This is a genomic window from Streptomyces sp. NPDC127190, assembly GCF_042672505.1.
In the GTDB taxonomy this organism is placed as follows: Bacteria; Actinomycetota; Actinomycetes; order Streptomycetales; family Streptomycetaceae; genus Streptomyces.
The window spans coordinates 1-57,671 of sequence record NZ_JBHXVE010000033.1 but is presented as its reverse complement, the minus strand read 5'-3'; the positions used below and the strand labels follow the sequence as shown (position 1 = coordinate 57,671).

40 protein-coding genes (1 of these 40 running past the window's edge) are annotated in these 57,671 nt (G+C 72.4%); 24 read left to right on the top strand and 16 right to left on the bottom strand.

Annotated features, from left to right (window positions below; genetic code table 11):
- The 7 genes from ACFVIU_RS34180 to ACFVIU_RS34150 all read left to right on the top strand — a co-directional run.
- Positions 1-2,878, top strand: the 3' portion of a protein-coding gene (locus ACFVIU_RS34180) for an FtsK/SpoIIIE domain-containing protein (protein WP_385847354.1). Its footprint begins 1,340 nt before the window's first position; only the last 2,878 of its 4,218 coding nucleotides appear in the window; its start codon lies off the left edge, out of view; its stop codon occupies positions 2,876-2,878.
- A gap of 180 nt (positions 2,879-3,058) precedes the next feature.
- Positions 3,059-4,444: an ABC transporter substrate-binding protein gene (locus tag ACFVIU_RS34175; RefSeq protein WP_385847353.1), complete on the top strand. Its 1,386-nt coding sequence runs from the start codon at positions 3,059-3,061 to the stop codon at positions 4,442-4,444.
- A 70-nt stretch (positions 4,445-4,514) separates the two neighbouring features.
- A complete protein-coding gene (locus ACFVIU_RS34170; RefSeq protein ID WP_385847352.1) occupies positions 4,515-5,795 on the top strand; it encodes a carbohydrate ABC transporter permease in 1,281 nt (426 codons plus the stop codon).
- 91 nt (positions 5,796-5,886) lie between these two features.
- On the top strand, positions 5,887-6,729 hold the full coding sequence (locus ACFVIU_RS34165) for a carbohydrate ABC transporter permease (RefSeq protein WP_385847351.1): 843 nt from the start codon (positions 5,887-5,889) through the stop codon (positions 6,727-6,729).
- 130 nt (positions 6,730-6,859) lie between these two features.
- The gene (locus tag ACFVIU_RS34160) at positions 6,860-9,037 is read left to right on the top strand and encodes a CDP-glycerol glycerophosphotransferase family protein (RefSeq protein WP_385847350.1); all 2,178 of its coding nucleotides are present in this window, start codon (positions 6,860-6,862) and stop codon (positions 9,035-9,037) included.
- Positions 9,038-9,162: 125 nt separating this feature from the next.
- Positions 9,163-11,361: a CDP-glycerol glycerophosphotransferase family protein gene (locus ACFVIU_RS34155; protein WP_385847349.1), complete on the top strand. Its 2,199-nt coding sequence runs from the start codon at positions 9,163-9,165 to the stop codon at positions 11,359-11,361.
- Positions 11,362-11,367: 6 nt separating this feature from the next.
- Positions 11,368-13,575: a CDP-glycerol glycerophosphotransferase family protein gene (locus ACFVIU_RS34150; RefSeq protein WP_385847348.1), complete on the top strand. Its 2,208-nt coding sequence runs from the start codon at positions 11,368-11,370 to the stop codon at positions 13,573-13,575.
- Between the two features lie 80 nt (positions 13,576-13,655).
- Here ACFVIU_RS34150 and ACFVIU_RS34145 read toward each other — a convergent pair whose 3' ends face one another.
- Entirely contained in the window at positions 13,656-14,069 is a 414-nt protein-coding gene (locus ACFVIU_RS34145; RefSeq protein ID WP_385847346.1) for an organic hydroperoxide resistance protein, read from the bottom strand.
- A gap of 111 nt (positions 14,070-14,180) precedes the next feature.
- On the opposite strand from ACFVIU_RS34145, the gene ACFVIU_RS34140 reads away from it, so the two are divergent.
- A complete protein-coding gene (locus tag ACFVIU_RS34140; RefSeq protein ID WP_385847344.1) occupies positions 14,181-14,651 on the top strand; it encodes a MarR family winged helix-turn-helix transcriptional regulator in 471 nt (156 codons plus the stop codon).
- A gap of 14 nt (positions 14,652-14,665) precedes the next feature.
- On the opposite strand, the gene ACFVIU_RS34135 is transcribed toward ACFVIU_RS34140, so the two are convergent.
- Complete coding sequence (locus ACFVIU_RS34135) at positions 14,666-16,126, bottom strand: glycosyltransferase family 39 protein (protein ID WP_385847343.1); 1,461 nt, start codon at positions 16,124-16,126, stop codon at positions 14,666-14,668.
- A gap of 243 nt (positions 16,127-16,369) precedes the next feature.
- Here ACFVIU_RS34135 and ACFVIU_RS34130 point away from each other — a divergent pair, with 243 nt between their 5' ends.
- The 3 genes from ACFVIU_RS34130 to galE are packed head-to-tail and all read left to right on the top strand — an operon-like array spanning position 16,370 to position 20,344.
- A complete protein-coding gene (locus ACFVIU_RS34130; protein WP_385847342.1) occupies positions 16,370-17,641 on the top strand; it encodes a glycosyltransferase 87 family protein in 1,272 nt (423 codons plus the stop codon).
- A 43-nt stretch (positions 17,642-17,684) separates the two neighbouring features.
- Complete coding sequence (locus tag ACFVIU_RS34125; protein WP_385847378.1) at positions 17,685-19,307, top strand: glycosyltransferase family 2 protein; 1,623 nt, start codon at positions 17,685-17,687, stop codon at positions 19,305-19,307.
- A gap of 56 nt (positions 19,308-19,363) precedes the next feature.
- Positions 19,364-20,344, top strand: a complete 981-nt coding sequence (gene galE, locus ACFVIU_RS34120) for a UDP-glucose 4-epimerase GalE (RefSeq protein ID WP_385847341.1) — start codon at positions 19,364-19,366, stop codon at positions 20,342-20,344.
- 82 nt (positions 20,345-20,426) lie between these two features.
- Here the strand turns inward: galE and ACFVIU_RS34115 are convergent, their stop codons facing one another.
- Positions 20,427-21,065: a TetR/AcrR family transcriptional regulator gene (locus tag ACFVIU_RS34115; RefSeq protein ID WP_385847340.1), complete on the bottom strand. Its 639-nt coding sequence runs from the start codon at positions 21,063-21,065 to the stop codon at positions 20,427-20,429.
- A 202-nt stretch (positions 21,066-21,267) separates the two neighbouring features.
- Here ACFVIU_RS34115 and ACFVIU_RS34110 point away from each other — a divergent pair, with 202 nt between their 5' ends.
- From ACFVIU_RS34110 to ACFVIU_RS34095, 4 genes are all read left to right on the top strand, one after another.
- Positions 21,268-22,182 carry an ABC transporter permease gene (locus ACFVIU_RS34110; RefSeq protein ID WP_385847339.1) on the top strand — a complete coding sequence of 305 codons (915 nt, stop codon included), beginning with the start codon at positions 21,268-21,270 and terminating at the stop codon, positions 22,180-22,182.
- Complete coding sequence (locus ACFVIU_RS34105) at positions 22,175-22,972, top strand: ABC transporter ATP-binding protein (RefSeq protein WP_385847338.1); 798 nt, start codon at positions 22,175-22,177, stop codon at positions 22,970-22,972. The genes ACFVIU_RS34110 and ACFVIU_RS34105 overlap by 8 nt, the downstream gene beginning before the upstream one ends.
- A 220-nt stretch (positions 22,973-23,192) precedes the next feature.
- Entirely contained in the window at positions 23,193-25,388 is a 2,196-nt protein-coding gene (locus ACFVIU_RS34100; RefSeq protein WP_385847377.1) for a CDP-glycerol glycerophosphotransferase family protein, read from the top strand.
- Positions 25,385-27,046 (top strand): glycosyltransferase family 2 protein, encoded by a 1,662-nt coding sequence (locus ACFVIU_RS34095; protein WP_385847337.1) that lies wholly within the window; start codon positions 25,385-25,387, stop codon positions 27,044-27,046. Before ACFVIU_RS34100 ends, ACFVIU_RS34095 begins: the two co-directional genes overlap by 4 nt.
- 194 nt (positions 27,047-27,240) lie before the next feature.
- Here the strand turns inward: ACFVIU_RS34095 and ACFVIU_RS34090 are convergent, their stop codons facing one another.
- The 3 genes from ACFVIU_RS34090 to ACFVIU_RS34080 form a co-directional block, all read right to left on the bottom strand.
- On the bottom strand, positions 27,241-28,644 hold the full coding sequence (locus tag ACFVIU_RS34090; protein ID WP_385847376.1) for a hypothetical protein: 1,404 nt from the start codon (positions 28,642-28,644) through the stop codon (positions 27,241-27,243).
- Positions 28,645-28,741: 97 nt separating this feature from the next.
- Entirely contained in the window at positions 28,742-29,218 is a 477-nt protein-coding gene (locus tag ACFVIU_RS34085; RefSeq protein WP_385847336.1) for a GtrA family protein, read from the bottom strand.
- Positions 29,219-29,384: 166 nt separating this feature from the next.
- A complete protein-coding gene (locus ACFVIU_RS34080) occupies positions 29,385-34,343 on the bottom strand; it encodes an NAD-glutamate dehydrogenase (RefSeq protein ID WP_385847335.1) in 4,959 nt (1,652 codons plus the stop codon).
- A 498-nt stretch (positions 34,344-34,841) separates the two neighbouring features.
- Here ACFVIU_RS34080 and ACFVIU_RS34075 point away from each other — a divergent pair, with 498 nt between their 5' ends.
- On the top strand, positions 34,842-35,408 hold the full coding sequence (locus tag ACFVIU_RS34075; protein ID WP_385847334.1) for a DJ-1/PfpI family protein: 567 nt from the start codon (positions 34,842-34,844) through the stop codon (positions 35,406-35,408).
- 52 nt (positions 35,409-35,460) lie between these two features.
- On the opposite strand, the gene ACFVIU_RS34070 is transcribed toward ACFVIU_RS34075, so the two are convergent.
- Positions 35,461-36,126: an HAD family hydrolase gene (locus tag ACFVIU_RS34070; protein WP_385847333.1), complete on the bottom strand. Its 666-nt coding sequence runs from the start codon at positions 36,124-36,126 to the stop codon at positions 35,461-35,463.
- 83 nt (positions 36,127-36,209) lie between these two features.
- Positions 36,210-36,722 carry a DUF6912 family protein gene (locus ACFVIU_RS34065; protein WP_385847332.1) on the bottom strand — a complete coding sequence of 171 codons (513 nt, stop codon included), beginning with the start codon at positions 36,720-36,722 and terminating at the stop codon, positions 36,210-36,212.
- Positions 36,723-37,053: 331 nt separating this feature from the next.
- Between ACFVIU_RS34065 and ACFVIU_RS34060 the strand changes: the two genes are divergently transcribed.
- A complete protein-coding gene (locus ACFVIU_RS34060) occupies positions 37,054-37,710 on the top strand; it encodes an Rv3235 family protein (RefSeq protein ID WP_385847331.1) in 657 nt (218 codons plus the stop codon).
- Positions 37,711-37,899: 189 nt separating this feature from the next.
- Here the strand turns inward: ACFVIU_RS34060 and secA are convergent, their stop codons facing one another.
- Positions 37,900-40,710 carry a preprotein translocase subunit SecA gene (secA, locus tag ACFVIU_RS34055; RefSeq protein ID WP_385847329.1) on the bottom strand — a complete coding sequence of 937 codons (2,811 nt, stop codon included), beginning with the start codon at positions 40,708-40,710 and terminating at the stop codon, positions 37,900-37,902.
- A gap of 253 nt (positions 40,711-40,963) precedes the next feature.
- Between secA and ACFVIU_RS34050 the strand changes: the two genes are divergently transcribed.
- Together ACFVIU_RS34050 and ACFVIU_RS34045 are read left to right on the top strand one after the other, a co-directional pair.
- Positions 40,964-41,536 carry a GNAT family N-acetyltransferase gene (locus ACFVIU_RS34050; RefSeq protein ID WP_385847328.1) on the top strand — a complete coding sequence of 191 codons (573 nt, stop codon included), beginning with the start codon at positions 40,964-40,966 and terminating at the stop codon, positions 41,534-41,536.
- A 49-nt stretch (positions 41,537-41,585) separates the two neighbouring features.
- On the top strand, positions 41,586-42,761 hold the full coding sequence (locus tag ACFVIU_RS34045) for a winged helix-turn-helix domain-containing protein (RefSeq protein ID WP_385847327.1): 1,176 nt from the start codon (positions 41,586-41,588) through the stop codon (positions 42,759-42,761).
- A gap of 9 nt (positions 42,762-42,770) precedes the next feature.
- On the opposite strand, the gene ACFVIU_RS34040 is transcribed toward ACFVIU_RS34045, so the two are convergent.
- The 7 genes from ACFVIU_RS34040 to mtnA form a co-directional block, all read right to left on the bottom strand.
- Positions 42,771-43,517, bottom strand: coding sequence for a response regulator (locus ACFVIU_RS34040; protein WP_385847326.1), 747 nt, complete (start codon positions 43,515-43,517; stop codon positions 42,771-42,773).
- Between the two features lie 202 nt (positions 43,518-43,719).
- The gene (gene hpf, locus ACFVIU_RS34035; RefSeq protein ID WP_385847324.1) at positions 43,720-44,412 is read right to left on the bottom strand and encodes a ribosome hibernation-promoting factor, HPF/YfiA family; all 693 of its coding nucleotides are present in this window, start codon (positions 44,410-44,412) and stop codon (positions 43,720-43,722) included.
- Positions 44,413-44,723: 311 nt separating this feature from the next.
- The gene (locus ACFVIU_RS34030) at positions 44,724-45,617 is read right to left on the bottom strand and encodes a ComF family protein (RefSeq protein WP_385847323.1); all 894 of its coding nucleotides are present in this window, start codon (positions 45,615-45,617) and stop codon (positions 44,724-44,726) included.
- A gap of 157 nt (positions 45,618-45,774) precedes the next feature.
- Positions 45,775-47,613 carry an LpqB family beta-propeller domain-containing protein gene (locus ACFVIU_RS34025; protein ID WP_385847321.1) on the bottom strand — a complete coding sequence of 613 codons (1,839 nt, stop codon included), beginning with the start codon at positions 47,611-47,613 and terminating at the stop codon, positions 45,775-45,777.
- Positions 47,603-49,723: an MtrAB system histidine kinase MtrB gene (gene mtrB, locus ACFVIU_RS34020; protein WP_385847320.1), complete on the bottom strand. Its 2,121-nt coding sequence runs from the start codon at positions 49,721-49,723 to the stop codon at positions 47,603-47,605. The genes ACFVIU_RS34025 and mtrB overlap by 11 nt, the downstream gene beginning before the upstream one ends.
- Before the next feature lies 1 nt (position 49,724).
- Positions 49,725-50,414 (bottom strand): two-component system response regulator MtrA, encoded by a 690-nt coding sequence (mtrA, locus tag ACFVIU_RS34015; protein ID WP_385847319.1) that lies wholly within the window; start codon positions 50,412-50,414, stop codon positions 49,725-49,727.
- Between the two features lie 153 nt (positions 50,415-50,567).
- Positions 50,568-51,713 (bottom strand): S-methyl-5-thioribose-1-phosphate isomerase, encoded by a 1,146-nt coding sequence (gene mtnA / locus ACFVIU_RS34010; protein ID WP_385847317.1) that lies wholly within the window; start codon positions 51,711-51,713, stop codon positions 50,568-50,570.
- A 140-nt stretch (positions 51,714-51,853) separates the two neighbouring features.
- On the opposite strand from mtnA, the gene ACFVIU_RS34005 reads away from it, so the two are divergent.
- The 5 genes from ACFVIU_RS34005 to ACFVIU_RS33985 are packed head-to-tail and all read left to right on the top strand — an operon-like array spanning position 51,854 to position 57,524.
- Positions 51,854-53,221 (top strand): glycerophosphoryl diester phosphodiesterase membrane domain-containing protein, encoded by a 1,368-nt coding sequence (locus ACFVIU_RS34005; protein WP_385847315.1) that lies wholly within the window; start codon positions 51,854-51,856, stop codon positions 53,219-53,221.
- Positions 53,222-53,225: 4 nt separating this feature from the next.
- The gene (locus tag ACFVIU_RS34000; RefSeq protein ID WP_385847314.1) at positions 53,226-54,032 is read left to right on the top strand and encodes a DUF4129 domain-containing protein; all 807 of its coding nucleotides are present in this window, start codon (positions 53,226-53,228) and stop codon (positions 54,030-54,032) included.
- A 50-nt stretch (positions 54,033-54,082) separates the two neighbouring features.
- Positions 54,083-55,225 (top strand): DUF4350 domain-containing protein, encoded by a 1,143-nt coding sequence (locus ACFVIU_RS33995; protein WP_385847375.1) that lies wholly within the window; start codon positions 54,083-54,085, stop codon positions 55,223-55,225.
- Positions 55,225-56,214, top strand: a complete 990-nt coding sequence (locus ACFVIU_RS33990) for an AAA family ATPase (protein ID WP_385847374.1) — start codon at positions 55,225-55,227, stop codon at positions 56,212-56,214. Before ACFVIU_RS33995 ends, ACFVIU_RS33990 begins: the two co-directional genes overlap by 1 nt.
- On the top strand, positions 56,214-57,524 hold the full coding sequence (locus ACFVIU_RS33985) for a DUF58 domain-containing protein (RefSeq protein ID WP_385847313.1): 1,311 nt from the start codon (positions 56,214-56,216) through the stop codon (positions 57,522-57,524). Before ACFVIU_RS33990 ends, ACFVIU_RS33985 begins: the two co-directional genes overlap by 1 nt.
- Positions 57,525-57,671 lie beyond the last annotated feature (147 nt).

Genomic DNA, 57,671 nt, shown 5'->3' with positions numbered 1-57,671 from the left:
CGACTCGTCCTCAGCAGGTGCGGGGTACTCCCGGGGGGCGGATGGCTCGGCGGCGACTGCGGGTCGCACTGGCGGGACGGGTCCGTCCTCGGCGGGCGGGCAGCATCCCCGAGGGGCGGGTGCCGGTGGCTTCGGCGCGGCGGAGGCCGTCGGTGGGGCGCAGCACGGGTATGACTCCGGGGGCTGGGGGGCGTCCGGGGCCGGGGCGGGGGCTCAGGAGCACCGGCGGGCCGCTCCGGTCGTCCCCGGGCAGGGTGGCGCACCCGGAATCGAGCACCGCACCGGCATCGACACCGGCACGGGATACGGCTCCGGCCCAGGCTTCGGCACCGGGTCCGGCTCCGACTCCGGCACGGGGACCGGCTTCGGCACCGGGTCCGGCTCCGGCTCCGGCACGGGGACCGGCTTCGGCACCGGCACCGGCACGGGGTACGGCCCCAATCCCAGCCCCAACTCCACCTCCAGCCCCAATCCCAGCGCCAGCTCCAGCTCCAACTCGACCCACGCCGGGCGCTTCGGGGTTGCCGGTGGCGGAGCCGCCGGCGCCGCACGTACCGAACTCGGCCAGGCCGGCCGGCGGCGCGGGCTCGGGGCGTGGGCGCGGCGGTTGGCCGGGGGGCGCGGTGAGACGGCGCGCGAGCAGGTGTACGACGGCGTACCCGGCGCCACCGCGGGCGACGCCCCCGCGGCCGGTGCCCCGCAGCTCCCGGAGACCTGGCCCGACCCGGCCGCACTGCTGCTGACGGCGCTCGGCCCCGGGCCCCGGCTGTGGGAGCGGGGGCCCGGCCACCCCGAGGCGCTGACCGTGCGGCTCGGCACGGCCGACCGGAGCGCGCCCGACGGCTCGGGTCTGCTGCCCTCCGTACCGGTGACCGCCGCGCTGCGCGAGGCCGGCGCGCTGGGCCTCGCCGGGCCCCGGCCCCGTCTTTCCGGGCTGGCCCGCGCGGTACTGGCCCAGCTCGCCGGGCTGCACTCCCCCGACCTGCTGGAGATCGTGCTGATCAGCGCGGACCGCACGCGCCCGGTGCAGGAACGCACCGCCGAGTGGTCCTGGCTGGGCTGGCTCCCGCATGTCCGGCCGGGCCACGGCCAGGACTGCCGACTGCTGCTGGCCTACGACCGGGAACAGGCGGCCGCCCGCACCGAGGAGCTGCTGCGCCGGGTCGAGGAGCACGCCGCCACCGGCAGGACCACGGCCCATCCCCACACCGGCGTCGCGACCGCGCCCGGCACCTCGTCGCACAGTCCCAGCCCCACCATCCCCGCCCAGACAGGCCCCGCCGCCTCCTCCCGGCGTCCCTCCTGGGCCAGGGAGAACACCGGGGCCGGGGTCGGCGGCTTTCCCGGTCCCTACACCGTCGTCGTGGTGGACGGGGATCCCGGCGGTGCCGCCCTTCAGGAGTCCGTCGCACGGCTGGCCGTCGCCGGGCCGCGGGCCGGGATCCATGTGGTGTGTCTCGCCGAGACCGAGCCCGCCTCCCCCGCCTCCCCGGTCACCCGGACGTACGAGGCCGCGTGTGCGGCGGCGCCGACCTTCCGGCACTGCGGTGCCGTCGCCCTGCTCGGCGGGGACGTCGCCACCGCGTTGCACGTGCTGCGGGTGGCGCCCACCGGCCCGGTCGGCCCCGGCACGGTCGCCGCCGTGGACGCGGTGTCGGCCGCCTGGGCGGAGCGGTTCGCGCGGGCGCTGGCGCCGCTGCGGGCGGACGGTCCGGCCGGTGAGCGGCACGCGCGCGTGGCGGCACCGCTGCCCCGGTCGGCGCGGCTGCTGGACGAGCTGGGGCTGGCCCGGGCCACCCCGGCGTCGCTGATGGCCCGCTGGGCGGACGCGGCGGACGACCCGGAGTCGCTGGGCGGACGCGCCCGGGCGGTGCTCGGCGCCGGTCCGCGCGGGCCGCTCACCGCGGACCTGGTGGCCGACGGACCGCATCTGCTGATCGAGGGGCCGCCCGGCAGCGGCCGTACCGAGCTGCTGCGGACCGTGGTCGCCTCGCTCGCCGCCGCCGAACGGCCGGACCGGCTGAGCGTGGTCCTCGTCGACGGCCGGGACGGCGTCGGCACCGGCGCCGGCCGCGGGGAGGGCCTGCGCGTGTGCACCGACATACCGCATGTCACCACCCATCTCATCGCCAACGACCCCGTCCGCATGCGGGAGTTCGCGCAGTCGCTGGCCGCCGAGCTGAAGCGGCGTGCGGAGCTGCTGGGCCGGACGGACTTCGCCCAGTGGCATGCGGGGCAGGCGGTCTCGGGCCGGATCGTCCCGCAGCGCACGGCGGGCACCGGGGACATAGAGACGCCGCCCAGCTCCACGCTGCGGCTGCGGCCGGGCACGGCGGCGCGGCAGCGGGCCGTGGCGGCACCCCCGCTGCCCCGGCTGGTGGTCGTCGTGGACGACCTGGACGCGCTGGTCTCGCCCGCGCTCGGCTCGCCGGGCCGGCCCGCCGCCGGTTCGGTGCTGCGGGCGCTGGAGGCGGTGGCCCGGGAGGGCGAGCGGCTCGGCATGCACCTGGTGGCGGCGGCCGGGACCGGCGGTCGTACGGCGGAGACGGAACCGGCGCGCCGGGCCACGCTGCGGATCGCGCTGGACGCGCCCGGGTCGGGCCCCGACGAACCGGCGCCGGGCCGCGGACGGCTGACGTACCGGGACGGGCAGCCGACCGGGTTCCAGGGCGGCCGGGTCACGGGCCGTATCCCGCGGACCGCGACCCAGCGGCCCACGGTCGTCCCGCTGGACTGGGAGCGCATGGGCGACCCGCCGGCCCGCCGGCCGGTGCGGGAGCTGGGCAACGGCCCCACCGACCTCGCCCTGCTGGCGAGCGCGGTGGAGCGCGCCGCCCGCCAGGTCTCGGCGGCGGAGGTGCCGTCCCTCCTCTCCTAGGGAAGGCTGGTCACGAGTCTCCTGGGGAACGCTGGTCACGAGCCGGTCACGATGCGGCCCGGCACGCCGCAGGCGCTCTTGCCGCCCGCGAGCGGCCCGGCGTACACCGGACCGACGGGACACTCCCGACGCTCGACAACGCTCGACGACGTTCAACGGAGAACGACGAACGGGGAAGTGATGCGCAGCACGAGCAGCAGCACCATCCGGACACACAGGGCCGTCACCACACTCGCCGCCCTGCTCGCGGGAGCCCTCGCGCTCACCGCCTGCTCCGGCGGCGGCAAGGACAAGAAGGGCGGCGGGGGCGAGAGCACCGGCAGCGGCACCGCCCCAACCGTCAGCCTGCCGAAGCTGGACGGCGCGACGCTGGAGATCGCCGCCGTCTGGACCGGCCAGGAGCAGAAGAACTTCAAGCAGGTGCTGGCCGAGTTCGAGAGGCGCACTGGCGCGAAGGTCACCTTCGTGCCCGCCCAGGACCCGATCATCAACTTCCTCGGCTCCAAGATCGCGGGCGGTCAGCCGCCGGACGTGGCGCTGCTGCCGCAGCCCGGCGCCATCAGGCAGGCCGCGCAGAAGGGCTGGGCCAAGCCGCTCGGACCGGAGGCCGTGAAGGAGCTCCAGCAGAACTACTCGCAGGGCTGGCAGGACATCGGCAAGGTCGACGGCAAGCAGTACGGCGTCTACTACAAGGCCGCCAACAAGTCGCTGATCTGGTACAACGCCAAGGTCTTCGAGAACGCGAACGCCAAGGAACCGAAGACCTGGAAGGACCTGCTGACCACCGCGCAGGCGGTGGACGACTCCGGGGTGACGCCGTTCTCGGTGGCGGGCGCGGACGGCTGGCCGCTGACGGACTGGTTCGAGAACGTGTATCTGTCGCAGGCCGGGCCGCAGAAGTACGACCAGCTCGCCCAGCACAGGATCAAGTGGACCGATCCCTCGGTGAAGCAGGCGCTGACGACGCTCGCGCAGATCTGGGGGAAGAAGGAGTATCTGGCGGGCGGTCAGGACGGCGCGCTCCAGACCGAGTTCCCGGCCTCGGTCACCCAGACCTTCACCGGCGGCGACCAGCCGAAGGCGGCGATGGTCTACGAGGGCGACTTCGTGCAGGTCAACATCGGGGAGACCAAGGCGAAGGTGGGCACGGACGCGAAGGTGTTCCCGTTCCCGGCCGTCGGCTCCACCGCGCCGGTGGTCTCCGGTGGCGACGCGGCGGTGATCCTCAAGGACTCCAAGGCGGCGCAGGCCCTGGTGACCTTCCTGGCCTCCCCGGACGCGGCGACGATCCAGGCGAAGCTCGGCGGCTATCTCTCGCCGAACAAGAACGTGCCGGTCTCGGCCTACCCGAACGAGGTGCAGCAGAAGATCGCCAAGGCGCTGATCGCGTCCGGTGACGACTTCCGCTTCGACATGTCCGACCAGGCCCCGCAGGCGTTCGGCGGCACCCCCGGCAAGGGCGAGTGGAAGGACCTCCAGGACTTCCTGAAGAACCCCGGCGATGTCGCGGGGGCGCAGGCGAAGCTGGAGAAGGACGCGGCGGCCGCGTACGGGAACGGGAGCTGATCCGGCGATGGCGTCGGCAGCGGCGGCCGGGGCCCCACCGGGTCCCGCCGCCCCCCGCAGTCGCCGAAGCGTGACGGGCACCCGCAAGGCGGTGGCGGCGCTGTTCCTGCTGCCCGCCCTGGTGCTGCTCGGCGCGCTCGTGGTCTACCCGATCGGGTACTCACTGGTCCGCAGCTTCTACAACGCGAACGGCGACGGTTTCGCCGGCGCCGACAACTACAAGGCGCTCTTCACGGACGACGGGATCCGCACGGCGCTGAAGAACAACGTCATCTGGGTGGTGTTCGCGCCGACCGTCTCCACCGCGCTCGGTCTGGTCTTCGCGGTGCTGACCGAGCGGGTGCGCTGGGGTACGGCGTTCAAGCTGGTCGTCTTCATGCCGATGGCGATCTCGATGCTGGCGGCCGGGATCATCTTCCGGCTGGTGTACGACCAGGACCCGAGCAAGGGCGTGGCGAACGCGGTGTGGGTGGGCGTGCACGACACCTTCGCGCAGTCGTCGGCGTTCCCGAGGGCGCACCCGGGGCGTGACTCGCCGCTCCGGCCGGACCAGGGCGGCTTCGTGACCAAGGCGCCCGTGCACACCGGGCAGGTGGTGGCGCTGCCGCTCGTGGGGGTGGCACCGGACCAGTTGCCCGACGGGGTGCGGCGGGCCGTGGCCGCGCGCCCGGAACCCGGCAAGGTCACCGGCACCACCTGGCAGGACTTCACCCGGGGCAAGGGCGTCGGGCGGCTCGGGGTGCCGGACCCGTCCGAGGCGGGCTATGCGGGGATGCGGATCGAGGCGGTGAAGGACGGCCGGGTCGTCGCCTCCGCCACCGCGGCCGGGGACGGCACCTTCACCCTGCCCGCGGCCGCCGACGGGGCCCTCTTGAGGCTTCCCGCGAGCAACTTCCGGGAGCCGTACAACGGTGTGGAGTGGCTGGGCCCGACGCTGGTCACCCCGGCGATCATCGGGGCGTACGTGTGGATGTGGGCGGGGTTCGCGATGGTGCTGATCGCGGCCGGGCTCGCGGGGGTGCCCCGGGAATTGCTGGAGGCCGCCCGGGTGGACGGTGCCTCCGAGTGGCAGGTGTTCCGCAAGATCACCGTGCCGCTGCTGGCGCCGGTGCTCGCGGTCGTCCTGGTCACCCTGATGATCAATGTGCTGAAGGTGTTCGACCTCGTCTACATCATCGCGCCGGGGTCGTCCCAGGACGACGCGAACGTGCTCGCCCTGGAGCTGTACCGCAAGGGCTTCGCGGAGAGCCAGCCGGGCATCGCCAGCGCGATCGCGGTGTTCCTGCTGCTGCTGGTGATCCCGGTGATGCTGTTCAACGTGCGGCGGCTGAGGCGGGAGGTGCGGCGATGAGACTGCGTGCACCTCGGAGCGGCTGGGGGTCCGGGGGTTATCCCCCGGGAAGGCACAGCAACGTGCGGCGGCTGAGGCGGGAGGTGCGGCGATGAGCGCGAAGATCGTCGAGCGGCTGGGCGGCGGGCTGGTCCGGGTGTTCCTGATCCTGGTCGGCCTGTTCTGGCTGGTGCCGACCATCGGTCTGCTGATCTCCTCGCTGCGCGCACCGGAGGACATGAGCGCGAGCGGCTGGTGGACGGTGTTCTCCAAGCCGTCCCAGCTGACCTTCGACAGCTACCGGAAGCTGCTGGAGAACGGCGACATCACGCACTCCCTGCTGAACACGGTGCTGATCACGGTCCCGGCGACGCTGCTGGTCGTGGTGATCGGCTCGCTGGCCGGGTACGCGTTCGCGTGGATGGAGTTCCCGGGCCGCGACTGGTGGTTCCTCGGTGTGGTGAGCCTGCTGGTGGTGCCGGTGCAGGTGGCGCTGATCCCGATCGCCGAACTCTTCGGGAAGATCGGCCTGTTCGGCACGATCCTCGGTGTGGTGCTGTTCCACACCGGCTTCGGTCTGCCGTTCGCGGTGTTCCTGCTGCGGAACTTCTTCGCGGAGATCCCGCGCGAACTGCTGGAGGCGGCCCGTCTCGACGGCGCCGGTGAACTGCGGCTGTTCACGCGGGTGGTGATGCCGCTCGGCGGACCGGCGATCGCGAGCCTCGCCATCTTCCAGTTCCTGTGGGTGTGGAACGACATGCTGGTGGCGCTGGTGTTCACCAAGTCGGGCACCCAGCCGATCACGGTGGCCCTCCAGACGCAGGTACGGCAGTTCGGCAACAACATCGACGTGCTGGCACCCGGCGCGTTCATCTCCATGGTGATCCCGCTGGCCGTTTTCTTCGCGTTCCAGCGGCAGTTCGTGTCGGGGGTGATGGCGGGCGCCGTCAAGTAGGCGGGGCGGTGCGGGGTAGCCCGTACGCGGTACGGCCCGTAGCCCGGATGCCCTACGGGCCGTAACCGATTCACTCCATCGGCCGTTGCCGGTCAGAACCCCGCGCCGACCGACGACCCATGGATGTCCCTTGCCCAGGTTCAGTGTCATTGTGCCCGCGTACCAGGTCCAGGCGTATCTGGCCGAGTGTCTGGACTCGGTGCTGTCGCAGTCGTATCCCGATCTGGAGCTGATCGCGGTGGACGACTGCTCGCCGGACGCCTGTGGTGCGCTCATCGACGAGTACGCGGCCCGGGACGCGCGGGTGAAGCCCGTGCATCTGGCCGAGAACCAGGGGCTCGGCGGGGCGCGGAACGCGGGGATGGCCGAGGCGAGCGGCGACTACCTGCTCTTCCTGGACAGTGACGACACGCTGGCCCCGGGCGCGCTGCGGGCGGTCGCGGACCGGATCAAGGAGACCGGCGACCCGGACGTGCTGGTCTTCGACTACGCGCGCACGTACTGGGACGGCCGCGAGGTGCGCAACCAGCTGTCCGGGCAGCTCACCGAGCAGGGCCCGGCGCCGTTCCGGCTGGAGGACCGGCCGGGGCTGCTGCGGGTGCTGATGGTGGCCTGGAACAAGGCCTGCCGGCGGGACTTCGTCGAGCGGCACGGCTTCGCGTTCCCGCCGGGCTACTACGAGGACACCCCGTGGACCTTCCCGGTGCTGATGACGGCCGGGTCGATCGCCACCCTGGACCGGGTGTGCGTGCACTACCGGCAGCGCCGGCAGGGCAACATCCTCTCCACCACCAGCGACCGGCACTTCGATCTGTTCGAGCAGTACGACCGGGTGTTCGCGTATGTCGCCGGCCATCCGGAACTGGCCCGCTGGCGACCGGAGTTGTTCCGCCGGATGATCGACCACTTCGCGGTGGTGTTCAGCCGCCGGGGCCGGCTGCCGCGGGGCAGCCACGCCGAGTTCCTGCGCCGGGCCCGGGACCGCTGCCGCCGTCACCACGCCCCCGGCGCCCGGCTCCGGCTGCGGCACACCCTGGTCCGCTTCGGGCTGCACCGCACGTTCCGGGCGCTGCGGCTGGCCTCGGCCGCGCTCCGGCGCGCGGGGAAGGCGGCGGTGAAGCTCGCCCGCGCCGTGCGTGCCGGTGTGCTGCGGCTGCACTACCGGGTCCAGCTGCGGCTGCCGCTCCGCGCCGACCGGGCGGTCTTCGCCGACCCCTCCGGGCAGGGCGACCCGGGCGCGCTGGAGGAGGCCTTCCACGCGCACGCCCCGCACATCCGGACCGCGTGGCTTCCCGCGCACCGCGGCACCGCCGCCTACTGGACGGCGCTGGCCCGCTCCAAGTACCTGGTGGCCGGCGGGGTCCTGGAGCGGGACCTGCGCAAGCGGCGCGGGCAGGTCGTCGTACGGACCCCGCACGGCACCCCGCTGGGGCGGCTCGGCCTGGACCTCCAGGACCGCCCGGCGGCGGCCCGGGACACCGACTTCGCGGAGCTGCTGCGAGAGGTCGACCGCTGGGACCACGTGCTGTCCGGCAACCGGCACTCCACGCTGATCGGCGAGCGGGTCTTCCCCGGCCGGTACACCACACTGGAGTACGGCTCGCCGCGCTCCGACGTCTTCCAGCGGGCGACGTCGGCGGACGTGCGGCGGCTGCGCGAGTCGCTGGGCGTCCCGGAGGGCTCGGTGGCGATCCTGTACGTGCCGGCGCACCGCGACCATCTGCGGGTGCAGCGCCCGCTGCTGGACCTGGAGCGGATCGCGCGCCGGCTCGGTCCGCGCTTCGTGATCCTGGCCCGGACCCCGCCCGAGTGCCCGCCGGAGGGCAGCCGGGTGATCGACGTCCGGGACCATCCGAGCCTGCCGGAGCTGTGCCTCGCCTCGGACGCGCTGCTCACCGACTACTCCTCCCTGATGTTCGACTACGCGGGCCTGGACCGGCCGATCGTCGTGCACACCGCGGACTGGGAGGCGTTCGCGGCGGCCCGCGGCGTCTACTTCGACCTGCGGCTGCTGCCGCCGGGCGCGGTCGCGCGCAGCGAGGACGAGCTGATCGACATCTTCGCCACCGGGCACTGGTGCGGCTCGCGCTCGGCGCAGCTGCGCTCGGTGTTCCGGGAGCGGTTCTGCCCGTACGACGACGGTCGTGCCGCCGAGCGGGTGGTGCGGCGGGTGGTGCTGGGCGAGACGGAGCTGCCGCCGGTGCGGCCGCCCGCGGACCGCACGCCGGTTCCGGCGGCGTGCGCGCGTTCCCCGCTGGCCACCGTTCCGCAACCTTCCGGTGTTCGTACCGTCACCGAGAGCCACTGAACACCGTTGGTCCTACCGGGAGTTCCCATGCCCCTCGGCTCGACGCGGCCCACCCCGAGCCGGCCGTCCACCTGGCGCCCGGCGGGACGGCCCGGCCGCGTCCGCATGACAACAGAAAGAACAGAATGCCCCGCTTCAGCATTATCGTCCCGTCCCACGGGGTCGCCGGCAGACTGTCCCAGGCGCTGGACTCGGTCCTCGGCCAGTCCTTCGGCGACCTCCAGCTGATCCCGGTCTGCGACGCTCCCGACTCCCCCGCGGCCGAGGTCGCCGCCGGGTACGCCGAGCGGGACTCCCGGGTGACCCCGGTCCACTCACCGCCGTCCGCCGGTCTGAGCGGGGCCCGCAACACCGGCCTCACCGCGGCGACCGGCGCCTATGTGCTGTTCCTCGACGGCGACGACCTGCTGCTGCCGGGTGCGCTCGGCGCGCTGGACGCCCGGCTGACCGAGACCGCCGGGGTGGATGTGCTGTACGCCGAGCACGAGCGCGCCCCCTGGTGGGAGGGCGAGCCGACGAACCCGGCGGCCCCGCTGCTCGCCAAGGCCCCGGGCGGCGCCTTCGCCCCGGCCGAGCTGCCCGCGCTGACCGGGGTCCAGCTGCCGGCCTGGAGCGCCGCCTACCGCCGCGGCTTCCTCACCGAGCACGGACTCGCCTTCCCCGACAGCCACTTCACCGACCTCGGCTGGGGCGGGCTGACCACGCTCGCCGCCGAGCGGATCGCGGTGCTGCGCCGGGTCGTCGTACGGCACCGGCTGCGCCGCCAGGGCAGCCGGCTGAATCTGCCCGGGGACCACCAGCAGTCCCTGCTGGACCAGGTGGACCTGGTGCTCACCCGGGCGGCCGAGCGCGCCCTGCCCGTCGAGCGCACCGGCCCGCTGTTCGAGCAGCTCTTCTCGTACGTGCTGAAGACGGCGTCCCGGCCGGAGCGGCTGCCCGCCGGGCGGCGGGCGTTCTTCCGCCGCGCGGGCCATCTCTACCGGCGGCACCGGCCGGCCGGCTACCGGGCGCCGGGCGGCAGCCTGGGGGTGCAGCACCGGCTGCTGGCGACGGGCGCGTACAGCGCGTTCCGGGCGCTGCGCGGAGTCAACCGGACGGCGTCGAGGGCGGCCGAGCGGCTGCCGCGCCCGCCCATGCTGCGCACCCGGCTGCGCTACGCCCGCGATCTGCACCGCCCCCTCGATCCCGGCCTCGCGGTGTTCTGCGCCTACTGGGGCCGCGGCTACGCCTGCAACCCGGCGGCGATCCACGCCAAGGCCCGGGAACTGGCCCCGCACATCCGCTCCGTGTTCCTGGTCGAGGCGGACCAGGCGCACGCGATGCCGAAGGACGTCGAGTACGCGGTGATCGGCTCGCGCCGCTACTGGGAGGTGCTGGCCCGCGCCACCTACCTGGTCAACAACGCCAACTTCGCCGAGGGGATCGTCAAGCGGCCGGGCAGTGTGCACCTCCAGACCCAGCACGGCACCCCGCTGAAGACGATGGGCGTGGACCAGTCGACGTACCCGGTGGTGGCCGCGCAGTCCGGCAGCTTCACCCGGCTGCTGGGCCGGGTGGACCGCTGGGACTTCAACCTGTCCTCCAACCGGCACTCCACTCAGATGTGGGAGCGGGCCTTCCCGGGCTCCTGGGAGGCGCTGGAGTACGGCTATCCGCGCAACGACGTCTACTACACGGCGACCGCCGAGGACGTGGCCCGTATCCGCCGGGAGCTGGGCGTCCCGGAGGGCAGCACGGCCGTGCTGTACGCGCCGACCCACCGCGACCACCACACCGGCTTCGCACCGGGCCTGGACCTGGAGGCCTTCTGCGCGGCGGCCGGCGAGGACGTCGTCGTGCTGCTGCGCGCCCACTACTTCTACGACCGGGGCCCCGCACAGAGTTCCGGCCGGATCATCGACGTCACCGCGCACCGCTCCGCCGAGGACGTCTGCCTGGCCGCGGACGCGCTGGTCACCGACTACTCGTCGATCATGTTCGACTACGCCAACCTGGACCGGCCGATCGTCGTGTACGCCGACGACTGGGACGTCTACCGGGAGACCCGGGGCGTCTACTTCGACCTGATGGCCGAGCCTCCGGGCCCGGTCGCGCACACCCCCGAGGAGCTGGCGGCGATCTTCCGCGACGGCTCCTACGCGGGCCCGGAGGCCAGGGCGCTGCGGGCCGCGTTCCGGCAGCGGTTCTGCGAGTTCGACGACGGCCGCGCCGCCGAGCGGGTGGTACGGCGGGTGCTGCTCGGCGAGCCGCCCGAGGCGATCCCGGCCGTGGTCCCGCTCGCGGAACGCATCCCCGCCCCCGCCGCCGCCCTCGCAAGGAGCTGATCCGCCGTGCCCCGCTTCAGTCTCATCGTGCCCTGTTTCAAGGTGCAGGGCTTTCTGCGCGAGTGTCTGGACTCGGTGCTGACGCAGTCCTTCGGCGACTTCGAGCTGATCGCCGTGGACGACTGCTCCCCGGACGGCTGCGGCGCGATCCTGGACGAGTACGCCGAGCGTGATCCGCGGGTGCGGGTGCTGCACCTGCCGGAGAACGTGGGCCTCGGCCGCGCCCGCAACGCCGGGATGCCGCACGCCACCGGGGACTACCTGTTCTTCCTCGACAGCGACGACACCCTCACCCCGGGTGCGCTGCGGGCGATGGCGGACCGGCTGGCGGAGACCGGCGACCCGGACGTGCTGGTCTTCGACTACGCCCGCACCTACTGGTGGGGCGGGACGCGCCGCAACGTACTCGCCGAGGTCCTGACGGAGGCCGGTTCCGGCACCTTCACGGCCGCCGAGCACCCGCGGATCCTGGATCTGCTGATGGTGGTGTGGAACAAGGTCTACCGGCGGGAGTTCGTCGCGTCGGAGGGGTTCGAGTTCCCGCCCGGCTACTACGAGGACACCCCCTGGACCTTCCCGGTGATGCTGAGCGCCGGGCGGATCGCCGCGCTGGACCGGATCTGCCTGTACTACCGGCAGCGCAGGCAGGGCAACATCCTGTCCACCACCAGCCGCAAGCACTTCGACATCCACGACCAGTACGAGCGGGTCTTCGCCTTCGTCGACCGGCGCCCGGAGCTGGCGGTGTGGCGGCCGTACCTGCACCGCAAGATGGGCGAGCACTGCCTGGACATCCTCGCCAAGCCGGACCGGCTGCCGCCCGGCGACAAGGCCGAGTTCTTCCGGCGGACGCGGGAGCTGTTCCGGCGGCACCGGCCGGAGGGCGCCCTGCCGGGCGGGGAGGTCGCGGTCCTGGACGGCTCCTGGCCGACGTACCGGGTCAGGCGGCAGGCGGCGGGGGCCGGGCGGGAGGCGGCCCGGCGGGCGGAGCTGGCCCGCCGGGCGGTGGCCGGGCGGGCGCGCGGCGGCTGGGCGTGGCTGCACGCCCGCCGTCCGCTGGACCCGAACCTGGTGGTCTACTCGGCTTCCTCGCACCGGGGCATGCTCGGCGACCCGGCCGCCGTCTACGCCAAGGCCCGGGAGATCGCCCCGCGGCTGCGCGGGGTGTGGGTGGTCAGGGACGCGGAGACCGCCGCGGGGCTGCCGGCGGACGTCGAGCGGGTGGTCGTCGGTTCCCGGCGCTATCTGGAGGTCACCGCGCGCGCGAAGTTCTTCGTCAACGACGTCAACTGGCCCGGCACCCTGGCCAAGCGCCCCGGCAGCGTGCACATCCACACCCACCAGGGCACCCCGCTGAAGTACATGGGCGCCGATCTGCTGGACAAGCCCGGCGCCCGGCTCGGCTTCGACGTGCCGCAGATGCTGCGCCGGGCCGACCGCTGGGACCACAGCCTGGTCGCCAACCGCCACTCCGAGCGGGTGTGGGAGCGGGCCTACCCGTGCCACTTCGCCTCGGCGCGCACCGGCAGCCCGCGCAACGACGTGCTGGTGGCGGGCGGTGACAGCGACTTCCGGCGGCGGCACGGCATCCCGGAGTCGGACACGGTGGTGCTGTACGCGCCGACCCGCCGGGACTACCGGCGCGGCGGGCATGTGGACCGGATCGACCTGGCCCGGTTCGCGGCCGACCTGGGCGAGGGGCACACGCTGGTCGTCCGGCTGCATCCCTCGCTGGCGACCGGTCCGGCGCGCGGGCTGGGCCTGGCGGAGCTGGCCCGGCGGGGGGTGGTGGTCGACGCGACCGACGAGCCGCGGGTCGAGGATGTGCTGCTCGCGGCGGACGTGCTGGTCACCGACTACTCGGCCGTGATGTTCGACTACGCCAACCTGGACCGGCCGATCGTGGTGCACGCCGACGACTGGGCCGCGTACGCGGCGAGCCGGGGCACCTATCTCGACATCACCGCAGAGCCTCCGGGCCATGTCTCGCGCTCCTACCGGGAGCTGGCGTGGCTGTTCGCCTCGGGCTCCTGGCGGGACGAGGAGTCGGCGCGGCTGCGGGCGGAGTTCCGGGCGCGCTACTGCGAGTACGACGACGGGCGGGCCGCCGAACGGGTCGTCCGCACCCTGCTGCTGGGCGAGCCGATGCCGGACGCGGAGCCGCTGCGGATCCCGGGGCAGGCGACGGCCCGGTCCGCGCTGACGTCGGCATAGCACCGACGGGGGTGCCGGCCGCCGCTCAGGGCCGGCACCCCCGTCGGTGGTCTCGGTGGTGGTCCGTACCGACTACTCGATCACTCGATGACGAGGTCGACGTCGATGTTGCCGCGGGTGGCGTTGGAGTAGGGGCAGACCTGGTGGGCGGTCTCGACCAGCTTGCGGCCGGTGGCCTCGTCCACGGTGTCGGGCAGCTCCACGCGGAGGGTGACCTTCAGGCCGAAGCCCTCGCCCTGCTTGCCTATGCCCACCTCGGCGGTCACCGCGGCGTCGCTGACGTCCACCTTCGCCTGACGGCCGACGAGACCGAGGGCGCTGCCGAAGCAGGCGGCGTACCCGGCGGCGAAGAGCTGCTCGGGGTTGGTGCCCTGCCCGTTGCCGCCCAGCTCCACCGGCATGGCCAGGGCGAGGTCGATCGTGCCGTCGGAGGAGACGGCGCGGCCCTCGCGGCCGTGGGTGGCGGTGGCGACGGCGGTGTAGAGCGCGTCCATGGAAGACCATCCCTCTCTCGATGTGCGACGCGGTGTGCGCCTCTGCCCTCAAGTAGAGCACACAACTAAATTGCGCACAACTAAATGGACCGCTAGAGCTACCCTGGAGGCATGACCGACACCGAGTGGCTCCACCTGGACCGCCAGATCTGCTTCTCGCTGCACGCGGCGTCCCGCGCCTTCAACGGCGTCTACCGCGTGCTCCTCAAGGACCTCGGGCTGACCTACCCGCAGTACCTGGTGATGCTCCTGCTGTGGGAGCAGGGCGACCTGCCCGTCAAGAAGCTCGGCGAACAGCTGCGACTCGACTCCGGCACGCTGTCCCCGCTGGTCAAGCGACTGGAGGGGGCGGGGCTGGTACGGCGTGAGCGCAGCACCGAGGACGAGCGGTCGGTATGGGTACGGCTCACCGACGAGGGCACGGCCCTGCGCGAGCGCGCCGCGGAGGTACCGCGCCGTATCGTCTCGGCCACCGGCTTCGACCCCGCCGAGATCTCCACCCTCCGCACCCGCCTCGACCAACTCACCACCGCCCTGGACGCCGCAGCGGAGTCGGAGGCACGGGCGGCTGCTGCCGGTTAGTGGGGGGCGGTACGTCAGTGGGGCCGGGGCAGGTGGGGTCGGCGGGTGTAGAGGCGGACCACTGCTCCGTCGCGGGTGGTGTTCCGGCTGACGGTGAAGTCGGCGTCCAGGATGGCGAGTTTGGTGCGCTCCGTGCGGCTGGTCGGGGTCCAGTCGCCGGCCAGCAGTTCCTGGTCGGCCACGACCCAGACCCGGTCCAGCCGGGCGAGTCGGCGCCGTAGCTCACCGGGGCGGACCTCACGGCCGTACAGGGTCCCGGAGCGGGCCGCGCCCTGGAGGAGTGCCACGTCCCGTGTGCCCCGGAAGGCCCCCGGATAGGTGAGGGCCGTGTTCCGTGTGGACGCCGGGAGGAACAGCACGGGGTCTCCCGCCTCGATCTCCCGCCCGGCCACCCGGGCAACGGCGCCGAGGTCGTCGGGCCGTGTTTCCGGGTCCCGGTCCGCGCGGAGGAGGGGGAGCTGGTGGAGGAGGGAGAGGGTGACGGCGAAGACCCCGAGGGCGGTGACGAGGGGGCCGGCAGGGCGGAGGCGGCCGGCCGCGCGCGCCACCCGGTCCGCCCCCGCGGCCACCAGCAACGGCGCCCCGCCGAGGGCGTACAGCACGTACCGGTCGACATACAGCGGCGAGAACTGAGATACCGCCATAAGAGTGAACGGCGGGATCACGGTCAACGGCAGAGCCACACCCGGAAGGGTGATTCCGCGGGCCTGGCCGAGGAGCCCGCCCGCCCCCACCAGGGCCAGTGCGAGACACACCGCGCACACCATCCACGTCGGACCCAGGAACGCCCGCAGCAGCTCCTCCGCCGTCGCCGCCGTAGGCCTGCGCAGCCATGCCACCTGCGCCGCCTGCCCGTGCGACACCGCCACCATCGGCAGCAGCACAAGGACCACCGCGCCCGCGGCGCACCCCCACCTCCGCCACACCCGCGCCCCGGCCCGCCCGAGCGCCAGCGACACCGCGTGGGCGGGCAGCAGCAGCACCGCGAACTCGTGCAGCCAGCAGGTCAGTCCGAGCAGCGCGCCGTACGCCCACCAGGAGCCGGCGGAGCCGCCGCGCACCGCGCGGACGAACAGCAGCGTCGCCCCCGTGGCACCGGCCGCGACCAGGGCGTACGAGCGGCCCTCCTGCGCGTAGTGCCCGGCCATCGGCGTGCCGGCGTACAGCAGCCCCGCCCACAGTCCCACGCGCGGCCGGGCCAGCCGGACGCCGAGGGCGGCCACCAGCCCGGCCGTCGCCGCCGCCGCGCACACCGACGGCAGCCGCAGCACGACCTCGCCGGGGTGGACGGTGAGGACGGCGTGCACGAGCAGGTAGTACAGGCCGTGCACCGCGTCGACGCCGTGCAGCAACCGCCAGATCTGCGGCACCGTACGGCGCCCGACCTGGAAGGTGACGGCCTCGTCGCGCCACATCCCGCCCCGGTCCAGGCCCCACAGCCCGAGCGCGAGCATCACCAGCACGGGCACGCCCACGGCGACGGCCCGGCGAACGCGCGCCGGTAGCCGAGGCGGCCGGTGCGTCGTTGTACCGGACGCACCGGTCATGCGGGTCGCACCGGCCGGGTGGCTGGTACCGGCCGACCGCGGTTGCACAGGAAGCACGTCGTTGAGCCCGATGTTCACCACTGCCCGATCTCTTACGATGAGACACTTTTCGAGTCATTGACGGCGTATCGCGAGGGATAACACCATCCGCGAGGCTTAGGCTCCCATGCGATGAACCGTCTCCGTGTCACTTCCGGCCCGGTCCTCGCCCTCATCGCCCTGTGGCTCGCCACCCGCGCCCTGATGCTCTGGCTGCTCGCGCACGAGAGCCCGGCGGTGCTCGGCGGCGGCGCGGTGGCCCGCGAGGTGTGGCAGCTCTACGCGCACTGGGACGGCGTCCTCGCGCACGGCACCTTCCCGGCGCACGACACCCTGTGGCAGTACCCGCCCGGCGCGGGCCCGGTGCTGCTGGCGCCCGGAGCGCTGCCGGGACTGACGTACTTCCAGGCGTTCGTGGCGCTGACCCTGGGCGTGGACGCGCTGATCGCGGCGGTGCTGGTCCGTGCGGGCGGCCGGACCGGGCGGAGCCTGCTCGGCGCGGCGCTGTGGACCGGCGGTCTGCCGCTGCTGCTGCATCTGCCGCTCGCCCGGTACGACGTGGTGGCCACCGCCCTGGCCGTGCTCTCCCTGCTGGTCCTGGCCCGCTCCCCGCGCGGCTGCGGGGTGTGGGCGGCGCTGGGCGCGCTGGTGAAGGTGTGGCCGGCGCTGGCGCTGCTGGGCACTCCCCGCGGCCGGGCGACCCGCACGGCGTGGGGCTGGGCGACGGCCACCGCGGTCGCGGGCCTCGGCCTGCTGGCGGCCTGCTTCGCCCACCCGCTGTCCTTCCTGCGCCAGCAGAGCGGCCGCGGCGTGCAGGTCGAGTCGCTGGGCGGTACGGCGCTCGGCCTCGCCCGGCACGCCGGCTGGTCCGGCCGCGCCCACTACCAGTACGGCGCGGTGGAACTGGTCGGTCCGCATGTGCGCGCCGTCGCCACCGCCTCGCTCGCCCTCACGGCCGTCGCCTTCGGGCTGCTGGTGCTGTGGCGGCTGCGGGCGCGGCGCTGGAGCGAGGCCACGCCGTACGACGCGGCGCTGTGCGCGGTGCTGCTGTTCACGGTCACCAGCCGGGTCATCAGCCCGCAGTACCTGATCTGGCTGCTCGGGCTGGCCGCGGTGTGCCTGACCTCGCGCCACACGGGCCAGCGCCCGGTGGCCGTGCTGGTGCTGGCGGCGTCCGCGCTGAGCACGGTGGTGTTCCCGATGTGCTACCACGACGTGGTCGCCGGGACCTGGACCGGCTGTCTGCTGCTGCTGGCGCGCAACGGCGTGCTGACCGCCGCCGCGCTGCTGTCCGTCGCCCGCCTCTGGCGCGATTCCCGCCCGCTCCCCGCAAAGAGCGGGAAAAAGACGGAACCCGGCCCCGGTTCCGATCGTCTTCCGGAACGGGCACTGAGCCCCTCTTAACGGGGTATTACCGAAAAAACCTAAGCTCCGGCCCGTGGACTCCATGCACCCAGATCCGCCAGTGACCACAGAACGAGCGGCCGCACCGCAGGTCGGTGTCGTCGTCATCGGCTACAACGACGTCGCCCACATGGGCGCGGCCGTGCGCTCGGCGCTCGCCCAGGGGCCGAGCGTCGCCGAGGTGGTCGCCGTGGACGACTGTTCCACCGACGGCACCGCGGAGCTGCTGGAGCGGCTGGCCGCCGACGAGCCCCGGCTGCGGGTGGTGCGCCGGGAGGTGAACAGCGGCGGCTGCGGCAGTCCGCGCAACACCGGCATCGACGCGGTGACGGCGCCGTACGTGATGTTCCTGGACAGCGACGACGTGCTGCCGCCCGGTGCGGTGGACGCGCTGCTGGCGGCGGCCACGGAGGCGCACGCCGAGGTGGCGAGCGGTCTGTGCGTGCGCCGGGAGCTGCCCTCGGGGCGTGAGCAGGCCTGGCAGGAGTCCGTCTACACGGCGCGCACCACCCTCGCGCGCCCCGCCGAGCACCTCCGGCTGGTCCACGACACGCTGTGCGTCAACAAGCTGTACCGCACGGACTTCCTGCGCGAGCACGGCATCCGCTTCCCGGAGGGCCGGTTCCGCTACGAGGACATCGTCTTCACCGCGCGCGTGCTGGCGGCCGGGCCGCGCCTCGCGCTGATCCCGGACCGGGTGTACGTCTGGCATGTGCGCCGGTCGGCCGAACGGCTGTCGATCTCCCTGGACCGGGCGCACGTCGACAACTGGAAGGCGCGCACGGAGGCGTGCGCGCTGGCGTACGACATTCTGCTGAGCGCCGGGCAGAAGGAACTGGCGCGGGCCGCGCGGGCCAAGTTCCTCGACCACGAGCTGCGGATGTACCTGCGCGAGCTGGGGTTGCGCGACGCGGACTACCGGCGCGCATGGTGGACGCACACCCGTGAGTACCTCACGCGCTACGACGCGGCCGACTGGGAGACGGACCCGACCGCGCCCGGCCCGCTGCTCGCCCGGGTCGTGCTGGAGTCCCCCGAGCCGCGCGACCTGCCCCGGATGCGCGAGCTGGCCGGCCGCCCGGCGCGGCTGCTGCCGCCGTACGCCCGTACCGACGACGGCGTGCCGGTCTGGTCCGCCGACCTCCCCCAGGTCACCCTGACCCCCTTCCTGACCCGCCCGGTGCACTCCCTGCCCCTCGCGGTCGGCGCGGAACTGCGCCCGCGCGCGCGTGCGGCGCGGCTGCGTCTGCGGCTGGACGAGATGTACGGCAGGATCGCCGAGGCCGGCGGCCCGGTCGGGGCGGACCTGGAATGGCGCTCCCGGGACGACGACCGCGTCCGCGGCCACGCCCGGCTCGACTTCCGGCCCGCGGGCACCGTCGGCTGGTCGGCCGAGGCGTCCGTGGACCTGTCGGGGCTCGGCGCGGGCACCTGGGACCCGCACCTGACCCTGCACTTCGCGGACGGCACCCGGCGCGAGGTGACGGCGCACGCCCTGACGGGCGCGGGCCGGCTGCGCCGGCGCGCCGTGCCGAGCGTCCGGCACGGCGTGCTGCTGGTCCAGCCGTACGCCACGCACTCCGGCGCGCTGGCCGTGCGCGTGGCGACCGGAGCGGGCGGAGCGCTGCGGATCCTGCGCGGCCGCCTGCGCCGCCTGTTTCACTGAGTGATGCCCGTGCCCCGTGGAGGGGGCCGGGCCGACTGACGAGGAGACGCCCGCACATGACCTGGCTGATCACCGGCGGTGCCGGATACATCGGGGCCCATGTCGTCCGCGCGATGACGGAGGCGGGCGAGCGCGCGGTCGTCTACGACGACCTGTCCACGGGCATCGCCGAGCGGGTACCGGCGGAGGTGCCGCTGGTGCGCGGCTCCACCCTGGACGGCGCCCTGGTCGCCCGCACGCTCGCCGAGCACCGGATCACCGGTGTCGTGCACCTGGCGGCGAAGAAGCAGGTGGGCGAGTCGGTGGAGCGCCCGCTGCACTACTACCACGAGAACGTGGAGGGCCTGCGGGTCCTGCTCCAGGCGGTCACGGACGCGGGGGTCCCGTCCTTCCTGTTCTCCTCCTCCGCGGCGGTCTACGGCATGCCGGACGTGGACCTGGTGACGGAGGAGACCCCGTGCCGGCCGATGTCCCCCTACGGCGAGACGAAGCTCGCCGGCGAGTGGCTGGTCCGCGCCGCGGGGAAGGCGACCGGCCTCGCCACCGCCTGCCTCCGCTACTTCAACGTGGCCGGCGCGGCGGCTCCGGAGCTGGCCGACACGGGCGTCTTCAACCTCGTCCCGATGGTCTTCGAGAAGCTGACGGAGGGCGCGGCGCCGCGGATCTTCGGCGACGACTACCCGACCCCCGACGGCACCTGCATCCGCGACTACATCCACGTCGTCGACCTGGCCGAGGCGCATGTGGCCGCCGCCCGTGCCCTCGCCGCCGCCCCCGGCACCGACCTCACCCTCAACATCGGCCGGGGCGAGGGGGTCTCCGTGCGCGAGATGATCGACCTCATCAACGCGGTCACCGGCTACGACCGCGCCCCCACCGTCACCCCGCGCCGCCCCGGCGACCCCGCCCGGGTGGTCGCCTCGGCCGACCGCATCAGCACGGAACTGTCCTGGAAGGCCCGGCACGACGTCCAGGACATGATCACCTCCGCCTGGCAGGGCTGGCTCCGCCTCCACCCCGAGGCCTCCCGAGGCTGACGGAAGGCCCTACGCCGTCGTCACCGCCCCCGGGACACGGCGGCCGAGCCGGCCGGCTCGGTCCCCGCCCGGGGCCGGCGGATTACAGCGCCTTGAGCGCTCCCGCCGTGGCCCGGGCCAGCTGGGCCAGGTACCCCTTCGGCGGCTTCGGGGAGCGGATGACCACCGCGCGCCAGTACAGCGGGCCGGAGATCAGGTCGAGGGTGAGGTCCGCGTCGAGGTCCGCCCGCAGCTCGCCCCGCGCCTGCGCCGCCGCCACGATCTTGCTGGCCACCCCCTCCTGGCCGTCCCGCAGCGCCCGCTGGAAGGCCTCCGCGATGTCGGGGTTGCGGGCCGCCTCGGCCTGGAGGTCGGGGATGATCTGGGAGGCGACCGGATGGCGCAGCGCACGGGACGTGACCTCGTAGAGCAGCCGCAGGTCGGCCTCCAGCGAGCCGGTGTCGGGGACCGGCAGGCCGAGCACCGCCATGGCCGAGACCACGTCCAGCACCAGGTGCAGCTTCGACCGCCAGCGCCGGTACACCGCCGTCTTGCCGACGCCCGCCCGCCGCGCGATGCCCTCGATGCTCATGCGCGCGTACCCGACCGCGGCCAGCTCCTCGAAGACCGCCCCCCGGATGGCCTCGGTCACGTCCTCGCGGAGCACCGCCGCACCGGCCGGGGCCCGGCGGCGCGGACGGGGTGTCGGCGGGGTGGCGGACTCGCCGGCGTTCGTCGTCATACGAACAGCATAGGGCGTGACGACGAAACGGTTGCGTTCCGACGTCGATTGGTTCTACTCTCGCGTTGCGACGATACGGTCCCGTCCCGACGTAAGAGAACGTGAAGAGAAGCGTAAGGAAACTCCGGACGCCGGACCGGCCGGCTGCGGCCCCGCCAGAGTCGGACGCAGCTCCCCCCTCCCCCGAGCGAAAGCAGCGGATGTGAGCCAGGTCCTCCACACACCGCCCCCCACCCAGGCCCCGGCAGACGACGATCTGGCGGCGCTGGCCGCCCGCCACGGCCTGACGGTCAGCGGCGCCCGCCCCACCCTGCGCGAGTACATCGGCCAGCTGTGGGCCCGGCGCCACTTCATCACCGCGTTCGCCACCGCCAAGCTCACCGCCCAGTACAGCGAGGCCAAGCTCGGCCAGGTCTGGCAGGTCATGACCCCGCTGCTGAACGCGGCGGTCTACTACTTCATCTTCGGCGTGCTGCTCGGCACCAAGAAGGGCGTGCCGGACTACGTCCCGTTCCTGGTCACCGGCGTGTTCGTGTGGACGTTCACGCAGAGTTCGATCCAGGTCGGCACCCGCGCGATCTCCGGCAACCTCGGCCTGGTGCGCGCCCTGCACTTCCCGCGCGCCGCGCTGCCGATCTCCTTCTGCATCCAGCAGCTCCAGCAGCTGCTGTTCTCGATGGCCGCGCTGGTGGTCATCCTGCTCGGCTTCGGCCTGCCGGTCACCCCCGGCTGGCTGCTGGTGATCCCCGCGCTGTTCCTCCAGTTCCTGTTCAACGCGGGCATGGCGATGATCATGGCGCGGATGGGTGCGAAGACCCCGGACATCGCCCAGCTGATGCCGTTCGTGCTGCGCACCTGGATGTACGTGTCCGGCGTGATGTGGAGCATCAGCAAGCTCGTCAAGAAGGACCACCTGCCGCACATCGTCACGGTCCTGCTGGAGAACAACCCGGCCGCGGTCTACATCGACCTCATGCGCTACGCGCTGATCAAGAGCTTCCACGCCAAGCAGCTGCCGCCGCACGTGTGGGCGACGGCCACCGGCTGGGCCCTGCTCGCCGGCGTCGGCGGATTCATCTACTTCTGGAAGGCTGAGGAGAAGTACGGCCGTGGCTGAGCACACCGAAACAAGGGTCCCCACCGTCGTCGCCGACGGCGTCGACATCGTCTACCGGGTCAACGGCACCGGCTCCGGCCGCGGCTCCGCCACCGCCGCCCTCAACCGCATTCTGCGCCGCAAGCAGGCCGAGAAGGCGGCCGGCGTACGCCGGGTGCACGCGGTGAAGAACGTCTCGTTCGTCGCCTACAAGGGCGAGGCGATCGGGCTCATCGGCACCAACGGCTCCGGCAAGTCGACGCTGCTCAAGGCGGTCGCCGGGCTGCTCCCCGTGGAGAACGGCCATATCTACACCAACGGCCAGCCCTCCCTCCTCGGCGTCAACGCCGCCCTGATGAACGACCTCACCGGCGAGCGCAACGTCCACCTGGGCGGTCTCGCCATGGGCATGTCCCGGGAGCAGGTCAGGGAGCGCTACGACGACATCGTCGAGTTCTCCGGCATCAACGAGAAGGGCGACTTCATCACCCTTCCGATGCGCACCTACTCCTCCGGCATGGCCGCCCGGCTGCGCTTCTCCATCGCCGCCGCCAAGGACCACGACGTGCTCCTCATCGACGAGGCGCTGGCCACCGGCGACCGCAAGTTCCAGATGCGTTCGGAGGAACGCATCCGCGAGCTGCGCGAGAAGGCGGGCACGGTCTTCCTGGTCAGCCACAACAACAAGTCCATCCGCGACACCTGCGAGCGGGTGCTGTGGCTGGAGCGCGGCGAGCTGCGCATGGACGGGCCGACCGAGGACGTCATGAAGGAGTACGAGGCCTTCACCGGCGACAAGAAGGCCGCGTGAGGGTGAAAAAGGGTGCCTTCGGCGGCGCGGAGCGTATGAACGGCGTATGAATGCCGCCCGGAGGGCAACCCAGGGCCCGGGAAACACGTCTTCCCTTCCGGGCCCCGCCCCACTCTCTTACCCAGAGCGCCGTTATCCCTTTCATCCTCCTAGTGACAGTATGTTATGAAAGGTGCGCCCTGAGACGCACGGAGACGACAAGCCCAAGGAGTCCTTCACGATGCCCCACCTCAGCGTCATCGTCCACGGACCGAACGCACAGGGGCATCTGACCGAGCTGCTCGGTTCACTCGAGGCACGGCCCCTGCCCGACGTCGAGGTGATCGTCGCCGCCGTCGGCGCCTGGGCGCGCGAGACGGCCGAGGCGCACGCCCCCGAGACCATCGCCGTACCCCTCCCGGAGGGCACCGGCGACGCGGCGGCCCGCGCGGCCGGTGCCGCCCGCGCCTCCGGCCGCTGGCTGCACTTCGTGCACGCCAAGGACGGGCTGCCGGCCGGCGCCACCCGAATGGTCGCCGAGCGCGTCGCCGAACTGGACGACACCGTCGACGTCCTCCTCTTCGACCATGTCACCACCACCTGGCAGTCCGCCGCCCGGCCCTCCCGCGACGGCCGCTTCCTCGCCGCCGTCGGCCGCGAGCCGCTCCCCCTGGACGAGGCCGCCGACCTGCTGCGCCTCACCCCGCTGCTCGGCAACCGCGCCGTGCGCGCCGACTTCTGGCGGGCGCACGAGCAGCGGCTCAGCACCGACGACGAGGCGCACGCGGCGTACGAGACCCTGCTGCGGGCCCGCCGGATCGCCTGCCTGAACCAGGCGGCGTACGAGAACCGCGAACTGCGCCCCGAGAGCCTGCCGCCGCTCGCCCCCGAGGACCGCCTCGCGCTCATCGACCGCTACGAGTCGCTGCTCCCGCTCACCCAGGACCGCCGCGCCGCCCGCACCACGCTCTACGACCTGATGGTGCGCGACCTGGTGCGCACCTTCGCCGGCGAGAACCTGCCCGACCCGGTGGCCCGCGAGTTCTTCCGCCGCGCCTCCCTCGCGGCCGTCCGCTGGCGCCCCGAGCGCCACGAGCGCCCCGCGGGCCTGGAAGGCGTACGGCACGCGCTGCTGGAGGAGGGCGCCTACACCAAGTACCGCGCCTTCCAGGCCGCCAACCGGGCCCGCCGCACCGCCAAGAAGGCCGTACGGACCCGTAAGCGCGAGCTGGGCACCAAGGTCCGCGACCTCCAGTACCGGCGCGCCCTGAGCCGTCCGGTCGACCCGAACCTGGCCGTGTTCGCGGCCTACTGGGAGCGCGGGGTGGCCTGCAACCCGGCTGCCATCGCCGCCAAGCTGCGCGAACTCGCCCCGCACATCCACCCGGTGTGGGTCGTGTCCAAGGACAACGAGGCCCTGCTGCCGCCCGGCACCGACCACATCGTGCCCGGCACCCGCCGCTACTGGGAGACCCTGGCCACCGCCAAGTACCTCGTCAACAACGTCAACTTCCCCAACGCGGTGGTCAAACGCCCCGACGCGATCCACCTCCAGACCCACCACGGCACCCCGCTCAAGCGGATGGGCCTGGACCAGATGGAGCACCCGGCCGCCGCCAAGGGCCTGGACTTCAACGCCCTGCTGGCCCGCATCGACAAGTGGGACTACAGCGTCAGCGCCAACAGTCACTCCACCCGGATGTGGGAACGCGCCTACCCGGCCCGCTTCACCTCCCTCGACCACGGCTATCCGCGCAACGACGTCTTCTACACGGCCGACGCCGGCGCGGTCCGCGCGGCCCGCGAACGCCTCGGCATCCCGCCCGGCAAGACGGCCGTCCTGTACGCCCCCACCCACCGCGACTACGAGGCCGGCTTCACCCCGCGCCTGGATCTGGCCGCTCTCGCCGACCGGCTCGGCGAGAACACCGTCCTGCTGGTCCGCGCCCACTACTTCTACGGCGGCGCGGCCTCCCCGCTCACCGGTCTGCGCCGCACCGGCCGGCTCATCGACGTCTCCTCCTACGACCCCGTCGAGGAGCTGTGCCTGGCCGCCGACGCACTGGTCACGGACTACTCGTCGATCATGTTCGACTACGCCAACCTGGACCGGCCGATCGTCGTCTACGCCGACGACTGGGAGACCTACCGCACCACCCGGGGCGTCTACTTCGACCTGATGACGGACCACCCCGGCCAGGTCGCCACCACCCAGGAGGAACTCACCGAGATCTTCCTCTCCGGCGCCTGGCGCGACGAGAGCGCGGCCAAGGCGCGGGCCGCGTTCCGCCGCCGGTTCTGCGAGTACGACGACGGCCGCGCCGCCGAGCGGGTCGTACGCCGGGTGTTCCTCGGCGAGCCGGAAGAGGCCCTGCCGCCGGTGCTCCCCCTCGAAGACCGCACCCCCGCCCCGACCCCCGAGGAGGCCACCGCATGACCACCCCCGACGTCACGGTCACGGTCATCGTCTTCAACGACGCGGCCCGCCTCCCCCGCGCGGTCGCCTCGCTGCGCGCGCAGACGCACGCCAACATCGAGATCATCATCAGCGACGACCACTCGACCGACGACACCCCCGAGGTGGCCCGGCGGCTGGCGGCGCAGGACGAGCGCATCCGCTATCTGCGGCTGCCGGAGAACAGCGGCGGATGCAGCGCGCCGCGCAACCGGGCCGTCGAGATCGCCCGCGCGCCGTACCTGATGTTCCTCGACAGCGACGACGAACTGACGCCGCGCGCGGTCGAGTTGCTGCTCGCCGCGCACCGCGAGCGCGCGGTCGACTTCACCATGGGCGCGGTACGGCGGGTACGGGTGGACAACGGCCGCCGCTCCACCTGGATGCCGCACCTGGTCGCCGAGCACCGCACGGTGGAGGGCATCGAGGCGGACCCGCGACTGCTGTTCGAGCACCTCTCCACCAGCAAGATGTACGCCCGCTCCTTCCTGGACCGGCACGAACTGAGCTTCCCCGAGGGCATCCACTACGAGGACCAGCTGTTCTCGGCCCAGGCGTACTGCCTGGCCAAGGCGTTCACGATCATCCCGGACCCGGTGTACGTCTGGTACATCGACCCGTACGCGGCGGCGGCCTCGGCGTCCATCTCCAACCAGCGGCACAAGGTCAGCAACGTCCGCGACCGGGTCCATGTCCAGCGGCTGATCGACGACTTCCTGGTGGAGAGCGGGCACGCGGGGCTGCGCGAGGACAAGGACTACAAGTTCCTCAAGCACGACTTCCGGATGTACGCCGGCGACCTGCCCTACCGCGACGAGGAGTGGCTGCGGGCGTTCGCCGACATCGTGAACCCCTACCTGGAGACCCTCTCCCCCGGCGCGTACGCCCGCCTGCCCCGCCCCGAGCGGGTGATCCTCCAGCTGGTCCGCGACGGCCGTCTCGCCGACGCGCAAGCGGCGGCGCGCGGCCTCGGCCACGGAGTCGCTCCGCGCCGGATCACCACCGACGCGGACGGCACCCCCTACTGGGGCGACAGCGTCCCCGCCTCCGAGCAGTCCCGCCGCGAACTGGACCTGTCCGACCTGGAGCTGGACACCCGGCCCTTCACCACCGCGCAGTTCCGGCACGAGATCACCGAGCTGACGGCCGGTTCCGGGGCCTCACTGAACCTGCGGATCCGTACGTACGACCCCGGGCTGCGGCTTCCCGTGGGCCCCCAGCGGGCCGGCCTCGTCCTCGCCCCCGGGCGCCGGATGACGGTCCCGTTCCGCCTGGACCCGGTCCGCCCGGGCATCTTCGAGGGCACGGTCCACCTCGACCTGGCCGCCGCGCCGCTCCCTCTCCAGGGCTTCGACGGCGTACGGCACCCGGTGGTCCGGCTGTCCCAGCAGGGCCTCTCCCACTCGGGCGTGCTGCTGGCCCCGCTGGACTTCCCGGTCCGCACGGCCCGCGTCGACTACCGCTCCGGCGCGACCCCGCACGAGGTCACCGTCGAACCGGAGGGGCGCAACCCCGGCCGCCTCCAGCTCCGCTGGCGCCCCACGGGCATCACGGCCCAGCTCATCCGCCCTGCCTTCCACACCCTGGCCCGCCCCAAGGTCCGCAAGGCGGCCCGCCTGCTGGCCAGCGTCCTGAGGTAGTGGTTCTGAGGTAGGGGGCGTGCTGCCTTAGCTGCGGGCAGGCGTGCCGCTGGGGCGATGGGGGTCCCCCCTGCTCGAGCGAAGCCGAGAGCTTGGGGGAGGGTGGGCGCAGGCGGCACCCGGCAAGCGCCGGTGAGCGAAACACCACCCGGCCGACCGCAGCACCGGGCACCCCCCCCCAGCTCTCCCGGGCCTCACCCCACCACCCGATACAGCACCTGACCCCCCGGCCCCCCAGCCACCCGCTCCAACCCCGCCCCCGCAATCCCCCGCGGCCCCACAACCCAGCGCACCCCGTACTCCCGCGCAATCCCCCTCCGCACCTCACCGGAGGTCCCCGCGTCGAAGTACCGCCGCACCGCCGCCTCCCTGCGCCCCGCATCCGGCAGAAACACATCCGGATACCCCGGCGCCACGGTGTAGGGACCGTAAGCGGGGATCTGCCGGGCCGGCATCGTCCGCGCCATCACCACATCCCCGTACCGCACCCACGGCGTGATCCACCGGTACCCCGCCCACGGCGTCCGGTACTTCTCGGCGACCACCGAGGGCAGCGCACTCCGGCCCGTCACATAGCCGAGCGTCCCCGCCTGCCCCCACGCCCCCACCAGCAGCGCCGCACCCAGCGCGCACGCCCACCAGGCCCGCACCGCCCGCCGGCAGCAGGACACGACCTCCAGCGCGGCCGCCAGCTGCGCCGGGATCAGCGCGGCGGGCAGCGCACGGCCCCAGGAGTAGTGCCCGGTCAGCCCGCCCGCCACGAACACCAGCGCGCCGAGGGCGAAGAACAGCACCAGCGGGTCCCAGCGGTCCCGGCGCAGCCGCAGGGCCAGCGCGGCCACCCCCAGCAGCACCAGCCCGAACCGCTCGGCCAGGTGCGTGTACAGCGGCTTGTGGATGGCCTCCAGGTCCGCGCCCGCGGAGAACAGCGCGAAGAAGTCGTAGTACGGCCAGAGCCACAGCAGCAGCGCCCCGAGGGCCAGCCCGGCGCCGAGGCGCAGCCAGACCTCGCGGCCCGGGCGCGCGGCGATCACCGTGGCCAGCGCGCCGATCGTCGCCACCACCCCGGTGAACTGGTGGCAGAGCAGGATCAGCGCCCAGAACAGGCCGAGCCCCGACCACCTGCCCCAGCCCCACACCGGCTCCGCCCGCACCGCCCGGGTCAGCCACGCCCAGAAGTGGAAGGCGAGGCCGAGCGCGAGAACACTCGGGTACGACACGGTCAGCGCGAGCGAGTTCAGCCCGACGAAGCCGCTCCAGTTGAGGACGGCCGGGCCCCAGAGGAAGACCAGGCTGAGCAGGGCCAGGGCCGGGGCCGCGCGATGGGCGGTGTAGGTGCGGACGTACCGCCACACGCCCGTGACCAGCAGTCCGAGCCCGGTGAGCGCGCCGAGCCGGAGCACCACGAACACCGACAGCCCGGTCGCCTTGGCGGCCGCGCCCAGCACCAGCATCCACGGCGAGTAGTACGGGCTCGGCGTGTCCGCGTCGACCAGCGGGTTGCCGGGATGCAGCAGGTCGTGGCGGAGGCGCTGGATGGTGGCCGCGTGCATGCCGAGGTCGCCCATCCACGGCAGGCGGACGATCACCGCCAGCATCAGCAGCAGCACGAGCGCCGCGGCCGTCTGCGGCAGCACGCGGCCCGCCCGCGCGGTGCCGTCGGACGGCACGCGGCGGCTCACCTGTTCTTCGAGCTCAGACGGCGCGGCGCGCATCCTGCTGGAACACCCACGTGCGGTAGACGACGAAACGGAATGCGGAGGCGAGCACGATCGACAGCGCCTTCGCCAGGTTCGACCCGGCCACGCTGTGCAGACCGAAGCCGTGGTAGCCGACCCAGAACAGGCCGATCTCCATCAGCACGCCCAGCCCGCTGAAGACGAAGAACAAGACGATCTGGCTGCGGCTGCGCGAGGACCGGTCGCGATAGGTGAAATAGCGGAAGCCCAGGTAATTCGTCGCCATCGCGATAACGCTGGCCAGGACCGTGGCGGTCATCGCCTGCCAACCCAGCCCGTGCAGCAGCAGGTTGAAGATCAGGAAATTGACGAGGACACCGCTGCCGCCGACGATCCCGAATTTCACGACCTCCAGCACGACACGCGTGACGGGCCGGGCCGGTGCCGGCGCGGGGGGCGCGACCGGGCGGATCTCGGTGAGGTTCACAGTCACACGGCAGACCCTATCCGAAAGGCACCGATGAGCAGGAAACGGTAAATTCACCGATCATTTTTGGCTAAGGCTTCGCAAGAAACGGAACGCCCCGGGCCGATGTCCCGTCAGCCCGGGGCGTTCTCCGTCTCGTACGACTACGAGGTCGACTACGAGTCTCGTACGGCTACGAGTGCGTGCGCAGCAGCGTCCGCATCGTACGCATCGCCACCGACAGGTTGGCGAGGTCGAAGGAGTCCGAGCTGCGGATCTCCTCCAGGGTGGTGCGCGCCCGGCTCAGGATGGGCGCGTTCTTCTGCTCCCACGCCTTGAACCGCTGCTCCGGCGTCGAGGTGCCGTTGCCCACCGCGAGGACGTCCGCGGTGAGCGCCGCGTGCGCCGCGTACAGGTCCTCGCGGATGGAGGCGCGGGCCATGGACTGCCAGCGGTCGTTGCGCGGCAGCTCGATGATGCGGTCCATCAGCTGGGTGATGCTGAGCCGGTCGGCGAGGTCGTAGTACACCTCGGCGACGTCCAGCGGCTCCTTGCCCATGCGGTCGGCGACCGACACGATGTCGAGCGTCGGGAAGGCGGAGGAGAACCCGGCCACACGGGTGGCCAGCTCGTCCGGGACCCCGGCCGAGGACAGCTCGTCGTACACGTGCTGGTACCACTCCAGGTCCGCGCCGCGCAGCAGCTTCGGCAGCTCCTGCCAGACCCGCTCGACCCGCTCCGCGAAGAACTCGACGGTCTCGGCGAGCTGGAGCGGCTGCGGCCGGTTGTTGAGCAGCCAGCGCGTGCCGCGCTCGACCAGGCGGCGCGAGTGCAGCCGGATGCGGGTCTGCACGGCCGCGTCGACCCGGTTGTCCAGCGCCTCGACCGCGTCCCACACCGGTGCCGAGGAGAAGATCGCACGGGCCGCGGTCTGGGCGCGGACGATCTCCTCCAGCGAGGCTCCGGTCTCCTCGCGCATCCGGTGCAGATACGTCGTACCGCCCGTGTTGACCGTGTCGTTGACCAGCACGGTCGTGGTGATCTCACGGCGCAGCGGGTGGTTGTCGACCGCCTCGGCGAAGCGCTCGCGCAGCGCCGTCGGGAAGTACGCGTGCAGCAGGCTGCGCAGGTACGGGTCGTCCGGCAGCGAGGTGTGCAGCAGCTCCTCGGCGACCGTGATCTTCGTGTACGCCAGCACGACGGCCGTCTCCGGCCCGGTCAGGCCGTGCCCCTGGGCGAGCCGCTCGCGGATCTGCCGGTCGGCCGGCAGGAACTCCAGCGCCCGGTCCAGATGGCCCTCGCGCACCAGGTGGCGCAGGAAGCGCTGCTGGGCGTGGAGCATGTCCTTGGCCTGGAAGAGCGCGTTGGCGAGCGCGGTGTTCTGTGCGTAGTTGTTGCGCAGGACCAGCGCGCCGACCTCGTCGGTCATCTCGGCGAGCAGCTTGTTGCGCTGCTTGACGGTCATGTCGCCGTCCGCGACCAGGCCGTTCAGCAGGATCTTGATGTTCACCTCGTGGTCGGAGGTGTCCACGCCGGCGCTGTTGTCGATGGCGTCGGTGTTGATCTTGCCGCCGCTCATGGCGAACTCGATCCGGCCGAGCTGGGTCAGGCCCAGGTTGCCGCCCTCGCCGACGACCTTGACGCGCAGGTCCTTGCCGTCGACGCGGATGGCGTCGTTGGCCTTGTCGCCGACGTCGGCGTGGGTCTCGGCGGACGACTTCACGTACGTGCCGATGCCGCCGTTCCACAGCAGGTCCACCGGGGCCTGGAGGATGGCCTTCATCAGGTCGGCCGGGGTCATCTTGGTGACCTTGTCAGCGATCCCGAGGGCCTCGCGGATGTGGGCGTTGAGCTGGATCGACTTGGCGCTGCGCGGGAAGATCCCGCCGCCCGCCGACAGCAGCTCGGTGTTGTAGTCGGCCCAGCTGGAGCGGGGCAGCTCGAACAGGCGGCGGCGCTCGGCGTAGGAGGTGGCCGCGTCCGGGTTCGGGTCGATGAAGATGTGCCGGTGGTCGAAGGCGGCGACCAGGCGGATGTGCTCGGAGAGCAGCATGCCGTTGCCGAACACGTCACCGGACATGTCACCGATGCCGACGACCGTGAAGTCCTCGCTCTGCGTGTCCACGCCCAGCTCGCGGAAGTGCCGCTTGACGGACTCCCAGGCGCCGCGCGCGGTGATGCCCATGCCCTTGTGGTCGTAGCCCGCGCTGCCGCCGGAGGCGAAGGCGTCACCGAGCCAGAAGTTGTACTTCTCGGCGACGCCGTTGGCGATGTCCGAGAAGGTCGCGGTGCCCTTGTCGGCCGCGACGACCAGGTAGGTGTCGTCGCCGTCGTGCCGGACGACGTCCTGCGGGGGCACGACCTCGCCGGCCACCATGTTGTCGGTGATGTCGAGCAGCGCCGAGATGAACGTCTTGTAGCTGGCGATGCCCTCGGCCAGCCACGCGTCCCGGTCCACGCCCGGGTCCGGCAGCTGCTTGGCGACGAAGCCGCCCTTGGCGCCCACCGGCACGATGACGGTGTTCTTCACCATCTGCGCCTTGACCAGGCCGAGGATCTCGGTGCGGAAGTCCTCGCGCCGGTCGGACCAGCGCAGGCCTCCGCGCGCGACCTTGCCGAAGCGCAGGTGCACACCCTCGACGCGCGGCGAGTACACCCAGATCTCGTACGCCGGGCGCGGCGCGGGCAGGTCCGGGATGGCCTGCGGGTCGAACTTCATGGAGACGTACGCGTGCGGCTTGCCGCCCTCCGCCTCCTGGAAGAAGTTGGTGCGCAGGGTCGCCTTGATGACGGTCAGGAAGGACCGCAGGATCCGGTCCTCGTCCAGCGAGGCCACCTGGTCGAGGGCCGCGTCGACCTCTTCGAGCAGCGCGTCGATCAGCTCGAGCCCGGCCTTCTGCCGGTCCGGGGACATCCGCGCCTCGAACAGCGACACCAGCAGCCGGGTGGTGTGCACGTTGTTGCGGAGGGTGTCCTCCATGTAGTCCTGCGAGAAGGTCGAACCGGCCTGCCGCAGGTACTTCGCGTAGGCGCGCAGCACCATCGCCTGCCGCCAGCTCAGTCCGGCGCTCAGCACCAGCGCGTTGAAGCCGTCGTTCTCCGCCTGGCCGGTCCAGGTCGCGGCGAACGCCTCCTGGAAGCGCTCACGGGCGTCGTCGCCGAGGTACTCGCCGCCGTGGCCCAGCGCCTTGGGCATGCGCAGACCGAAGTCGTAGATCCAGGCGGTCGTACGGTCCGCGCAGCGCAGTTCGTACGGCCGCTCGTCGGTGACCTCGACGCCGAGCCGGCTGAGGACCGGCAGCACCTTGGAGAGGGAGACCGAGCCGCCCTTCTGGTAGATCTTGAAGCGGCGCTCCTCCGGCGCGGCCCCGACCGGCTCGTACAGGCTCAGCGAGAAGATCTTGTCCTCGCTCAGCTGCTCCAGGTGGACGAGGTCGGCGACCGCCGCGCGCGGGGTGTGGTCGGCCTTGTAGCCCTCGGGGAAGGCGTTGTTGTAGCTGCGCAGCACCTCGGCCGCGCGCTCCTCGCCCAGCTCCGCGGTGAGCGCCTCGGCGAACGCGTCGGCCCAGGACCGGGCGGCCTCGACCAGCCGGGCCTCGATCCGCTCCTTGTCGGCGTCCGACAGCTCGGGCAGCTCGGTGCCCGGGGGGACGCGGACGACGAAGTGCAGCCGGGACAGGATCGACTCGGTGTTCCAGGCGGTGAAGTCGACGCTGACACCGCCCAGCTCCTCCTTCAGGATGTCGATGATCCTGAGCCGGACGCCGGTGGTGTAGCGGTCGCGCGGGAGGTAGACGAGCGCCGAGTAGTAGCGGCCGTACTCGTCCTGGCGCAGGTAGAGGCGCAGCCGGCGCCGCTCCTGGAGGTAGAGCACGCTGGTCACGATGGCCTGGAGCTCGCCGGCCGGGGTCTGGAACAGCTCGTCGCGCGGGTAGGTCTCCAGGATCTGGAGCAGGTCGCGGCCGTCGTGGCTGTTGGGCGAGAACCCGGCCAGCTCCAGCACCTCGTCCACCTTGCGGCGGATCACCGGGACCCGGCGCACCGACTCGGTGTAGGCGGCGGAGGAGAACAGACCGAGGAAGCGCCGCTCGCCGACGACGTTCCCGTCCGCGTCGAACTTCTTGACGCCGATGTAGTCCAGGTACGACGGCCGGTGCACGGTGGCCCGGCTGTTCGCCTTGGTCAGCACGAGCAGCTTGTGCTCGCGGGCCTTGGCGCGGGCGTCGGCCGGCAGCCGCTCGAAGGAGGGGCTGACCGGGTGCTGGTCGTCCTCGGCGTGGTGCGGGTCGGAGCGCAGGATGCCGAGGCCGGTGCCGGGCACGGCGGCGAGCGTGTCGTCGTCCCGCAGCTGGTACTCGCGGTAGCCGAGGAAGGTGAAGTGGTCGGTGGCGAGCCAGCGCAGCAGCTCGCGGGCCTCCTCGGCCTCCGGCGCGGGCAGGTCGGCGGGGAGCGGCTCGCTCTCCAGGCCGTCGGCGAGCCGGGCCGCCGCGTCCCGCATCTTCTCCCAGTCCTCGACGGCCTCGCGCACGTCGGACAGGACGCGCAGCAGGTCGGCGGAGATCTGCTTCAGATCGGCGCGGTCGGTCTCCCGGTCGATCTCGACATGGATCCAGGACTCGACGTGCGCGTCGTGCGGCAGCTCGCCGGTGGGCGGCGTCGGCAGCACCTCGAGGAGCTTGCCGGTCAGATCGCGCCGGACGACGAACTGCGGGTGGATGACGACATGGATGCCGCGCCCCTGCCGGGTCAGCTCATTGGTGACGGAGTCGACCAGGAACGGCATGTCGTCGGTGACGACCTCCACCACCGTGTGGCTGCACGTCCAGCCGTTCTCCTCCACGGTCGGGGTGTGCACGCGCACGTTCGCGGTGCCCTGCGGGCGGTTCTCCGCGAGACGGTAGTGCGACACCGCGGCGCCGAACACGTCGACCGGGTCGCGGCCGGCCAGGTCTTCCGGCGCGGTGTGCAGGTAGTAGCGCTGGAGGAACGCGAGGACTGATTCGCTGTCGGTGACGGCGGAGACGCCCGGGGTGTCCGGGGTGCCCGCGTCCGTCGTCCCGGTCGGTAGGTGCCCCCCGACCGGGCTGTTCTCAGCTACCCGGGCAGCCCTCTCGAGCAGCTCGGCCTTGGCTTCGTCCAGCTTGGTCTGCATTGTCCTCTGGCTCCTGTCGCGCGCCGTTGCGTGACGTAGAAGGAAAAACGGTCTCTTCCCCTCCGGTACAACGCCACGACCCGGGATCTCCGGTCCGTTCAGACGCTATGCCGCGAGGTGAGATGAGCGGGGGGTATTCGGCCATTCTGGGCGCACCCGTGGTGGCTGACGCTGCCCTCGGCACCGTCGTGTCCGGGGTCGTCCTCGGCGTCCGGGGAGCGTCCGCGCTCCCGTCCCGCCCGCGAAGACCAGCGACCGCCGCCCGGTCACGGAGGTGCTCCGTGCAACCCGGGCGCAGGGCAGGGACGGCGTCGTCCCCGCGAACTATCGCGCTGATCACGCCACAAGGCTATCGCCACTTACCCCGGGCCCGTCATGAGCCGTATGTGTACAAAACCGGGGGGTGAACTTTGACGTTCTGCACAGCGCCCCGGTGGGCACAGGTGACGTAACCGGTCCTGCCCAGACCGGTCCTGCCCCAAGGAGCTGACATCCGACATGGCCCCGAAGATCCTCATCGCCACCGGCGACGCAGCGGAGTCCCTCGAAGTCCTCTACCCCTACCAGCGCCTGCGCGAGGAAGGATACGAGGTCCACATCGCGGCCCCCACCCGCAAGACCCTCCGTTTCGTCGTCCATGACTTCGAGCCCGGCTACGACACCTACACCGAGAAGCCCGGCTACACCTGGCCCGCCGACCTCGCCTTCGGGGAGGTGGACCCGGACGCCTATGTCGCCCTGGTCATCCCCGGCGGCCGCGCCCCGGAGTATCTGCGCAACGACCCCGGACTGCGCAATATCGTCAAGGCCTTCCTCGACTCCGACCGGCCCGTCGCCCAGATCTGCCACGGTCCGCTGCTCACCGCCGCGATCGACGGCCTGCGCGGCCGCCGGGTCACGGCGTACCCCGCGCTGGAATGCGACATGCAGGCGGCCGGAGCGCGCTTCCAGGACACCGAGACGGTGGTCGACGGTCCTCTGGTCTCGGCGCGGGCCTGGCCGGACCATCCGGCGTGGATGCGGGAGTTCCTGAAGGTCCTCAGGAAGACCGCGCCGGCCGACTGAGACCGCCGCTGGTCCCGGATGCGCCGGGGGGCTGCACCGCCGGCGGAGTCGGCTAGGCCGCTATGCGCAGCGCCACCTCGACCGCCTCCGCCAAGGTGTCCACGACCGGCGCCCCGGCCTCCTCGAGGCTGTCCCGGCTGTGCGAGCCCCCGCTGTAGAGCACCGCACTGGCCCCCACCCGCCGAGCCGCGAGCGCGTCGTCCGCCGCATCGCCGATCACGACGGTCCGCGCGGGCTCCACCACCTCGCCCAGCGCCTCGAGGTGCCGCACCATGTGCTCGGCCTTGCTGCCCCCGGACGGCCCGGTCCGCCCGTCGACGCGTATGAAGTGCGCCTCGATCCCGAACCCCCGCACCAGGGGCACCAGTTCCTCGTGCCCGTACATGCTCAGCAGCGACTGGCTGTGCCCCGCGGACCGCCACTCCGCCAGCAGCTCCGCCGCCCCCTCGGTCAGTCCGCACCGTATGCGGTGCTCGGCGTAGTGCCGGTGGAAGACCCCGTCCATCAGCTCCCACTCGGCGTCGGTCGGCAGCCGGCCGAGCAGCCGCTCGTAGAACCTCGGCACCGGCACGCAGTACAGCGACCGGTACTGCTCCAGCGTGATCGGCGCGAGCCCCAGCTCCGCGAAGGCCGCGTTCGTCGCCCCGATGATCGCGTCGTTGTCGTGGAACAGCGTGCCGTTCCAGTCCCAGACGATGTGCGCCCTTGCGTTCCCCATGCGAAAACCGTACCGGCCGCCACTGACAACGCCCCCGGCCGACCGCATGACCGCAGGTCGGCCGGGACGCGGGAGGGGACGGGTCAGGCGCGCCCGACCAGCTGGGGGATCTCCTGCGTGGCGTACCACAGCAGCTCGTGGTCGTCGGCGCCGTCCACGACGAACTGAGCGTCGTCGTCCCCGCCGTCCGCCGCCTGGAGCGCCTCCGCCGCCGCGGCCACATCCGCCCGGGCGTCGTCGGCGTCGACATGGACCGCCGCCGCCTTGGCCAGCGGCACCGTCACCCGTACGGTCACCTCGCCCAGCGCGGACGGGTCCAGCCCCCGGTCGGGGTCGACGCTCGCCGCGCCCTCGGGCACATCCACGGCGACCACGACCCGGCGCCGCTCCGCGTCCGGATCGGCGGCGAGCTGCCGCAGGGAGGCCAGCGCGGCGCGGCTGAGCGCCGCGTACTCCAGCTCCTCGATGTCGTCGGAGACGTACCACTCGCGCAGCGCGGGGGTGACGGCGTACGCGACGAAGGGGCCGCTCCCCAGCTCCCCCGTCTGGTGCGCCGTGGCGAGACCGGGGAGGGTCAGGGGGACGTAGACGCGCATGCTGGCCGCTCTTTCCTGGTCAAAGGCTCCGCTGGAGGTCTCGGGGAGAGCGGCGGGCGCAGCTCCCGGAGGGCCTTCAGGATACGTGCGGCTGTCCCCTTTCGAGCCCCTGCCCGGGCCCCGGCCGGCGTCCACCCGGTCACGCCCGACTCACCCCTCCGCCCGCTTCCCCCTGGGCTCCGCACCGCCCTCCGTCGCCTGGATGAGTGAATTCGTCCGCCCCTTCCGCTCCGCCCCCGCCACCCTTGTCACCCGGTTTCCCCGGCCCGTACAAGATCCCCACCAGCGAGTTACCGCCCGGTAGATCCGGGCCCGGCGGACGGGGATCCCCATGAACAAGGTCATGAGCCGCACGATCAAGGGCACGAGCCGCGTCGGCAACGACATGAGCCGGCCCCAGCCCCGCCCGCGCCACCGCCCGCCGACCCGCCACGACACGCGCCGCCCCGGCGGCGCCCCACCCCGGACGCCGAGCAGGACCACCCGCCCCCAGCCACCGCACACGGCGCCGGAGGCAGCCGAACGGCCCCGTACGGCGCCTCAGACAGCCGAACCGGCCCGCGGGACGCCTCTCCCCGGGACGCCCCGCACGGCGCCCCAGACGGCCGTCACGCCCCCGCTGCTGGCCGTACCGCGGCCGCATCCCCGCCCTCGCCCCACCGACCTCTTCGCCGACCGCCTGCTGGCCGTGCTGAGCGGCCAGCGGCCCGTGCACTGGATGCTCCGCCACACCGCGGGCCGCGCCTACGACGACCTGGCCCGGCTCGCCGCACGCGGCCCGCTGCGCGCCCGCGGCACACGCCCCGTCGTCCACGACATCGGCTACTACGTCGCCGCCGAGGGCGCCATCGAGGCCTTCGCCCGGATCTCCGCCGGCGACCAGCTGCGCGCCCTGGCCTTCCGCCTCGAACTGGGCGCCGACCTCCGCTGGCGCTGTACGGCGGTGGAGACGGCCGGCCCCGGGTCGCGCCCGCGCTCGGACGGCTGACCCCGGCGCGAGACCGGCGCGAGACCGACTGACCCCGGGTCGCGCCCGCGCTCGGACGGCTGACCCCGGCGCGTCCCGGGGCGAGACCGACTGGCCCCCGTGCCCCCGGCGCGGAACGCAAGCGGGCCGGATTCCCGAAGGAACCCGGCCCTGCCCGACTCTCAGCCCTCGAGGAGCCGCACGATGCCGCTACTTCTTACGGCGCCGCCCGCCCTTGGCCTGCTTGCGCCGCTCGGCGCGGGTGAGGCCGTCGGCCTCGGAGCGCACCGGCTCGTCCTCCTCCAGGTCCCGCTCGACGATGCCGCCCTCGCCGTCCACCGTCGGCGCCGAGAAGTGCAGATCACGCCGCTGGGGCACATCGAGGCCCTTGGCGCGGATCTCCGGGCGGGCACCGGCCTGCGCCGGCACCGTGTCCTGGACGCCCTCGCCGACCGGCTCGGCCTCCTCGACCGGCACCTCCTCGACCTGCTGCTCGACCTGGACCTCCAGGTTGAACAGGTAGCCGACGGACTCCTCCTTGATGCCGTCCATCATCGCGGTGAACATGTCGAAGCCCTCGCGCTGGTACTCGATCAGCGGGTCCTTCTGGGCCATCGCGCGCAGGCCGATGCCCTCCTGGAGGTAGTCCATCTCGTAGAGGTGCTCACGCCACTTGCGGTCGAGGACCGACAGCACGACCCGCCGCTCCAGCTCACGCATGATCTCGGAGCCGAGCTGCGCCTCGCGCGCCTCGTACTGCTCGTGGATGTCGTCCTTGATGGACTCGGAGATGAACTCGGCGGTCAGGCCGGCGCGGTCACCGGCGGCCTCCTCCAGCTCCTCGATGGTGACCTTCACCGGGTACAGCTGCTTGAAGGCACCCCACAGCCGGTCGAGGTCCCAGTCCTCCGGGAAGCCCTCGGCGGTCTCGGCCTGGACGTAGGCGTCGATCGTGTCGTCCATGAAGTGCTGCACCTGCTCGTGCAGGTCCTCGCCCTCCAGGACGCGGCGCCGCTCGCCGTAGATGACCTCGCGCTGCCGGTTGAGGACCTCGTCGTACTTCAGGACGTTCTTACGCGTCTCGAAGTTCTGCTGCTCGACCTGCGACTGCGCGGACGCGATCGCGCGGGTGACCATCTTGTTCTCGATCGGCACGTCGTCCGGCACGTTCGCCATGGACATCACGCGCTCGACCATCTGGGCCTTGAACAGGCGCATCAGGTCGTCGCCGAGGGACAGGTAGAAGCGGGACTCGCCCGGGTCGCCCTGACGGCCGGAGCGGCCGCGCAGCTGGTTGTCGATGCGCCGCGACTCGTGCCGCTCGGTGCCGAGGACGTAGAGGCCGCCGAGGCTCTCGACCTCTTCCTTCTCGGCCTTGACGGCCGCCTCGGCCCGCTCCAGCGCGGCCGGCAGCGCCGCGGCCCACTCCTCGATGTGCTCCTCGGGGTCGAGGCCGCGCTGGCGCAGCTCCGCCTCGGCGAGGTCCTCGGGGTTGCCGCCGAGCTTGATGTCCGTACCACGGCCGGCCATGTTGGTGGCCACGGTGACCGCGCCCTTGCGACCGGCCTGGGCGACGATCGACGCCTCGCGCTCGTGGTGCTTGGCGTTCAGCACCTCGTGCTGGATGCCGCGCTTGCTGAGCTGCTGCGAGAGGTACTCCGACTTCTCGACGGAGGTGGTGCCGACGAGGATCGGCTGGCCCTTCTCGTGCTTCTCCGCGATGTCGTCGACGACCGCCTCGAACTTGGCGACCTCGGTGCGGTAGATCAGGTCCGACTGGTCCAGGCGGACCATCGGCCGGTTGGTCGGGATGGGGACCACGCCGAGCTTGTAGATCTGGTGGAACTCGGCGGCCTCGGTCATCGCCGTACCGGTCATGCCGGAGAGCTTGGAGTAGAGGCGGAAGAAGTTCTGGAGGGTGATCGTGGCGAGGGTCTGGTTCTCGTCCTTGATGTCCACCCCTTCCTTCGCCTCGATCGCCTGGTGCATGCCCTCGTTGTAGCGGCGGCCGGCGAGGATACGGCCGGTGTGCTCGTCGACGATCATGACCTCGCCGTCGATGACGACGTAGTCCTTGTCCTTCTTGAAGAGTTCCTTGGCCTTGATGGCGTTGTTCAGGTAACCCACCAGCGGCGTGTTCACCGACTCGTAGAGGTTGTCGATGCCCAGCCAGTCCTCGACCTTGCTGACACCGGACTCGTGGATGGCGACCGTGCGCTTCTTCTCGTCGACGTCGTAGTCGCCGGTCTCCTCGATGCCCTTGAGCGGGTTGCCCGCCTCGCCCTTCTTCAGCCGCGTGACCAGCTTGGCGAAGTCGCCGTACCACTTGGTGGCCTGGTCGGCCGGGCCGGAGATGATCAGCGGCGTACGGGCCTCGTCGATGAGGATGGAGTCGACCTCGTCGACGATGGCGAAGTTGTGGCCGCGCTGCACCAGCTCGTCCTTCGACCACGCCATGTTGTCGCGCAGGTAGTCGAAGCCGAACTCGTTGTTCGTGCCGTAGGTGATGTCGCACGCGTACTGCTCGCGGCGCTGGGCCGGCGTCATGTTGGCGAGAATGCAGCCGACGCTCAGGCCCAGGAACTTGTGGACGCGGCCCATCATCTCGGAGTCGCGCTCGGCCAGGTAGTCGTTGACCGTGATGAGGTGGACGCCGTCGCCGGACAGGGCGTTCAGATACGCGGGCAGCGTGCCGACGAGGGTCTTGCCCTCACCGGTCTTCATCTCGGCCACGTACCCCAGGTGGAGCGCGGCGCCGCCCATCAGCTGCACGTCGTAATGGCGCTGGCCGAGGACGCGCTTGGCCGCCTCACGGACCGTGGCGAACGCCTCGGGGAGCAGGTCGTCAAGGCTCTCACCGTCGGCGTAGCGCTGCTTGTACTCCTCGGTGAGGGCCCGCAGCTCGGCGTCGGAGAGGTTCACGAAGTCCTCTTCGATGGAGTTGACCTGGTCCGCGATGCGGTGCAGCTTGCGCAGGATCTTGCCTTCGCCTGCACGCATGATCTTCGAGAGGACGGACACGGGGGCTGGTCTCCTTGCCGGTCGGGCCTGGGACGGTCGGTTTTCCATGTGACGTACTGAGCAACGGCCATCGTATGCGAGGACCGCGCCGTGCCGGGAGGCCTGGCGCCCGACGGCTGCTTCACCCAGGACAACGGACGGCGCATCCGGATAGTGCCGCATCGGCGCGAGGAATTGTGCGAAATGTGATCACGTGCTCACGGATCGCTGAATCGAATGGCCCGCGCGCGGGTGGGTCGCGCAGAATCGGCCGATGGAACCCGTCACGCTCACCACGGACCGGCTGCGCCTGCGCACCGTCGGCCCGGCCGACACCGACGCCGTCTTCGCGGCCGTACAGGACCCGGACATCCAGCGCTGGACCACGGTCCCGTCGCCCTACCTGCCGGAACACGCCCTGAGCTTCACCGAGCAGCTGGTTCCCGACGGCTGGTCGCAGGGCTCGATGTTCACCTTCGGCGTCTTCCTGCCCGGCGGCGACCTGACCGGCATGCTCGCCCTCACCATGCGCACCCTGGGCACGGCCGAGATCGGTTTCTGGGCCGCCAAGGAGCACCGCGGCCGCGGCTACACCACCGAGGCCGCGCTCACCGCCTGCCGGTGGATCTTCACCGAGGTGGGCGTCGACCGTGTGGAGTGGCGCGCCGAGGTCGGCAACACCGCCTCCCGCGCGGTGGCCGAACGGGCCGGTTTCACCATCGAGGGCATCCTGCGCTCGGCCGTCAACAACAAGGGCGTACGCCGGGACTGCTGGGTCGGTTCCCTGCTCCCCTCGGACCTGGGCCTGCCCTCCACCGCGCCGTACCTGCCCGCGCGCGAGCGGTGAAACAGCAGCTCACGCGGGATTGTCAGTGGCTCCCTCTATCGTCCGGCACATGACGACCCTTCCGCGCCCGACCATCACGCTCACCGCGGACGACGCCCGCCGTATCGCCCTGCGGGCCCAGGGCTTCCTCGGCGCGCCCGACCGGCGGGCCGGTGTCCGCGGGGTGCTGCGCCATCTCGGCGCGGTGCAGCTCGACACCATCTCCGTCCTCGCCCGCTCCCATGAACTCGTGCCGTACGCCCGGCTGGGAGCGGTCGGCCGCAAGACGGTCGAGGCCGCGTACTGGAAGGACACGCACGCCTTCGAGTACTGGTCGCACGCGGCCTGCCTGCTGCCCATCGAGGAGTGGCCGTACTTCGCCTTCCGCCGCCGCGCGTACCGCTCCCGCCCGCACTGGCACCATGCGCTGCCCGACGGCGCCTACGACCAGGTCATCGAGCAGCTGCGCGCCGAGGGCCCGCTCACCGCGACGGAGCTGGGCGGCGCCAAGAGGACCAGCGAGTGGTGGGACTGGTCCGGCACCAAGGTCGCCGTGGAGCGCGCGCTGATGTACGGCGAGGTGGTGTGCGTGGAGCGGCGCGGCTGGAAGCGGGTGTACGACCTCGCCGAGCGCGCGGTCCCGCAGTCGCTGCTGCACGACGGGCTGGACGACGCCGAGTGCCTGCGCCGTCTGGTCCGGCTGGCCGGTGAGTCCCTCGGCGTCGGCACCCGCGCGGACATCGCCGACTATCACCGGCTCAAGGGCGAGCAGGTGGACGCGGTAATCGCCGACTCGGGTCTGGTCCCGGTGGAGGTGGAGGGCTGGGGGCGTCCGGCGTGGGCGGATCCCGCGGCGCTGGCGACCCCGCCGCGCGGCCGCCACCGCACCACCCTGCTGTCGCCGTTCGACTCACTGATCTGGGAGCGGGCGCGGACGGAGCGGATCTTCGGCTTCACCCATCGCCTGGAGGCGTACGTCCCCCGGCAGAAGCGGGTGCACGGCTACTTCGCGATGCCGGTGCTGGCGGGCGGCCGGCTGGTCGGGCGTGTCGACCCGGCCCGCGAGGGCAGCACGCTGGTGGCGAAGCAGGTCACCCTGGAGAACGCGAAGGCGGTCCCGGCGGTCGCCCAGGCCCTGGTCGAGGCGGCGAGCTGGGTGAACTGCACGGACGTCCGGGTCGAACTGGTCGGCGACCCCGCGCTGCGCGCCCCGCTGACCCGGGAACTGGCCCGCGCCCTCGGCTGAGAAACCGGACTACCGGATCTCCAGGATCTTCTCCCGCATCGCGTAGACCACGGCCTCCATCCTGGAGTGCAGCTGAAGCTTCTCCAGGATGTTGCGGACGTGGTTCTTCACGGTGTTCTCGGAGATGAACAGCTCCTTGGCGATGTCCCGGTTGTTCATCCCGGTGGCGACGAGCTTGAGCACCTCCAGCTCACGGTCCGTCAGCCGGGGCGCCGGGACCAGCCGCCGCTCGTCGGTGCGCTGGATCATCGACTTGAACTCGGTGAGCAGTTTCGACGCCATCGACGGGCTGATCTGCGACTGTCCGTCGGCCACCGCGCGAATCGCGGTCGCCACCTCGTCGGTCGAGATCTCCTTGAGGAGATATCCGGTCGCTCCCGCCTTGATCGCGTCGTAGAGGTCGGCCTCCTCGTCGCTGATCGTCAGCATGATGATCTTCGCGCTGGGAGCGACCTCCTTGATGGAGGTGCAGGCCTCGATCCCGCCACGCTTGGGCATGCGGACGTCCATCAGCACGATGTCGGGCAGCAGATCGGCGGCCTTGTCGACGGCCTCGGCCCCGTCGCCCGCCTCGCCGACGACCTGGATGTCCTCCTCGGCGGCGAGCACGATCTCCAGGCCGCGCCGGAAGAGGGCGTGGTCGTCCACGACCAGGACTCTGATCGGCTCCTTGCGTACGGAGCCCGCATCGGAGCCCATGCCGATGACATCGTCGTCGGCGTCCTCGTCCCGCATCGGTCCGAAGGTGTCCGCCATCGTTCCTCCCCCTGAAGGCTGTGGCCTGTGGTTCTGTGCCATCGCCAATCCAAGGCAGTGGCCCACCCGTTGGGCCGTGCGGCCATGATTCCATGCCCGGGCGACACGGAGGTGACATGCCGGGCGCGAAGTGGTCGCACACCGGTGCCCCTGGGGGCGCACACGCGCTCCAGGGGCACCGGATCGGCGTCGGCCGGGCGGATCAGCCGCCCAGCGTGCCCCCCGCCGCCGGGGCCTGCGCCTCGGCGACCATCTCGTCCGTGTTCAGGTGGATCACGCCGTAGTCGTAGGCGTGGCGCCGGTAGACGACGCTCGGCTGCTTGGTCTCGGAGTCGACGAACAGATAGAAGTCGTGGCCGACCAGTTCCATCTCGTAGAGCGCCTGGTCGAGGCTCATCGGGGCGGCGACGTGGGTCTTCTCGCGCACGACGAGCGGGCCCTCACCGGTGACCTCGAGCGAGCCGATCTTCTTGGTCGGCACCCCCTCGGTCTCCTCGTCATGGGCGGGCAGACCATTGCCGTTGAGGGTGGCCGCGCCGGGGACGTGGTCGGGGACCTCGGCCGCCGAGATCCGCTGCGCGCCGCGTCGCGAGAAGCGCTTGTCGTGCTGCTTGCGCAGCCGGGCGTCCAGCTTCTCCGCCGCCAGATCGAGTGCCGCGTACGGATCGCTGGCCGCTGCCTCCGCCCTGATCACCGGGCCGCGGGAGCGGAGCGTGATCTCCACTCGGTCACAGCGGTCGGCCTGACGGGGGTTGGGCTCTTTGGACACCTCGACGTCGAGGCTGATCACCTTGGCATCGAGCCTCTGGATCTTCTCCAGCTTCAGCTTCTCGGCCACGTGCTTGCGGAACCGCTCGGGCACCTCGGTCTTGCGGCCTTTGACGACGATGTCCACGCAGAACTCCGTTCCCGGATCGCTCCGCCGCTCGGCGGAGCATCTCCCTTTTGCACCAGGCCCGGTGAGCACCGGGCCTCGGACTCGGTGACTTACACCTCCTCCTCCCCCAGGGGCGAGATCTGCACCCCACCGGTGCGGGTGATTGCGGAAAGCCCGCAGCACGGCATTCCGATATGCGAGGTGTGGCCTGCGCCTTTCCTCACAACCGAACATATCTCGCCCGGACGGATGTCGTCACCCTCTACCGCTACGTACCTCCGTTCAGGTGAATTGCCCCTCTCACTACCTGCAACGATGCAGGTCCACGGTCAGTTCCTGTTTATTTCGAAAGAATCCCGAGGAGCGGCGATCACCGCCGCACGGAGATCCGTCCGGAGGACGTTCACCACCGCCTTTTCCGGTGCAGCCTGCACCCACTTACCTCGCTCCGTCCGGACGCCGATCCGTCGTTCCCCCCTTCCTTCCCGAGTTACGGCGGCGTACACGACCGTGTTCATCCCACTTCCCCCCGAGTTCCCTCCCGTACCGCCCTCACCGGGCGGAATGACGCCGGACCGGCCGAGCGCCTCGCGCACGGCACGGGCCGCCTCGGCGAGAGTGGCACCGGTCGTGATCAGGTCGTCGACGAGCACCACCCGGCCCGCGGCGAGGAGCCGGGCACCGCCCGCCGTCACCTCCAGCGCCCCCGCCAGGTTCTCCAGACGCCGCCGGGCGTCCAGCTCCGCCTGGTCCGCCACGGCGCGCCGCTGGCGCAGCACGCCGACCACCCGCGCCGGTGTACCACCGCGCCGCAGCTCCCCGGCGGCCGCCAGCGCCATCCGGCGTACCGGATCGTGCCCCCGCGCCCGCACGGCCCGCCGGGCGGAGGGGACGGGGACGAGCAGCACCGGACGGGCATCCGGCACCCCGCCGCCGAGCCCTGCCCGCACGGCGCCCGCCAGCGCCGTGCCCAGCGCTCCCACGAGCGCCAGCGCGCCCCGCTCCTTGTGAGCGAGCAGAGCCGCCCGCACGTCCGCCGCGTACGGCGCCGCCGCGTGCACCACCGGCAGCCAGGCCGGCTCCGGCTCCGGCCGCACCCGCCGCGGCACGCTCCCGTGCAGTGCGGTCCGGCACCGCGCGCACAGGACCGTACGAGGTGCGCCGCACCCCGCGCAGTCGGTCGGGAGCACCAGGTCGGTGAGGTCCTGCCACCACCTCCGCATGCCCACCACTGTGCCGAGGCCCGAGCCGGCCCGCCACCCCTGTGGACAACGCCCTGTGGACAACTCGGCGTCCCCGAGGCCGTCCCTCACTCGCACGGGGACGGGCGGGGATGCACGGGGACGGGCGGGGACATGCAGTGCCCCCGACCGACCGCCGTCAGCCCGGATAGACCGGCGCCGTCCCGTCCTTGTCCACCTTCTGCCACTGCGCACCCGAGGGCAGCCGGACGATGCCGTCCTCCGAGTAGGCCACCAGCGGCACCCGGTCGTCCTCGGACGCGGCGACCGCCTTGACGCCGGTGAGCGCACCGGGCGCCGGCCCGTCCAGCGTGGAGCCGTCCACCTGGACGTACCGCATCTGCTGCACTCCGCCCGACTCCCGGCCGACGACCAGCAGCCTGCTGTCGCCCGCCCAGGTCATCGCGCTGACCTGCTCCAGGTCGGGAGCGGCCGAGCGCAGTTCGACCACCGAGGTGCCCTGCCCGGTCCCGTCGTCCCGCTGGATACGGCCGATGAGCAGGTACTGCTTGTCGCCCCTCGCCACGACCAGGGCGATCCGGGCCCCGTCCGCGGCCACCCGGGCGTCCCTGATCGCACCGGACAGATCCGGGACGGCGACCTCCTCCGCCTTGGTGGCCCCCTGCGGCACGACCAGCAGCCGCTTGCGCTGCGGATCGCGGTCGGCGACCCACAGATCGCCGCGGGCGTCCCAGCTCGGGGTGGTCAGCCGGTCGGCCGGGTCCGCGCCGTTGCTGGTCACCACCGCGTCCCCGAGCGAACCGCCCGACGCCAGCGAGGTCACGTACAGCGACCTGCCGTCGCCCGCGATGCCGGCCGCGCTGTGCTCGTCCCGCGACACGGCCACCGACTGGAGCCCCTTGACGTCGCCCACGCCGAACGGCCCCGGCACCGCGGCCGGTTCGACCGTACCCGTGCTCCCGGTCGGCATCCGCACCAGCCGGTGTCTGCCGTCGAGGTAGTACAGGTACTCGGGGCGCTTGCTGGAACCGTGCCAGGCGGCGGCCTCGGCGCGCTCCTCGGACAGGTCGCACATCCGCCGGCCGTCGGCCCCGTCGAGCTCGACGGACTCCAGGGTCGGCGTCAGATTCCGCAGGGTGAACAGGATCTGGGTCGCCATCTCGGTGCACTTGGCCGTGCCGATCCGGGACGCCTTGAGGTTCAGCGGCACCGTCAGCCTGTTCTGGTCGTCCGGCGTCAGCCCCGACACGTCCTTCTGCAACGCCGTACCGGTCGGGAAGCTGGACCTGACCACCGGACGCAGCCAGCTGGTGGGCCCGCGGAGCAGCGAGCGGACCATCTGCGTCATCGGGTCCACCTTGCTGCGCACGAACACCGGGTCGGCGACGGCCACCGGCTCCCCGGTCGCCCCGACCACCGTGTCGGAGGCGAAGTAGTACTTGTCGACCGGCGTGTAGTTGCGCTGGAAGTCCGACTTGCCCATGACCACGCCGTCCGGCAGCCGGTCGATGCGCCACTGCCCGGTCTTGGCGTCCTTCGCCAGGTGCAGGAACTTGCGGTACGAACCGCCGGCGGGCTGGTACGCCTGCCGCGCGTCGACGGTGGCGACCTTGCTGCCGGCCAGCACACAGGTCTCGCTGCCCGCGTCCTGCCGGTCGTCCGGGCGGCACTCGGTCTCGATGCTCGGGCCGTTCGCGAGCACCGTGGTCGACCGCTCCGGCCGCCAGGTGCGCGCCGCGGCGTCCGTCAGGTACTTGCGGGCCGTGTCGTACGACGGATCATCGCTGGTCAGGGCCTCCAGGAAGCCCTGCATGATCTCCCCGGGGCCGGCGCCGTCGGCGGGCGGCATGGCGAACACGCGGACGCCGGTGTCCTGCTGTGGCGTGGACTCCACGTCCCGCAGATCCCCGCTGTCGGGCATCGAGGCGCATCCGGCCAGCAGTACGCCCCCCAGGGCGGCGTACGCCACCGCGCGCCACGGCTTCCGCCGGGCGCCCCCCTCGCGGTCAGCGCCCACGAAATGCCTCCCCTGGCTCGGTCGAGTCCTCGGCCCGGGCCGCCTCCGGCCCGTCCGCACGGGCACCGTCGTCGGCCGGCCCGTCGGCACGCCGCTCGTCCGGGCGCCGGACGCCACCGGCGGGCCGGGGCACCACGCGCGTGCCATTGCCCTGAGCGGGCATCGCGGTCGGGTCCACGGCGGGGGTGCCGGCCGCCAGCCGCGGCGCGATCGAGGAGCGCGGCGGCAGCGCGGGGCCCTGAGCGCACCCCTGCTGCACCGGAACCGTCGCCCGCTTCTCCTCCCCGCCCCGGCGCGCACCGGAGTCGTCGATGCCGCGGTTACGGCGCGAGTCCTTGGGCTCCAGCGGTATCGGAGAGCCCCGCAGCGGCTCGTCCGCCGTCCTGGGCAGGGTCAGCCGGAACTGCGAGCCGCCGCCCGGCTCGCCCCAGGCCTGGAGCCAGCCGCCGTGCAGCCGGGCGTCCTCCAGGGCGATCGACAGCCCGAGGCCCGTGCCACCGGTGGTACGCGCGCGTGCCGGATCCGCCCGCCAGAAGCGGCTGAACACCCGGGTCGCCTCGCCCGGCTTGAGCCCGACGCCGTAGTCGCGCACCGCGACGGCGACCGCGCCACCGGCGGCGGCCAGCTTGACGACAACGTCCTTGCCCTCGCCGTGCTCGACGGCGTTCACGACCAGGTTGCGCAGCACGCGCTCCACGCGCCGGGCGTCGGCCTCGGCGACGACGGGCTGCTGATCCCCGAGCACGCGTATCCGGGTGCCCTTGCGCTCTGCGAGCGGCTCGGCGCCGCTGACCACCCGCCGGACGACCTCCCTGAGGTCGATCGGCTCGGCCTCCAGGGCCGCCGCGCCCGCGTCGAACCGGCTGATCTCCAGCAGGTCCGCGAGCAGCGACTCGAAGCGGTCCAGCTGGTCGGCGAGCAGCTCCGCGGACCGCGCGGTCACCGGGTCGAAGTCCTCCCGTGCCTCGTGGATGACATCGGCCGCCATCCGCACGGTCGTCAGCGGCGTACGCAGCTCGTGCGAGACGTCGGAGACGAACCGGCGCTGCATCCGCGACAGGTCCTCCAGCTGGTTGATCTTCACCTGGAGGTTCTGCGCCATCTTGTTGAAGGCCTCGCCCAGGCGCGCGATGTCGTCCTCGCCGGTGACCTTCATCCGTTCCTGGAGCCGCCCGGCGGACAGCCGCTCCGCGATCCCGGCCGCCATCCGCACCGGCGTCACGACCTGCCGCACCACCAGCCAGGCGATCGCGCCCAGCAGGACGACGACGAACAGCCCGGCCGTCGCGAGGGTCCCCTTGACCAGGCTCAGGGACTTCTCCTCCTGCGTGAGCGGGAAGAGGTAGTACAGCTCGTACGGGCGCCCGTTCGGGTCGTTGACCTGCTTGCCGATGACCAGCGCCGGCTGCGACTCCTTGCCGTTGGAGTAGACGATCCGGGTGTAGCTCTGCGCGGCCGTCATGCCGTTGTTGACCCGCTCGCGCAGGGCGGCGGGAATGCTGGAGGTCGGGTTGACGTAACCCGAACCGCGCGGGCTGCGCCCGCCACCGCTGTCGTCGCCGACGGGCAGCGTCACCACGTCGAAGGCACCGGCGCCGCCGCTGGACAGCGAGTCCACGAGGTCGCTCATCCACGGAATGACGCTCTGCGACTGCCGCCCGTCCGTGCTGGGGGTGTCGTCACCCGTGGCGGTCCCTGCGGCCGTGCCGGCCGCGGTTCCGCCGGCCGCCTCGTCGGCCTTCTGCCGGGCCACCGCGAACCCGCCCGTGGCCTGGCTCTGCGAGGCCTTCACCTTGGCGTCCAGCAGGCCGTTGCGCACCTGCCCGATCACCACGAAGCCGAGCAGCAGTACGACACCCAGCGACATCAGCAGCGTCGTCGCCACGACCCTGAGCTGGATGTTGCGCCGCCACAGCCGCATCACCGGCAGCAGCGGTCGGTGCACCCAGCGCAGGAAGAGCCGCAGGACCGGGCTGCCCTGGAACCCGCCCTGGAGCAGTCCGCCCTCGAAGAAACGCCTGAAACGCGCAACCACCGCCGCCGGGCCGACAGGCCGCCCCGGACGGGCCCCGGACCTGCCGGGGGCCGAAGCGGCACTGTCCCCGGACATGTCAGCTCGGTCCGGCCTTGTAACCGACACCACGGACGGTCACCACGATCTCCGGCCGCTCCGGGTCCCTCTCGACCTTGGACCGCAGCCGCTGCACATGAACGTTCACCAGGCGGGTGTCGGCGGCATGCCGGTAGCCCCACACCTGCTCCAGCAGCACCTCACGCGTGAACACCTGCCACGGCTTGCGCGCGAGCGCCACCAGCAGGTCGAACTCCAGCGGGGTCAGCGCGATCGACTGCCCGTCCCGCTTCACCGAGTGCCCGGCCACATCGATGACCAGGTCGCCGATGGTGAGCTGCTCCGGCGCCGGCTCCTCGGACCTGCGCAGCCGCGCCCGGATCCGCGCCACCAGCTCCTTCGGCTTGAACGGCTTGACGATGTAGTCGTCGGCACCGGACTCCAGGCCCACGACCACATCCACGGTGTCGCTCTTGGCCGTGAGCATCACGATCGGCACGCCGGACTCGGCGCGGATCAGCCGGCAGACCTCGATACCGTCCCGGCCCGGCAGCATCAGGTCGAGCAGCACCAGGTCGGGCTTGGTCTCACGGAAAGCAGCCAGCGCCTTGTCGCCGTCGGCTACGAAAGACGGCTCAAAACCCTCACCACGCAGCACGATCCCGAGCATCTCGGCCAGTGCGGTGTCGTCGTCGACGACAAGGACTCGTCCCTTCATAAACGACATCATCCCATTCTCGTAACAGTGACAGAGGCGCTGGTGAGCGAGGTCACTGGCCCGTGACGATAGTCGTAGGGAACCGTCACTGTCTGCCCCGCCCCTCCCACCCGGCCCCACGGCGGCCGCGCACACCGCGGGACCGGCACCGCCGCCACCGCCGCGTCAGCCCACCGGCGCCCTCCTGGAGCCCGCCGCGCACAGCTCCGCCAGGGCCCCGGCCGTCACCGGCGAGACGACCCCCGCCTCGGTGACGATGGCCGTCACCAGCTCGGGCGGCGTCACATCGAACGCCGGGTTGTACGCCTGGGTCCCCAGCGGCGCCACCGGCACCCCGCTGCCCGCCCCCGTCACCGTCACCTGCGGCGCCACCAGCTCCGTCACCTCGAAACCGGCCCGCTGCTCGACCTCGATGGACGCCCCGTCGGGGGTCTCCAGGTCGACCGTCGTCAGCGGCGCCACCACGATGAACGGCACATGGTGATAGCGCGCGAGCACGGCGAGCGGATAGCTCCCCACCTTGTTCGCCACCGACCCGTCGGCCGCGATCCGGTCCGCCCCGACCAGCACCGCGTCCACCTCCCCCGCCGCGAACAGCGAACCCGCCGCGTTGTCGGTGAGCAGGGTGTACGCCATACCGCTGCCGGCCGCCTCGTACGCCGTCAGCCGAGCCCCCTGCAGCAGGGGACGCGTCTCATCCACCCACAGCCGCCGCAGCCGCCCCTGCCGATGCGCCGCGAGCGCCACCGCGAAGGCCGTGCCCTCCCCGCCGGACACCAGCCGCCCCGTGTTGCAGTGGGTGAGGATCCGGTGCCCGCCGCCCGACAGCAGCTCGTCCAGCAGCGCCAGACCGTGGGCGCCCATCCGGGCACTGGCCTCCGCGTCCTGCCGGTGCAGCTCCTGCGCCGCGGCCAGCGCCGCCGCGGCCGCCGCCGTGGGATCACCGCTGCGGACCAGCTCGGCCTGGTGCGCGGCCTGGGCCCGGCGCACGCCGACGGACAGGTTCACCGCGGTCGGCCGTGCACTCTCGAGCGCCGTGCCCGCCTCGGCCACGTCGAAGCCGCGCGCGGCGGCGAGCGCGACGCCGTACGCCCCCGCGATCCCGAGCAGCGGTGCACCGCGCACCGCCAGCGAACGGATCGCCTCCACCAGGGCCGACGCATCCGTGCACACCAGCTCGACCTCTTCCGCCGGGAGCCGCGTCTGGTCGAGAAGGACCACGACCGGCCCCTCGGGTGGTTCCTCCCATCGGATCGCCGGTATCTCGCTCGGCTTGTTGTCCCCACCGGTTCGCGCCTGCTGATCAGCCATGCGGTCAGTCTTCCCCGGATACGGCGCACCATGGAAGGCATCCGGCCCCTACCGCGGCCGGTCCCTAGATCACCACCCCATGGCACGATGGCTGCCAACCTGCCACCGCGACCGCGGACGGGCACCGAGAAGGAGCTTCGATGACAGACACTCCGGGCTGGGCCTCGCCCGGATCCGCCCCGTCGTCCGAGGGGCGGGAACCCGGCGCGCCCGGCCCTGCCGAGCCCGCCGACCGTCCCGGCCCCGCCGAGCCCGCGCCGCAGCCGGGCGCACACCCGCAGGGCCCAGGCGTGAAGTGGTCCAAGGACCAGCCGCCGGCCGGCCAGTGGTCCGCGCCCACCGGCGCCCCCGGCCCGGGACAGGCCCCACCGCCCCCGCCTCCCGGCCCCGGCTGGGGCGGCGGCCCCGGCGGCACCGGCCCCGGTGGATACGGCGGAGGCCCCGGCGGCTACGGCGGGGGGTACGGCACCCCCGGCGGCCATGGAGCCTGGGGCGGCGGCTGGGGCGGCCCCCCGCCCGCGGCCAAGCCCGGAGTGATCCCGCTGCGCCCGCTCGGAGTCGGCGAGATCCTCGACGGCGCCGTGTCGACCATGCGCACCTACTGGCGCACGGTCCTCGGAATCTCCCTCACCGTCGCGCTCATCGCCCGCACCGGCACGGTGCTGGTCCAGGGCCTGGTCCTGAACAGCGCCCTCGGCCCGCAGGCCATCAAGCCCGACAGCACCCCCGGCGACGTCTTCCGCGTCATGCGGGACGCCTTCATCAGCTCCGGCGTCATCAGCCTGATCACCGTCGTCGGCACGATCATCGCCACCGCCATGCTGACCACCGTCACCAGCCGGGCCGTCCTCGGCAAACCGGTCAGCGCCGGCGAGGCCTGGCGCGACGCCCGCCCCCAGCTGCTGCGGCTGTTCGGCCTGCTGATCCTGCTCGGCCTCATCGCCATCGGCGTCTTCCTCGTCTGCACCCTGCCCGGCATCCTCGTGCTGGCCGCCGGCAGCATCGGCGGTGGCGGCGCCCTGCTCGTCCTGGGCCTGCTCGCCGCGTCCGCCGTGCTGCTCTGGCTGATGATCCGCTTCTGCCTGGCCTCCCCCGCCCTGATGCTCGAACGCCAGGGCATCCTGAAGTCGATGGCGCGCTCGGCGAAGCTCGTCCGCGGCTCCTGGTGGCGCGTCCTCGGCATCCAGCTGCTCGCCGGACTCATCGCCAGCATCGTCTCGGCGCTCGTCGGGCTGCCCTTCGTCTTCCTCGGGGCGGCCGTGGGCGGCGGCGGCATCAGCGGGCTGCTCGGCACCACCACCGGACACATCGGCTGGACCTTCCTGATCATCAGCGGCATCGGCTCGATGATCGGCGCCATGCTCACCCTGCCGATCAACGCCGGCGTCACCGTGCTCCTCTACATCGACCTGCGCATCCGCCGCGAGGCCCTCGACCTCGAACTGGCCCGCGCCGCCGGTGTCCAGGGCTACGGCGGCGGCGCACCCGGCACCGTCCCGGGGAGCTGATGCGGTGAGCCTCACGGGGGGAGTGCTGCCGACGCCGGTCCCGCCCGGCGCCGGCGCCACGGCCGTACACATCCTGCTCGGTGCGGTGGGCCGGGCCGTCCTGGCGGCCGGCGGCTCGGGAGACGAGCCGCCCGTCACCATCCCGCGCGACCCCGCGCGGGAGGGGGCCCGCCGCGAGCTGTCCAAGCGGATGTACCACCAGAACGACCCGGGCCTGCTCGAACGCGCCTGGAACGCGTTCTGGGCATGGCTGGACCGGCTGCTCGCCCACGCCGCCTCGGCCACCCCGGGAGGCACCGTCGGACTGGTCGTCGTGATCGCGTTCGTCGTCGCCGTCCTCGCCGCCCTGTGGTGGCGCCTGGGCACCCCCCACCGCCGGCCCGTCTCCGCCTCCGTCCTGTTCGACGACCGCCCCCGCAGCGCCGCCGAACATCGCGCCGCGAGCGAGGCGCACGCGGCCCAGGGCCACTGGAACCAGGCCGTCCAGGAACGCATGCGGGCCATCGTCCGCTCCCTGGAGGAACGCGCCCTGCTCGACGCCCGTCCCGGCCGCACCGCCGACGAAGCCGCCGCCGAGGCCGCCCGCCCGCTCCCCGGCCACGCCGACCGGCTGCGCGCCGCCGCCCGCACCTTCGACGACGTGACATACGGCGGACGCAGTACGAACGAGCAGTCGTACCACCACCTCGCCGAACTCGACCGCGACCTCGAACGCACCAAGCCCGACCTCGCCGCCGACACCGCCCAGGCCACCCTCACCGACAGCGCCACCAGCACGGCCCGCAGCACCGGCCAGGGGGCCGCCCAGTGACCGTCCAGACCGCGCCGCCGACCACCTCCACCGCGCCCACCGCCAAAGCGATGTGGACCCGCACCCGCGGCCTCGCACTCGCCCTGGTCCTGATCCTGGCCGCCGCCATCGCCATGGCCGCCATACGCTCCACCACCCGGCACGGCGAACTCGACCCGCGCTCCGTCGACCCCTACGGCAGCCACGCCGTCGCCCAACTCCTCGCGGAGCGGGGCGTCTCCACCCGCGTGGTCACCACACTCGGCGCCGCCCGCGCCGCCGCCGGACCCGACACCACTCTCCTGGTCGCCGACCCCGACCTGCTGACCCGCCGTCAGCAGACCCAGCTGCACCGCACCACCGCGGCCGCTGGCGGGCGCACCGTGCTCGTCGCGGCCGGCAGCTGGTCCATCGAGCGGCTCGCCCCCGGGGTCACCGCGGACCCCGCCAACAGCCTCCACACCGCCCTTGCACCGCGCTGCACCCTGCCCGAGGCCCGGCGCGCGGGCACCGCCGAAACCGGCGGAGTCCGCTACACCACCACCCACCTCGACGCCGACTCCTGCTACCCCAGCGAGCGCCTCGCCACCCTGCTGCGCATCCCCGCGGCCTCCGGGAACGGCGACACCGTCGTGCTCGGCGCGCCCGACATCCTCTTCAACAACCGCCTCGACAAGCAGGGCAACGCCTCGCTCGCCCTCCAACTCCTCGGCTCCCGCCCCCATCTGGTCTGGTACCTCCCCTCGCTGTCCGACGCCTCGGCCACCGACACCGGCGACCAGAAGGACTTCTTCGACCTGCTCCCCTCCGGCTGGCTCTGGGCGACCCTGCAACTCCTCATCGCCGCAGCCTTCGCCGCCTTCTGGCGCGCACGCCGCTTCGGCCCGCTCGTGCCCGAGAATCTCCCCGTCGCGATCCGCGCCTCCGAGACCGCCGAAGGCCGCGCCCGCCTCTACCGCAAGGCCAACGCCCGCGACCGGGCAGCCTCCGCACTGCGCTCCGCCACCCGCGGTCGCCTCGCGCCGCTCGTCGGCATCCCCCACGCCCAGGCACACACGCCCGAGGCCTTGCTCCCCGCCCTGTCCGCCCACCTCTCCGGTGACGGCCAGGCCCTGCACTCCCTCCTCTTCGGACCGCCGCCCGGCGACGACGCGGCCCTCATCGCACTGACCGACCAACTCGACGCCCTCGAAAGAGAGGTACGCCGTTCATGATGGACCCGACCACTGACAACGCCGGGCAGAGCGGAGACGCGGGCACCGCCCGGGCCGCCCTGGAAGCCCTGCGCGCCGAGATCGCCAAAGCCGTGGTCGGCCAGGACCCCGCCGTCACCGGTCTCGTCGTCGCCCTCCTCTGCCGCGGACACGTCCTACTTGAAGGAGTCCCCGGAGTCGCCAAAACGTTGCTCGTCCGCGCCCTCGCATCCGCGCTGGAACTCGACACCAAGCGTGTCCAGTTCACCCCGGACCTGATGCCGAGCGACGTCACCGGCTCCCTCGTCTACGACACCCGCACGGCCGAGTTCTCCTTCCAGGAAGGGCCGGTCTTCACCAACCTCCTCCTCGCGGACGAGATCAACCGCACCCCGCCCAAGACCCAGTCCTCCCTCCTGGAAGCCATGGAGGAACGCCAGGTCACGGTCGACGGCACCCCACGGCCGCTCCCCGACCCGTTCCTGGTCGCCGCGACCCAGAACCCGGTCGAGTACGAGGGCACCTACCCCCTCCCCGAAGCCCAACTCGACCGCTTCCTGCTCAAACTGACGGTCCCTCTGCCCTCCCGGCAGGACGAGATCGACGTCCTCACCCGGCACGCCTCCGGCTTCGACCCCCGCGACCTGCGGGCGGCCGGAGTACGCCCCGTCGCCGGCCCCGCCGACCTGGAAGCGGCCCGTGCGGCGGTCGCCAAGACGACCGTCTCCCCCGAGATCACCGCCTACGTCGTCGACATCTGCCGCGCCACCCGCGAATCGCCGTCCCTCACCCTCGGCGTCTCCCCGCGCGGCGCGACCGCCCTCCTCGCCACCGCCCGCGCCTGGGCCTGGCTGACCGGCCGCGACTACGTCATCCCCGACGACGTCAAGGCCCTCGCCCTGCCCACCCTGCGCCACCGCGTCCAGCTGCGGCCCGAGGCCGAAATGGAAGGCGTGACGGCGGACTCCGTCATCAACGCGATCCTCTCGCACGTCCCGGTCCCCCGCTGATGGCACTCACCGGACGCGCCGCCCTGCTCGCGGCCCTCGGTTCCCTCCCGGTCGGCCTCCTGGAGCCCGGCTGGGCGGGCATCCTCGCCGTCAACGGCCCGCTGGCCCTCGCCTGCGCCTGCGACTACGCGCTCGCCGCCCCCGTACGACACCTCGTCCTCACCCGCTCCGGCGACACCTCCGCTCGTCTCGGCGACACCGCCGACGTCACCCTCACGGTCACCAACCCGTCCCGCCGGCCCCTGCGAGCACAGCTGCGGGACGCCTGGCCGCCCAGCAGCTGGCAGCCCGGCAGCGAGATCGAGGCATCCCGCCACCGGCTGACCGTGCCCCCCGGCGAACGCCGACGGGTGACGACCCGGTTGCGCCCCACCCGCCGCGGCGACCGTCAGGCCGACCGCGTCACCATCCGCTCCTACGGTCCCCTCGGTCTGTTCTCCCGCCAGGGCGCCCACAAAGTGCCCTGGTCTGTACGGGTTCTGCCCCCGTTCACCAGCCGCAAGCACCTGCCGTCGAAACTCGCCCGATTGCGTGAACTCGATGGCCGGACCAGCGTTCTGACACGCGGTGAGGGCACGGAGTTCGACAGCCTGCGCGAGTACGTCCCCGGAGACGACACCCGCTCGATCGACTGGCGAGCCACCGCCCGGCAGTCCACGGTCGCCGTCCGCACCTGGCGGCCGGAACGCGACCGCCACATCCTTCTCGTCCTCGACACCGGCCGCACCTCGGCCGGCCGCGTGGACGACGTTCCACGCCTCGACGCCTCCCTGGACGCGGCACTGCTCCTCGCGGCGCTCGCCTCCCGGGCCGGCGACCACGTGGGCCTTCTCGCCTACGACCGCCGGGTACGCGCCACGGTGCAGAGCCGTTCCACGAAAGATCTGCTGCCGTCCCTGGTCGACGCGATGGCCACGCTCGAGCCCGAGCTGGTGGAGACGGACGCCCGTGGCCTCACCGCCACAGCGCTGCGTACGGCACCGCGCCGCTCGCTCGTCGTCCTGTTCACCACGCTCGACGCAGCGCCGGTCGAACAGGGTCTGCTTCCGGTCCTGCCACAGCTCACGCAGCGCCACACGGTGCTGCTCGCCTCAGTGGCCGATCCGCATATCGCCCGTATGGCCAAGGGGCGGGGCGACGTCGACGCGGTGTACGAGGCGGCGGCCGCGGCCCGGGCACAGAGTGAGCGCCAGCGGACGGCGGAAAAGCTCCGTCGCCACGGAGTGACGGTGGTGGACGCGACGCCGGCCGACCTGGCTCCGGCGCTGGCGGATGCCTATCTGGCTCTCAAGGCGGCGGGCCGGCTCTGAAGCAGCTCCGGATTCGCCGCCTCCCTTCGGGGAGTCGCGGAGAAAATGCCCGGAAATGCAGAAAACCCCCGCACCAAAGGTGCGGGGGTTTTCCCAATAATTGTTCGGCGGTGTCCTACTCTCCCACAGGGTCCCCCCTGCAGTACC

Coding starts and splice junctions, on each gene's coding strand:
- ACFVIU_RS34175 (WP_385847353.1), top strand. CDS start 3,059: ATGCGCAGCACGAGCAGCAGCACCATCCGGACACACAGGGCCGTCACC.
- ACFVIU_RS34165 (WP_385847351.1), top strand. CDS start 5,887: ATGAGCGCGAAGATCGTCGAGCGGCTGGGCGGCGGGCTGGTCCGGGTG.
- ACFVIU_RS34155 (WP_385847349.1), top strand. CDS start 9,163: ATGCCCCGCTTCAGCATTATCGTCCCGTCCCACGGGGTCGCCGGCAGA.
- ACFVIU_RS34145 (WP_385847346.1), bottom strand. CDS start 14,069: ATGGACGCGCTCTACACCGCCGTCGCCACCGCCACCCACGGCCGCGAG.
- ACFVIU_RS34140 (WP_385847344.1), top strand. CDS start 14,181: ATGACCGACACCGAGTGGCTCCACCTGGACCGCCAGATCTGCTTCTCG.
- ACFVIU_RS34130 (WP_385847342.1), top strand. CDS start 16,370: ATGAACCGTCTCCGTGTCACTTCCGGCCCGGTCCTCGCCCTCATCGCC.
- ACFVIU_RS34125 (WP_385847378.1), top strand. CDS start 17,685: ATGCACCCAGATCCGCCAGTGACCACAGAACGAGCGGCCGCACCGCAG.
- galE (WP_385847341.1), top strand. CDS start 19,364: ATGACCTGGCTGATCACCGGCGGTGCCGGATACATCGGGGCCCATGTC.
- ACFVIU_RS34115 (WP_385847340.1), bottom strand. CDS start 21,065: ATGACGACGAACGCCGGCGAGTCCGCCACCCCGCCGACACCCCGTCCG.
- ACFVIU_RS34100 (WP_385847377.1), top strand. CDS start 23,193: ATGCCCCACCTCAGCGTCATCGTCCACGGACCGAACGCACAGGGGCAT.
- ACFVIU_RS34095 (WP_385847337.1), top strand. CDS start 25,385: ATGACCACCCCCGACGTCACGGTCACGGTCATCGTCTTCAACGACGCG.
- ACFVIU_RS34090 (WP_385847376.1), bottom strand. CDS start 28,644: ATGCTGGCGGTGATCGTCCGCCTGCCGTGGATGGGCGACCTCGGCATG.
- ACFVIU_RS34080 (WP_385847335.1), bottom strand. CDS start 34,343: ATGCAGACCAAGCTGGACGAAGCCAAGGCCGAGCTGCTCGAGAGGGCT.
- ACFVIU_RS34075 (WP_385847334.1), top strand. CDS start 34,842: ATGGCCCCGAAGATCCTCATCGCCACCGGCGACGCAGCGGAGTCCCTC.
- ACFVIU_RS34070 (WP_385847333.1), bottom strand. CDS start 36,126: ATGGGGAACGCAAGGGCGCACATCGTCTGGGACTGGAACGGCACGCTG.
- ACFVIU_RS34065 (WP_385847332.1), bottom strand. CDS start 36,722: ATGCGCGTCTACGTCCCCCTGACCCTCCCCGGTCTCGCCACGGCGCAC.
- ACFVIU_RS34060 (WP_385847331.1), top strand. CDS start 37,054: ATGAACAAGGTCATGAGCCGCACGATCAAGGGCACGAGCCGCGTCGGC.
- ACFVIU_RS34050 (WP_385847328.1), top strand. CDS start 40,964: ATGGAACCCGTCACGCTCACCACGGACCGGCTGCGCCTGCGCACCGTC.
- ACFVIU_RS34045 (WP_385847327.1), top strand. CDS start 41,586: ATGACGACCCTTCCGCGCCCGACCATCACGCTCACCGCGGACGACGCC.
- ACFVIU_RS34040 (WP_385847326.1), bottom strand. CDS start 43,517: ATGGCGGACACCTTCGGACCGATGCGGGACGAGGACGCCGACGACGAT.
- ACFVIU_RS34030 (WP_385847323.1), bottom strand. CDS start 45,617: ATGCGGAGGTGGTGGCAGGACCTCACCGACCTGGTGCTCCCGACCGAC.
- mtrB (WP_385847320.1), bottom strand. CDS start 49,723: ATGTCCGGGGACAGTGCCGCTTCGGCCCCCGGCAGGTCCGGGGCCCGT.
- mtrA (WP_385847319.1), bottom strand. CDS start 50,414: ATGATGTCGTTTATGAAGGGACGAGTCCTTGTCGTCGACGACGACACC.
- mtnA (WP_385847317.1), bottom strand. CDS start 51,713: ATGGCTGATCAGCAGGCGCGAACCGGTGGGGACAACAAGCCGAGCGAG.
- ACFVIU_RS34005 (WP_385847315.1), top strand. CDS start 51,854: ATGACAGACACTCCGGGCTGGGCCTCGCCCGGATCCGCCCCGTCGTCC.
- ACFVIU_RS33995 (WP_385847375.1), top strand. CDS start 54,083: ATGTGGACCCGCACCCGCGGCCTCGCACTCGCCCTGGTCCTGATCCTG.
- ACFVIU_RS33990 (WP_385847374.1), top strand. CDS start 55,225: ATGGACCCGACCACTGACAACGCCGGGCAGAGCGGAGACGCGGGCACC.
- ACFVIU_RS33985 (WP_385847313.1), top strand. CDS start 56,214: ATGGCACTCACCGGACGCGCCGCCCTGCTCGCGGCCCTCGGTTCCCTC.